We start from the raw sequence: 57,671 nt of genomic DNA on the forward strand, positions 1-57,671 counted from the left end.
ACCACCCGCCAGGAAGCCCGCACCCTCCTCGCACACCACGCATAGCACTTCGGCCAAGCACGGTCAAAGGACCGGACCCCGGACAGATCCGGCGTCCGGTCCTTTGCCATAAATCACGTAGAATTAAGGCACTATGGCGAAATCCCCTGATTCCAGCAACTCGACAACATCGGCTGCCGACGCTCCCAAGCGCGGCTTGTTTTCCCGCAAGCCCAAGGAAGCCAAGGCCAAGAAGCCGAGCCAGTTGAAGCAGATCGGCGAGGTCTTCAAGATGACCCGCCGCAATGACCCCACCGTGGTGTGGCTCATGCTGCTGGCATTCCTTGGCGTCGTTGCTGTCAGCCTTGTCGTCGGGCTCCTGCTGAACAACTGGGTCACCGGCCTCATCATCGGTATCCCCCTGGGCCTGCTGGCAACTGTCTTCATCCTCTCGCGCCGCGCGGAACGTGCGGCCTTCGCGCAGATCGAGAACCAGCCCGGAGCTTCCGGCGCGGCCTTGGGGACTTTGCGACGCGGTTGGATCACCGAGGACCAGCCTGTTGCCGTCAACCCGCGCACCCAGGACGCGGTCTTCCGCGCCATCGGCCGTCCGGGCGTCGTACTGGTCAGCGAAGGACCGTCGCATCGGGTCAAGCCGCTGGTTGACGCAGAGCGCAAGAAGCTCGCAAGGATCCTCCCGAACGTCACCATCCACGTGATCGAAAGCGGCCGCGGCGAAGGCCAGGTGCCCATCAGCCAGATCGCGAAGACCATGAACAAATACAAGAACGAACTCACCAAGGTTGAGGTTGGCGCCGTCAGCAAGCGCATCTCTTCGCTTGGAAACCGCCTGCCGATCCCGAAGGGCATCGACCCGTACAAGGCACGCCCGGACCGCAAGGCCGCACGCGGACGCTAAGACAACGCAAAGCCGCCCGTTCCTGGATCTCCAGGAACGGGCGGCTTTTTTGTGCGCTACAAGCTACATCCGGATAAGGATCGTGTCCATGGCCCTGTCGTGGATGCCTCGCTGGTCAGGATCGAAAACAACCGCGGGAATCACGAGGCACAGGAGAATTGTCCGGACCAAAGCGGCCAAGGGCCCTGCCGGCGTGCCTCCAAGCCGTACCACGTGGATGCCGGCAACCCGGTGTCCGATGCTGTAGCCAAGCGTGCCGATGAGAAGGATCTGCTCCACGGCGAAGACAGCGAGCGTCGCCCACGGGTTGCCGCCGAAGGCAAAGTTGCTGATCACCGTGGCAATGGCCCAATCGATGCAGATTGCCAGGATTCGACGGCCCGCGCGGGCCATGGAGCCGGGGCCTGATTCGGGGAGGCCGAGCCGCGCTCCCGGGTACTTGGAAATGCCGGACGTATCCGGTCCTGTCAGCCATGAACCGATATCTTTACGATCAACCACACACCAAGTTTACGGCTTCACCATCGCACGCCCGACGGCGGGAGAAGCCGCGGGCGGAATGCCGGCAGTGTCCACGAGGAAGCAGACACAAAGACGCAAGGCATAGACTGGCCCTGCATTGGACCAGTAGCGTTTACACGGCAGGGAGTTTCTGTAACCTGCTCGAAACAATACTGACACTCCGGGGAAATCCCATTTCCCTATGGTTGGAGAAGTTGCTAGCCGCCGCAGCAGGGATACTTTTTTGTTTCCCTGCTTTCGGTTTGCGCTGGACCAGACGGCCCCAGGGGCCTGTTACCTGTTATGCGTTAGGAGCATAGATGTTCAAGACTGCGGACGAAGTCCTCAAGTTCATCAAAGACGAAGATGTTAAGTTCGTTGATATCCGCTTCACCGATCTTCCGGGCGTCCAGCAGCACTTCAATGTGCCGGCCAAGAGCGTTGACGCTGACTTCTTTGTCAATGGCCAACTCTTTGACGGATCTTCGATCCGCGGTTTCCAGGGCATCGCAGAGTCCGACATGCAGCTCATCCCGGACGTCACCACGGCCTTCATCGACTCCTTCCGCATCGAGAAGACCCTCGCGCTGAACTTCTCCATCGTGAACCCGCGCACCGGAGACCCGTACCACCGCGACCCGCGCGGCGTTGCCGAAAAGGCCGAAGCCTACTTGGCCTCCACCGGCATTGCGGACACGGCATTCTTCGCTCCCGAAGCTGAGTTCTACGTCTTCGACAATGTCCAGTTCGAGTCCTCCCCGGCGGGTTCCTTCTACAAGGTCGATTCGATCGAAGCGCCTTGGAACACCAGCCGCGCCGAAGAAGGCGGAAACCTCGGTTACAAGACCCCCTTCAAGGGCGGCTACTTCCCGGTTTCCCCGGTTGACCACCAGGCCGACCTCCGCGACGCCATGTGCGTCGCCCTGGACGAGGCAGGCCTCGTAGTCGAGCGCTCGCACCACGAAGTCGGTGCTGCAGGCCAGGCCGAGATCAACTACAAGTTCACCACGCTGGTGCACGCCGCCGACGACCTGCAGAAGTTCAAGTACGTCATCAAGAACACTGCCTGGGAGTACGGCAAGTCCGTAACCTTCATGCCGAAGCCGATCTTCGGTGACAACGGCTCGGGCATGCACTGCCACCAGTCTCTCTGGAGCAACGGCGAACCGCTGTTCTACGACGAGAAGGGCTACGCCGGCCTGTCCGACACCGCACGCTGGTACATCGGCGGATTGCTGAAGCACTCCTCGGCAGTGCTCGCCTTCACCAACCCGACGGTCAACTCCTACCGCCGCCTGGTCAAGGGCTTCGAAGCTCCGGTCAACATGGTCTACTCGCAGGGCAACCGCTCCGCCGGTATCCGCATCCCGATCACGGGCTCCAACCCGAAGGCGAAGCGCATCGAGTTCCGCGCCCCGGACGCCGCGTCCAACCCGTACCTGGCGTTCTCGGCCCAGCTCATGGCCGGCATCGACGGCATCCGCAACCGCATCGAGCCCCCGGCTCCGATCGACAAGGACCTGTACGAACTGCCCGCAGAGGAAGCCAAGGACATCCCCAAGGCTCCGGCTTCCCTCGAGGAAGCACTCGAGGCCCTGCGCGAGGACAACGAATTCCTGCAGGCCGGCGGCGTCTTCACCCAGGACCTGATCGACACCTGGATCGAGTACAAGTACGAGAACGAGATCCGCCCGCTGTCACTGCGTCCGAACCCGTACGAGTTCGAGCTCTACTACGGCGTCTAGTAACAACGCACGAGGCAAATAAAGGGCCGCGGTTCATTTTGTGAACTGCGGCCCTTTTCCCTTTTAACGCCCTCCGCCACCCGGCCACAAAAAAAGAACGGCTGTGTCCGCTAAGACACAGCCGTCCTTTTGTCAGGCCCCGGATCGCCCGGACCCCCATTTCCTACACCCGGCGACGCCCGCTAATCAACCTGAAGAGGAAGACGATAATCGCCAAGGCGATCAGGATCGGGGCGATCCACAGAAGGAATCCCAGGGCCTTAACAGTTCCACCAATGATAAAGAAAAGGATCGCGATGACCGCGACGATTCCGAGGATGACATTCATGATGTAGCTCCAGTTTCAGTCGTTAACATTTCGATGATTGCCTTTATCGCTGTGCAAACCTCAGTAACCTTACTGTAAGCATGCTTATTCTTCTAATCCGCCACGCCACACCAAGGAAAACCGGCAAAACGCACGTACGGCCTAGCCGACGAAGCCCCGGTGCATGGTCCATTGCGGGCCGGCGGAGCCACCCAAAAACCTGCCCGCCTCCACAAAGCCCGCCTTTGCGTAGGCAGCCCTGGCGGCAGGATTGCGTTCATTTACGGAAAGCACGACGCCGGCCTGGCCGCCGCCCAGCCTCGCTGTGAGCTTCTGCGCTTCCCGTACAGCGGCCGCAGCGGAAAGGGAGCCCAGCCCGCTCCCCTGGCGCTTCCGGTCGATCAGGAACCCGCGCAAGAGCCAGGCGGAATCGTCGTCGTGCCATCCTGCCAAGGTTGCGGCACCAGACTGCAAGGTAAATACTCCGACGGCTGCGCCTGCCGCTTCGACGACATATGGCAGGCGGCTTTCGTCTTCCAGGCCCATAAGCATCATCTTGAACGGGTCACCCACGAAATCTTCCTGCCCCGCGGCCAATTCCATGCCCGCGACGTCGCCGAGACTGATGGCGCGGGCATCGTCGTCGAGATCCTTCAAGGGAATGAGCCATACGGTTTCCAGCATCCTTCGAGCCTAGCCGTCCCCGAAGCCCGCAGGACGGCCCGGGCCGGGGCTCATTGGCCGTAGAAGTCTTTTTCGAACACCGCCCGGGTCCGGCGGCTCAGGCGAAGATAGTCCTCTTCGAACACGGCAGCCTGCCCCGGAGAGTAACCGCACCACCTGGCGACGGCCTCCAGGTCCCTTCGGGATGCCGGGAGGAGATCCGAGGCACGCCCCGTGCAGATCACATTCGCCGAACGGATACGGCTGGCGAGCCGCCAGGCTTTGCGAAGCAGCTCGACGTCGCCTTTGTCGATCAGGCCCAACGACTCGATCGCGTCAAGGGCCTGCAGGGTGGATGTGGTCCGCAGTTGCGGATGCTTCCCGGCGTGCTGGAGCTGGAGCAGCTGTACCAGCCATTCGACATCGCTCAGTCCGCCCCGGCCAAGCTTTACATGCCTGGCTGGATCGGCGCCTCGAGGAAGCCGTTCAGACTCGACCCGTGCCTTGATGCGCCGGATCTCGCGCACATCCGAGTCGGCGAGCGATTTGGGGTACCGTATCGGGTTGATGAGCCACAGGAATTCCGCGGCCAACTCGTCGTTGCCTGCCATCGGGTGTGCCCGCAACAGCGCTTGGGCTTCCCAGATGAGGGACCACCGCCGGTAATACTCAGCGTATGACTCGAGGGAACGGACCATCGCCCCGTTCTTACCCTCCGGACGCAGATCGGCGTCGAGGGTGAGGACCCGTTCCGCCAGGATGGCCGGTTTGAGGGGTTGGGTCAGCAAAGTGGACAGGTGTCCCACAATGGCAAGTGCTTGTTGCTGTGCTTCGGATTCGCTCGCGCCAGGGAGTGCGCGGTGGACGTACATGACGTCGGCATCCGAGCCGTAGCCGATCTCCCGTCCACCTTGCCTGCCCATCGCCACCACCAGCACTTGCGTCTTGAGGGGCCCCTCGGATGCCACGATGGACTCGGCGACGTGCAGGGCACCCAGGACCGCGGCCCGGTCGGCGTCGGCCAACGCCGTGCCTACCGCGTCCTGTCCCAGGAGGCCTGCGCTGTCCGCGATGGCAATGCGGAGTATCTCCCGGCGCCTGATGAGCCGGACAAGCCGCATCGCGTTCTCCGGATCGGCATGCCGCGACATTTTGGACTGGATTTCCTGCCACTGCGCCTCGAAGCTGAGCGGCATGAGGTCCTTGTCGGAACCGAGCCAGGCAACGGATTCCGGGGAAACTTCCAAGAGATCGGCGATAAGGCGGGAATTGGAAAGCACGTGGCACAGGCGCTCGGCCGCTGCTTGCGAGTCCCGGAGCATCCCGAGATACCAGTGCGTGGTCCCGAGTGCCTCGCTGACTCGTCGGAAGGCGAGCAATCCGGCGTCGGGGTCCACGCCTTCGGCGAGCCAACCGAGAAGGATGGGGAGAAGTTGCCGTTGCAGTGCGGCGCGCCGGCTGACGCCGGCCGTGAGGGCCTCGATGTGGCGCATGGCCCCTTGCGGGTCGCGGTAACCGAGTGCCGCAAGCCGGCCTTGGGCAGCCTCGGGAGTGAGCTTGGCGTCTTCGGTGCTCAATTTCGCGGCCGTGTTGAGCAGCGGCCGGTAGAAGATCCGATCGTGCAGTTCGCGAACAGACCGTTTGGTCTTCTGCCAAGTGTCAATCAGGGCGTCCGGATGCGGCCTGTCTGTGGAGAAGGGGCCGAGGATGGCTTTCGCGAGGAAACGCAATGCGTCCGGGCTCGTGGGCATGAGGTGGGTTCGGCGCAGCTGGAACAACTGGATCCTGTGCTCGAGAACCCGCAAATAGCGGTAGGCCGCGTCGAAGGCGGCTGCGTCCACCCTGCCGATGTAGCCGCCCGCGGACAGCGCGGAGATGGCCGACGTCGTATCCCGGCAACGGAGCGTTTCGTCGGATTTTCCATGGACGAGTTGCAGGAGCTGCACTGTGAACTCGACATCGCGCAATCCGCCGGGGCCGAGCTTGATCTGCCGCTGTTCTTCCGCGGGGGCGATGTTGTTCGTCACCCTCCGGCGCATCGCCTGCACCGACTCCACGAAACCCTCCCGGCCGGCCGAAGCCCACACGAGCGGTTGGACGGCCTGCTCGTACCGTGAGCCCAGGTCCTTGTCCCCTGCGATGGTGCGGGCCTTGAGGAGCGCCTGGAACTCCCAGCTTTCAGCCCACTTCGCGTAGTAGCTCAAGTGCGAGGGCAAAGTCCTGACGAGGGGACCGGATTTCCCCTCGGGCCGCAGGTTCGCGTCGACCTCCCACAGCCCGGGTTCGGGGCCGGTGGACGAAATGGCCCGGGAAATCCCTGAGGCCAAGGCGGTACCGATGGTCGCAGCCTCGGCGTCCGCAAGGTCAGGCGCCTCGATCACGTAGATGACGTCGACGTCGGAAATGTAGTTGAGCTCACGGGCACCGCACTTGCCCATCCCGATAACGGCCAGGCCGACGCCGGCAATATCGGCGGGATCGAAAGTCGCCGCAGCTTCTGCCCTGGCAACGGCGAGGGCCGCCTCTATCGCCGCGCCGGCAAGGTCGGCCAGTTCGGCTCCGACGGCGGGCATGAAGTCCTGCGGACTGGCGGCGCAGAGATCCTTGATGGCCAGCTCGGTGAGCCCGCGCCGGTAGGCCGTCCGGAGGGCTGTGTAAGCGCCGGCCCCCGTCATCGCGGCGACGGGCCGGGGAGAGTTGGGGTCCGCTTTGACGGATCGGAGCAGCTTCGTCCGCAACTCGCCGGCGTCGGCGGACAACGGCTCAGGGCTGACACGGACATTGAAGACGTCCAAATGCTCCGGGTGCCTGATCAGGAACTCCCCCAAGGCCTCGGATGCCCCCAGCAAGCGGTAAAGCGGTTCGCTGCGATCCGGGTGCTCCCCCGCGAGCTGCCTGAGCGAGGGATGCTTCTCGATCAAACGGACGAGCGACTGAAGCGCGGTGTCCGGACTGGCGCTCAGGTGCAGCCCCGCAAAGATCGTGTCCTGGTCTATGCCGTCCAGCTCACGGGCAGCAAGGAACCGTTCACCCTTTTCAAGGTCGCTGAAGCCGGCCGAGATGAGCCGGCGGGCCAGGCTCACGCCCACAGCCTAGAGAATGCCGAGATTGCGCTTGAGCTCGTACGGCGTGACCTGAAGCCGGTAGTCCTGCCATTCCGCACGCTTGTTGCGCAGGAAGTGGTCAAAGACCTGTTCGCCGAGGATGTCCGCCACGAGTTCCGAGTCTTCCATGGCGCGGATGGCATCGTGGAGGCTGGCCGGAAGCGGAGTGTGGCCCATTGCCTTGCGCTCTGCCGACGTGAGCGACCAGACGTCGTCTTCCGCGGCGGCCGGAAGGTCGTAACCCTCTTCGATACCCTTCAGCCCTGCCCCCAGCAACACGGCGTAGGCCAAGTACGGATTGGTGGCGGAGTCGATCCCGCGGTATTCGATCCGCGCGGACTGTCCTTTGCCCGGCTTGTAGAGCGGCACGCGGACCAAGGCCGAGCGGTTGTTGTGGCCCCAGCTCAAGTAGCTCGGCGCCTCGCCGCCGCCCCAGAGACGCTTGTACGAATTCACGAACTGGTTGGTCACGGCGGTGAATTCGGGCGCATGCTGCAGGATTCCCGCAATGAACTGGCGCGCCGTCTTCGACAACTGGAACTCGGCCCCGGCCTCGTAGAAGGCGTTGGTGTCACCCTCGAACAGGGAGAAATGCGTGTGCATTCCCGATCCGGGGTGGTCGGTAAACGGCTTCGGCATGAAGGTCGCGTAGGTTCCCTGCTGCAGGGCCACTTCCTTGATGACCGTGCGGAAGGTCATGATGTTGTCCGCCGTCTGGAGGGCGTCGGCGTAGCGGAGATCGATCTCGTTCTGGCCCGGGCCGCCCTCGTGGTGGCTGAACTCCACGGAAATGCCCACGGATTCAAGCATGGTGACGGCCGTGCGGCGGAAGTCTTGTGCCACGCCGCCGGGGACGTGGTCGAAGTAGCCGCCCTCGTCAACGGGAACGGGAACGCCGTTGACGAGGTCCTGGGACTTGAGGAGGTAGAACTCGATCTCGGGGTGCGTGTAGCACGTGAAGCCCATGTCCGCGGCTTTGGCGAGGGTGCGTTTGAGCACGTTCCGGGGGTCGGCGGCCGACGGCTCGCCGTCCGGGGTCAGGATGTCGCAGAACATCCTGGAGGTCTGCTCGGTTTCACCACGCCACGGAAGGATCTGGAAGGTGGAGGGGTCGGGCTGGGCCAGCATGTCCGATTCGAACACCCTGGCAAGGCCTTCGATCGCCGAGCCGTCGAAGCCCAGGCCTTCTTCGAAGGCGCCTTCCACTTCAGCCGGCGCAAGGGCCACCGATTTCAGGGATCCGACGACGTCGGTAAACCACAAGCGTACGAAGCGCACATCACGCTCTTCGATAGTTCGCAGAACGAACTCTTGCTGGCGGTCCATGGGGCCTCATTTCCGGGTCAACGTCCACGCCGCGGATTCGGGATGCGAAGCCGGCGACAACTCAGCATTCACTCTACTAAGCATTGGGCTTGATTGGCTGCACCCCCGGTTCGCGTAACACAGCGTTTACAAATACGGGGCTGCCCCTGCGCCGGTGTGGCTAGGACGGCCGGTACCGCATACGCTCTACTCATGGCCCCAAGCAACAGTTCCGATTCCAGCATGCCCGCCGAAATTCCTGCGCCTTACGGAACGGGACCTGCAAGCGCAGGTTCCGGGGCTTCGACGGCTTCTTCGACGCCGAAGCCCGCGGCAAGGATCCGAACCCATCACCTGCAGCAGGCCAAGGCCAAGGGTGAGCGCTTTGCGATGTTGACGGCCTACGAGCAGTACACGGCCGAGATTTTCGACCAGGCCGGCATCGAGGTTCTGCTGATCGGCGATTCGGCCTCCAACAACGTCTTCGGGAACGAGACGAGCCTCCCCGTAACCGTTGACGAGCTCCTCCCCTTGTGCCGCGCGGTGGCCCGGTCCGCCAAGCGTGCCTTGATCGTGGCCGATCTTCCCTTCGGCAGCTACGAAGTGTCGCCGGAGCAGGCGGTGGCAACAGGTGTCCGCTTCCTGAAGGAAGGTTTGGCACACGCCGTCAAGATCGAAGGCGGCGCGTTCTACGCGGGAACGGTGCGGGCCATGGTCCAGGCAGGCATTCCCGTCATGGCACACATCGGCTTCACGCCCCAGAGCGAACACTCGCTCGGCGGCTACCGCGTCCAGGGCCGGGGCGACGATGCCGCGCGCCTCGTCGAAGACGCCACTGCACTCGCAAATGCAGGCGCCTTCTGTGTGCTCATGGAGATGGTCCCCGCGGAAACCGCTGCCGCCGTCGACGCCGCAATTGACGTGCCCACCATCGGGATCGGCGCAGGCAACGCGACCACTGGACAGGTGCTGGTGTGGCAGGACATGGCCGGACTGCGAGGCGGCAAAATGGCCAAGTTCGTCAAGCAATACGCGGATCTTCGCACCACCCTGGGCGACGCGGCGAAAGCGTACGCCGACGACGTCCGGTCCGGCCAGTTCCCCGGCCCGGAGCATTCCTTCTAGGACCGGAACCGGCCCTCGTCGCCGCTAGTCGTCGTCGTCCTTGTCCCAGGCTTCGTTGCGGGCCTTGACCTTTTCGAGGGCGTGTTCCGCTTCCTCGCGGGTCTCGTAAGGACCGATCAGCTGGGACCAGTCGGACAACGCGTCCTCTTCGATTTGGTGTGTCTGAACGTTGTACCAGAACTCCGCCACGGTCTCTCCTTTCGAACCCCGCCGTGAGCCCGGCGGGCCGCTTGCCCGCTGTGCAGGCCGATATTTAGCTTCTTAGTTACTTGCGTCTCGCGCGTCCCTTATATGATCAATCTATGCCTTCTCCTGCCCTGACCGCACCAATCGGCACGCTCACCCGTGGAACAGTCAGCCCACAGTTGCCTGTTCCGGCGTCCATCCCGCGTCCGGAGTATGTCGGCAAGCCCGGACCCGCGAAGTTCACGGGTTCTGAGGTCAAATCCGCGGAAACCATCGAGAAGATCCGCATCGCCAGCAAAATCGCGGCCCAGGCGATCGTCGAGGTGGGCAAGCACATCGAGCCGGGCGTCACAACCGACCAGCTGGACCGCATCGGCCATGAGTTCATCCTGGACCACCATGCCTACCCGTCCACGCTTGGCTACCGCGGCTTCCCCAAGTCCCTGTGCTCCTCGCTCAACGAAGTCATCTGCCACGGCATTCCTGACAGCACCGTGATCCAGGACGGCGACATCCTGAACATCGACATCACGGCCTACATCAACGGCGTCCACGGCGACACGAACTACACCTTCCTGGTGGGAGACGTCGACGACGAGTCCCGGCTGCTGGTTGAACGCACCCAGGAGTCGCTCAACCGTGCCATCAAAGCCGTCGCCCCCGGCCGCGAAATCAACGTGATCGGCCGCGCCATCCAGTCCTACGCGAAACGCTTCGGCTACGGCGTGGTCCGTGACTTCACCGGCCACGGCGTCGGCGAGGCCTTCCACACTGGCCTGATCATCCCGCACTATGACGCCGCGCCGGCCTACAACACCGTCATCGAAGCCGGTATGGTCTTCACGATTGAGCCCATGCTTACCCTTGGAACCATCGAGTGGGACATGTGGCCCGATGAATGGACAGTCGTCACCCGCGACCACAAGCGGACCGCACAATTTGAACACACCTTGTTGGTCACCGAGACCGGCGCCGAAATCCTGACTCTTCCCTAAGCTTTTCGGAAGGTCGCCTGCAGCCGTTCGTGCTGCGATATGCCCACCCCTCCTGCCATGAACGGAAGCGCATTGACCAAGAAGGATGAGAAGATCCACAAGAACGGCCCTCTGATCGGCATCGACGTTGGTGGCACCGGCATCAAGGGCGGCATCGTCGACCTGAAGAAAGGCAAGCTGCTCGGGGACCGCCTCCGCATCCCCACGCCGCAGCCCGCCACTCCCGAAGCCGTCGCGGAAGTGATCGCCCAGATCGTCGAAGATCTGTCGGCCCGCGAGGACGCCCCGGCCAAGGGTTCGCCCGTGGGAGTCACCTTCCCCGGGATCATCCAGCACGGAGTGGTCCGCTCTGCCGCCAACGTGGACAAGTCCTGGCTCGACACGGACATCGATTCGATGCTCACCAAGCGCCTGGACCGACCCGTCGAGGTCATCAACGACGCCGACGCAGCCGGTCTCGCTGAAGCCCGCTATGGTGCGGGCGAAGGCGTCGGCGGCACGGTCCTGGTCATTACCCTCGGAACCGGCATCGGCTCAGCCTTCATCTTCAACGGGCACTTGGTCCCCAACGCCGAGCTCGGCCACCTCGAAGTGGACGGCCACGACGCCGAGACGAAGGCATCCGCCGTGGCCCGCGAACGCGACGGCTTGAGCTGGGAAGAGTACAGCGTGCTGCTGCAGCGCTATCTCTCACACGTCGAGTTCCTCTTCTCCCCCGAACTCTTCATCATTGGTGGCGGCATCTCGAAGCGTTCGGATGAGTACTTCCCCCACTTGAATCTGCGGACCCGCATCGTCACGGCGGAATTGAAGAACGACGCCGGGATCGTGGGGGCCGCGCTGGACGTCGCCCTCCACCACAAGCTCGCCAAGTAGGGCGTGGTGCCGGTGGCGGCTGCGGCTTCCCCTCCGCTGCCGCCACCGGAGCTAGATGGGGCTTTTCTCGGAGCTCTTGCCCTTGGCGCCCTTCGCCCCGTCCGCAGCTGCGGTTTCGGCTTCATGCCGGAGCAGGGAAATGGCCGATTCGAAGTCCTCAAGCGATTCGAAGGCCTGGTAAACACTGGCAAATCGCAGGTACGCGACTTCGTCCAGCTTCTGGAGTGGTCCAAGGATGGCCAGGCCGACCTCGTGGGCGTCGATTTCCGCGGCGCCGGAAGAGCGGATGTTTTCCTCGACTTCCTGGGCCAGCATCGCAAGATCGTCCTCGGTCACGGGCCGTCCTTGGCAGGCCTTGCGAACGCCGTTGATGATCTTGATGCGGCTGAAGGGTTCCCCCACGCCTGAGCGTTTGATGACGGACAGGCTTGTGGTCTCCACCGTGGTGAATCGGCGTCCGCACTCAGGGCACTGACGCCGACGGCGGATGGCAGAGCCGTCGTCGGCCATGCGACTGTCCACAACGCGTGAGTCGGGGTTTCGGCAGAACGGACAATACACGCTGGGCCTCCCCTGTTCGGTTCCGGTGCCCTGTCCCCGCGGCGGCGTGGGCCGGGAACGCAAAAGGTGCCGGAAGTTTGACTTCCGGCACCAGTTTACGGCTACATACGGGCGAATGACAAGACTGTAACTACTATATGTAGTGGTTGTGACCCATACATGTAGTGTTAGTCGCCCGCGAACCGAATCTTGACGGCATCGCCGTGGCCGGGAAGATCCTCGGCATCGGAGAGGCTCACGATGTGCCTGCTGACCAGTTCCAAGGCCGCCTTGTCGTAGTTGATCACCTGGACGGCCCGCAGGAAGGTTGTCACGTTCAGTCCGGAAGAAAAGGCAGCAGTGCCGCTCGTAGGCAAAACGTGGTTGGAGCCTGCACAGTAATCCCCGAGGCTGACCGGGCTGTAGTCCCCCACGAAAATCGCGCCCGCGTTGCGGATCCTTGCGGCTACAGCGGCTGCGTCGGCCGTCATGATTTCCAGGTGCTCTGCCGCGTACGCATCGCAGACCGCGATCCCCTGATCGATATCGTCTACAAGTACCACGCCCGACTGCGGACCCGACAATGCAGTGGTGACCCGCTCGCCGTGCTTGGTGGTTCCTGCCTGGACGGCGAGCTCCCGTTGCACGGCGGAGGCGAGCTCCTCGGAGTCGGTGATCAGGACGGAAGCCGCCTTGGGGTCGTGCTCGGCTTGACTGATGAGGTCAGCGGCCACGAGGGCCGGACGGGCCGAAGCATCGGCCAAAATGGCGATCTCGGTGGTGCCGGCCTCGGAATCGATGCCCACGACGCCTTTCACAAGACGCTTCGCGGTTGCCACGAAAATGTTTCCCGGACCGGTCACAACGTCCACAGGTTCGATCGGCTCAACATCGCCGGCCCCGGGGATGCCGTAGGCAAAGGAGACAATCGCCTGGGCGCCTCCAATGGCGTAGACCTCGTCGATGCCCAGCAAAGCGGCTGCCGCCAGAATCGTGGGGTGTGGCAGGCCGCCGAAGTCCTTTTGGGGCGGGGAGGCCAAGGCAATCGAGGCAACCCCCGCAGCCAGCGCCGGGACAACGTTCATGATCACGGAGGACGGGTAGACGGCCAGGCCACCGGGGACGTACAGCCCAACGCGGCTCACCGGTACCCAATTCTGGCTGACGACGGCGCCGTCCCCCAGCTCCACGTCGACGTTGGCTGGCCTTTGGCCGTCCGCGAACCGCCGGGCACGGCGGATGGATTCCTCCAGGGCCGCGCGCACTGACGGATCAAGGTTCTCAAGGGCTTCGGCAAGCGCGGCGGCCGGCACGCGCGGGTGCGACTGTTCCACGCCGTCGAACGCCAACGCGAACTCGCCAAGCGCCTCGAAGCCCCGGGAACGGACGGCTGCAATGATGTCGAGGACTTTTTGCTCGGCGTCCGCCAAGGTGCCCTGCTTCGCCCGGGGCACCACGGCCCGCAGTTCAGCCAAGGTCAGGGACCGTCCGCGCAAGTCAATGCGGCGGAAGTCCAGGGACTGGGCGGCGGTTTCGGCAGGGTTCTCCGGAGAAATGGTCACCAGACCATTTTACGGTGCAACCGGGGGTCCCTCGGGCTGCTGCTTTCCCATCAAGCTGAAGAGCGTCAAGAGGAATGTCACGAGGGCCGTCGTACCGGGCCACAGCAAGAGCGCCGTCATCGAGCGCAATGAGAAGCCGTCGCCTCCACTTGAGGCGTGGCCCCACCACTGCGCGGCGAGCAGACCCGCCTGCCACGCCACCAGCGCCCCGGCCGCGCCGCCCGAAACGGCCAGGAAGGTGCGGACGCCGTGCCCGGGTTTGCGCACCTTGCTGTCCAGCAGGACTGCGGTGAAGCAGCCGGAAAGCAGCAAGAGCCCTGCCAGGACCAAGTCCCTCGGAAGCCGCCCCGCTGAGGCCGTCGGATCGGCAAGGGCCGGATTTCCGGAGAGGACGTTGAGGCCGCCCGGAGCCAACAACCACCAGGCGAGGCCCAAGCCGACCCCCGAGGCTGCGGGCACCACGAGCCAAAGCCACCATGCGCGCTCCCGCGTCCCCGTATCCGGGTCCGTGCCCCTCGCAGGGTCGGAGTCGAGAACGTTCGATGCTGGCTTGGTCATGACACAAACATTAACAAACGTTTCTGGACGATCAACAAGCACGCGTCCCGGCCGGCGGCGGAATAGGCTGAATCCACCAGCGTTATTACCAAGAGCTCACGCAGGAGATCGGCAAAGTGGCTTCGGACAATCCCGCTTTTGAAGCAACATTCAAGCAAATGTTCCGCCGGCATGCCGCCGGGGTGGCCATCATCACTGCCGACCTCAACGGCAAGCCTTTCGGCTTCACCGCGACATCCGTCGCTTCGCTCTCCGCCGAGCCGCCACGCTTCACGTTCAACATGTCCCGCAGTTCCAGCTCCTGGCCGGCGGTGGCTAATGCGACGTACATCGGCCTGCACATGCTCGGGCTAGAGAACCAAGAACTCGCCGACCGGTTCGCCCGCACCCAGGAAAGGTTTGAAGGCGATCATTGGGAGCCGGGCCCCTTCGGGGTCCCGATCCTCAAGAACGTGGCCGGCTGGCTGATCGGCAAGATCCAGATGCGCTTGTCCTTCGAAAACAACGCGATCGTCGTGGTGGAGGTTGTCGACGGGCTGGTCGGCGAGGACGATACTCCCCTGCTGTACCACTCGGGATCCTACGGCCAGCCGGTTCCGCTCGACTATGAAATTTAGTTGGTGGAAATTTAGTTGGTGGAAATTTAGTTGGTGGAAATTTAGTTGGTGCTGTCCAGGCAGGTCGGGCCCAGAAGCACCTTGAGGTCACCGAAAAGCGACGGGGTGGGATTGACCCGCATGTGCACCGGCAAGCCCATGATTTCGACCTTGGAGTCGCCCTGCAAATGCAGTCTCACCTCGGAGTTTCCCCGGTGGGTGGTCAAGACATCGCGAAGTTCGGTAACAACGGCCTCCGTCGCCTTGTAAGTGGGCATCGTGATGACGAGGGGACCGTTGGTGCTTTCGCTCAGGTCCGGAACCGAGAGTTCCATGCAGTTCAGGGTGACCGCACCGTCGTCACGCCGCTGCAAGCGGCCCTTGACCACCACGATCAGGTCCTCGGCAAGGACCGAAGCGATTGGCCCGTAGACCTGGCCGAAGAACATGACCTCGATGGACGCCCCGAGGTCTTCGATCTCCGCCCGCGCGTAGGCGTTGCCGCTCGCTTTGGCGATCCTGCGGCTGAGGGAAGTGATCATGCCCGCGATGGTGACGATGGCGCCGTCGTGCGGTCCGTCTTCGCCAAGGATCGAGGTGATCGACTGCTCGGCATGCTGGCTCAACACGCCCTCGAGCCCCTGCAGGGGATGGTCCGAGACATACAGGCCGAGCATGTCCCTTTCGAAAGCGAGCTTGTCTTTCTTCTCCCATTCCGGCAGGTCCGGGATCTCCGTGCTCAGTGAGGCTTGCGGCTCCTGCTCCTCGAATCCGGCAAAGAGATCGAACTGGCCGATCGCTTCATTGCGCTTGAGCGTGATGACAGAGTCGATCGCTTCTTCGTGGACCATGGCCAAGGCACGGCGGTGGTGGCCGAGGGAGTCGAACGCGCCGGCCTTGATGAGGGACTCGATGGTGCGCTTGTTGCAGACCACCGCCGGAACCTTCATGAGGAAGTCCTTGAACGAGGTGTAGGCTCCCTCGCTCGCACGGGCCGCCACCATGGCTTCCACCACGTTGACGCCGACATTGCGGATGGCACCCATTCCGAAGCGGATGTCCGATCCCACAGGGGTGAAGTTGAGGCTCGACTCGTTGACATCCGGCGGAAGGACAGTGATTCCCATGCGCCGGCACTCATTGAGGTAGATCGCCGATTTGTCCTTGTCGTCGCCCACGGAGGTGAGCAGGGCAGCCATGTATTCGGGGGCGTAGTGGGCCTTCAGGTATGCAGTCCAATACGAGATGACCCCGTACGCTGCGGAGTGCGCCTTGTTGAAAGCGTAGTCGGAGAACGGGAGCAGGATGTCCCACAGGGTCTTGACGGCCTCCATCGAATAGCCGTTGTCCTGCATGCCTTGCGAGAAGCCGGCGAACTGCTTGTCCAGTTCGGCCTTCTTCTTCTTGCCCATCGCGCGGCGCAGGATGTCGGCTTGACCCAGCGAGTAGCCGGCCAGCTTCTGGGCCACGGCCATGACCTGCTCCTGGTACACGATCAGGCCGTATGTTCCGCCGAGGATTTCGGCGAGCGGTTCCTCGAGCTCCGGGTGGATCGGGATGACTTCCTGGATCTTGTTCTTGCGCAGGGCATAGTCGGTGTGCGCGTTGGCGCCCATGGGACCCGGGCGGTAGAGCGCCAACACCGCGGAGATGTCTTCGAAGTTGTCAGGCTTCATGAGCTTGAGCAGCGAACGCATGGGTCCGCCGTCGAGCTGGAAGACGCCCAAAGTGTCGCCGCGCGCCAGCAACTCGTACGACGCCGGGTCGTCCAACGCCAGGTGCTCGAGATCGAGGTCAACGCCCCGGTTCATCTTGATGTTTTCCAGGGCGTCGGAAATGATCGTCAGGTTCCTCAAACCGAGGAAGTCCATCTTGATCAGGCCAAGGCCTTCGGACGTCGGGTAATCGAACTGCGTGATCACCTGGCCGTCCTGGATGCGGCGCATGATGGGAATGACGTCGATGATGGGGTCCGAAGACATGATGACACCGGCGGCGTGTACGCCCCACTGCCGCTTCAGTCCTTCAATGCCCAGCGCGGTCTCGAATACCTTGGCGGCCTCCGGGTCCGTGCTGATGAGCTGGCGGAAGTCTGCTGCCTCGCTGTAGCGCTTGGCCTCCGGGTTCTGGATGTCCGCGAGCGGGATGTCCTTGGCCATCACGGCCGGCGGCAGGGCCTTGGTGAGCTGCTCGCCCATGCTGAACGGGTAGCCAAGCACGCGGGAGGAGTCCTTGAGCGCCTGCTTGGTCTTGATGGTGCCGTAGGTGACAATCATCGCAACGCGCTCGTCGCCGTACTTCCTAGTGACGTAGTCGATGACCTCGGAACGGCGGCGATCATCGAAGTCGACGTCGAAGTCGGGCATGGATACGCGGTCCGGGTTGAGGAAGCGCTCGAAAATCAGGCCGTGCTCGAGCGGGTCGAGGTCGGTGATGCGCATGGCGTAGGCCACCATGGAGCCCGCACCGGAGCCACGGCCCGGCCCTACCCGGATGCCGTTGTTCTTGGCCCAGTTGATGAAGTCGGCAACCACGAGGAAGTAGCCGGGGAATCCCATGGACGTGATGACGTCGAGCTCATAGTCGGCCTGCTTGCGCACCTTGTCCGGGACGCCCTTGGGATAGCGGTAATCCAGTCCCTTGGCCACCTCCTTGACGAGCCAGGACGTCTCGTCCTCGCCGGGAGGGCATGGGAACCGCGGCATGTAGTTCGCGCCGGTGTTGAAGGACACATCGCAGCGCTCGGCGATCAACAAGGTGTTGTCGCAGGCCTCGGGATGGTCGCGGAACAGCTCGCGCATCTCCTGCGGCGACTTCAAATAGTAGCCGGAGCCGGAGAAAGCGAACCGGGAGCCGCCGTTGTCATAGGTGGGCTCGAGCAGGGTGGATCCCGACTGGATAGCCAAGAGGGCCTCGTGGGCCTTGGCGTCATGCTCGTGCGTGTAGTGGAGGTCGTTGGTGGCCACGAGCGGAAGCTTCAGTTCCTTGGCCAGGCGCAGCAGGTCGCCGGTGACCCGCCGCTCGATGTCCAGGCCGTGGTCCATCAGTTCGCAGAAGTAGTTTTCCGCGCCGAAGATGTCCCGGAATTCGGAGGCCGCAGCCAGCGCCTCCCGGTATTGCCCCAGCCGAAGGCGGGTCTGGATTTCACCGGAAGGGCAACCGGTGGTGGCGATCAGCCCTTCTGAATACGTGTTCAGCAACTCCCGGTCCAAGCGAGGCCATTTGCCGAATACCGAGTCGAGCGAAGCAATCGAGGATGCCCGGAAAAGATTCCGCATGCCCACGTTGTTGTAGCTCAGCAGGGTCATGTGGGTGTAGGAACCACCACCGGAAACGTCGTCTTTCCGCTGGCTCTCATCGCCCCAGCGGACGCGCTCCTTGTCGCCGCGTGCGGTGCCCGGCGTGACATAGGCCTCGACGCCGATGATCGGCTTGATGCCTTTGTCCGTGGCCTTCTTCCAAAAGTCGAAGGCGCCGAACAGGTACCCGTGGTCGGTGGTGGCCAGCGCCGGCATGCCCAACCGCTCGGTCTCGTCAAACAACTCGGTGAGGCGGGCCGCTCCATCCAGCATGGAGTATTCGGTGTGGGTGTGCAGGTGGACGAACGAGTCATTGCTGGAAGTCACCACGACAGTCTACCGGGACTGGCCCCGCCGTTGGAGGGGCGCGCTGGAAGCGTGGATCGAGTTACGCCTTGCCGCTTTCAAGAAGGTCCAGCGCGTATTGCAGGTCCGCCGGGTACTGGCTGGTGACTTCCACCCATTCGCCGGTCCGGGGGTGGTTGAAGCCAAGCCGACGCGCGTGCAGCCATTGCCGGGTGAGTCCCAGGTTGGCAGCCAAACGCGGGTCCGCGCCGTAGGTCAGATCGCCCGCACAGGGGTGCCTGAGGGCCGAGAAATGAACCCGGATCTGGTGTGTCCTGCCTGTCTCAAGGTGAATTTCCACGAGGGTCGCCTTGCCGTAGGCCTCAAGGACCTCGTAGTGCGTCACAGAGGGACGCCCGTCCTCGATCACCGCGAAACGCCAATCGTGCCCGGGGTGGCGTCCGATGGGCGCGTCTATGGTGCCTTCCAGGGGGTCCGGCAGACCTTGGACCACCGCGTGGTAAACCTTGTCCACCGTGCGCTCCTTAAAGGCACGCTTCAGGACCGTGTAAGCGTCTTCGCTTTTCGCCACAACCATGACCCCCGACGTTCCGACGTCGAGGCGGTGGACGATGCCGGCGCGTTCAGGCGCGCCCGAGGTCGAGATCCGGTATCCCGCTCCCGCGAGTCCACCCACCACCGTAGGACCCACCCAACCGGGCGACGGGTGCGCCGCCACGCCGACCGGCTTGTCGATGACGACAAAATCGTCATCGTCCAACAGAATGTTCAGGCCTTCCACGACTTCCTCCACGACTTCCAAGGGATCCCTGCGCTCGGGAACGGTGACTTCCAGTACGGACCCGGCAGTGAGTTTCGCCGACTTGCCCAGCACGTTCGCGGAGACGGTGACGTTGCCCTCGGCGATCAGCAAGGCGGCCGCGGAGCGGGAGATCTCCATCATTTTCGCCAAGCCCGCGTCGGCCCTGGCCCCGCCCAATTCCTCGGGCACCACGAACTGCTCAGACATCGCCCGGAGCCTCACCTTCCGGCTTGTCGGACGTGGCGGGCGCTGAATCCGCGGAGTGGTGGCGGGAACCGTCCAGTCCAATCCCCCGCAGGGTCAGCAGGCAAATGATGACGACGCCGGACACCACCGCCGAGTCGGCGATGTTGAAGATCGCGAAGTTGGGCAACTGGATGAAGTCCACCACGTGGCCCATGGCAAACGAAGGCTCACGGAACAGCCGGTCCGTGAGGTTTCCGAGGGCGCCACCCAGCAACAGGCCCAGCGCCAAGGACCACCAGGCCGACCCCAATCGACGCACTTGGAACAGAATCACCACCGAAACGGCCGCCATGACGATCGTGAAGACCCACGTGACGTTTTCACCGATGGAGAAGGCGGCGCCCGAATTGCGGATGTAGTACCAGTGCAGGATCGGCGGCAGGACAGGGGTCCGCTCGCCTTCGACCATGGTGCTGGTGACCCAGAGCTTGGTCAGCTGGTCAAAGGCGTAGGCGAACACGGCGAAGCCCGCAAAGACCCATAGCAGTGCTGGACGCCGCGTGCGGGCCTTGGTCCGGGCCGGCTCCACGCTGCTATTGGTTGGCTCGGTGCCGTGAGTTTGTTCGTCGCTCATAGTGCTTTCATTCGGTAACCGTGGCTTCTGCGCCTTAACAGGCGAAAGCCGGTGGCCGAGGAATCCCCAGCCACCGGCTTTCAGAATACTTGCTAGACCTCTGCGGCCGCTTCGCCGACCTCGGGAGCCGCAACTGAGCCGCGGGCATCCAGGTCACGCAGCTGGCCTTCGATGTAGGCCTTCAGGCGGGAGCGGTAGTCGCGCTCAAAGCCGCGGAGCTGCTCCACCTTGCGTTCGAGAACACTGCGCTGCTGCTCAAGGGCACCGAGGATCTTGCGGGACTTGTCCTGCGCGTCGTTGACGAGGCTGGAGGCTTCGATCTGTGCCTCGGCGATGATCTTCTCCGCCTGCTGCTGGCCGTCGGCCACGTGCTTGTCGTGCATCTGCTGGGCCATGGCCAGCAGGCCGGCTGCGGATTCGGCGGAAGGAGAGCCGGCGGAAGCCGCGGCCGGAGCAGCGGCAGAAGCCGGCTCCTTCTTCTTGTCCGCGTCACCCTTTGCCTGGGCGTCTGCCTTGGCCTGTGCGTCCTTGTCGGCCTTCACCGGAGCCGGCACCTTCTCGACCACGGGTGCCGACGCTGCGCTGGCCGGGACCGCGTTTCCGCTTTCGGCAAGCTTCTTGCGGAGCTCGTCGTTCTCCTGGTTAAGGCGCCTCAGCTCGACGACGATCTCGTCGAGGAAGTCATCGACCTCGTCCTGGTCGTAGCCTTCGCGGAACTTGGTCGGCTGAAAGCGCTTGTTGACAACGTCTTCTGGCGTCAAAGCCATCTGGTCACCTCGTTGGTCTAGTTAGTCAGTAGGCCTTCCGGCCGTTCAAAACTACGGTACCTAAATATCATCTGATTCCCCCAATTCAACACCATAGTGTTGGTTCGGAGGTTTGCAGCCCACAAGCCGAAGAAACAGGTCCTACGGCACATGCACTGCGGAAGAGCTACGCCAGCGAGTAAACGAATCCCATCGCGATGCTGACGACAATAAACACGATCAGAAATGCCAGGTCAAGGGACACCCCGCCAAGCTGCAGCGGCGGAATCATCCGGCGGATCCGTTTCAACGGCGGATCCGTCACGGAATAGACCACGTGCGCAGCCACCAGGGCTCCGCCACGCGGGCGCCACTGGCGCGCAAACATCTGCACCAGATCGAAAACGAGCCTGATGATGAGGGTGACCAGGAACAGCAGCAATGCTATGTACAAAAGGCCGAAAACAATGCCCACGGGTTAGCTCAGATCTCCTAGTTCGCCATTTTTCCGGTCAGTCCCTCTATTGCAACACAGATGCCAGGCAGATCGCTCTGCCTGGCATCCCGGTTGACCGTTCTAGCTCTGGTTGAAGAACGTTGCTTGGGCTTCGCTGACCTTCTTGTCGTCGCCGAGAACTTCGACGTACGACGGCGACAACAGGAACACCTTGCTGGTGACACGCTCAATGCTGCCGTGGAGGCCGAAAACCAACCCGGCGGAAAAATCGACAAGGCGCTTCGCATCCGCTTCGCCCATGTCCGTGACATTCATGATCACGGGGATGCCGTCCCGGAAGCTTTCGCCGATGATCTTGGCGTCATTGTAGGAGCGGGGATGGACGGTGGTGATCTGCTTCAGACCGGAGGCATCTTCGCGGCTGGACGCCGCACGCTTGATAGGTGTCACGGGTGCGCGGTATTCCTCTTCGGCGACAGGGGGGACTTCACGAACTACTTCACGTACAGGTGCTGGAGCGCGGCGCTCTTCACGATTGTCGACAGACCGGTCCTCATCCGTGTGCTGCACGTGCTGCTCAGACTCGTAGTGTTCATCGCCATCGGCGAGCCCAAGATAAACCATTGTCTTGCGCAGTGCGCCAGCCATGCTGGACTCCTATCGTGTCTGCAGTAGGCGGGCCTGCCCATGACTTGACATCGCTGAATCCCGGCCCGTCGCTTCCAATACTTTGACGCTACCCCACCTGCGGGCGCGAACCGAGAATATCCGAGCCAATTCGCAGGTGTGTCGCACCGAATTGAACGGCAGCTTCGAGGTCCTGGCTCATCCCGGCGGATATCCCCACGGCGTCCGGATGCAGTCCCCGAAGATCCCTCGAAACGGCCGCGAGTTTCTCGAAAGCCTCCTCCGGGTGCGCGCCGAGCGGCGCGACGGCCATCACGCCGGCCAGGCGCAGCCCTGCGGCGGTTGCAATGGATTCGGCGAGGCGTTCGACGTCAGACGGTGCCGCCCCGCCGCGGTGGGCGCCGCCGTCGTCCTCGAGGCTGACCTGGATGTAGCAGTCGAGGTCCGGCCTGCCGGACTCGGACTGTTGCCGCGCGACAGCCTTTGCGAGGGCCTCGGCAAGTTGCGGCCGGTCGACCGAGTGCACGGACGACGCGTACTTCACGACGGACTTGGCCTTGTTGCTTTGCAGTTGCCCGATGAAGTGCCAGCGCACCGGCAGTCCGGCGAGTTCGGCGGACTTCGCGGCCGCTTCCTGGTCGCGGTTTTCACCGAAATCAGCCACGCCGAGTTCCGCCAACCGTGCTACGTCCGCCGCGGGATGGAACTTGCTGACCACGATCAGTTGCGGCTCTTCACTTCGCCCGGCGGCCGCAGTTGCGCTCGAAATCCGTTGGCGGACCGCGGCGAGCCGTTCCCGCAGTTCGGCGGTACGCGGATCGTCCCCGGAACCTTCCGCCGTCGGGAATTGCTTACTCATGCGTCCACACCAAGCCGGCAAACCGGCCCGTTCGTTGATTGCGCCTGTACGAGTACAGGCTGGGGGTCTCCCGCGTGCACTCCCCCGAGTACTCGACAGCGACGTCGTGTGCCCGTAACTGGGCGCGCACACCGGCGGGCAGGTCGAGTGCCGGCGTGCCCCACGAGGTGGTGGACCAGGTTTCCGGGACCGCGGACGCTACGTCCGCACGCAGTTGTTCCGGAACTTCGTAGCATTCACCGCAGATGGAGGGACCCACCCAAGCGCTGATGGCCGCTGCCCCGCGGTTCCGCATCTCGACCACGGCGGCTGAAACGATATCCGCGGCGACGCCGGGCCGGCCCGCGTGGATTACTGCAAGGACGGGATCGGCGTCGTCGCGACCTTCGCCCACGAGCACAACGGGGACGCAGTCGGCCACCATGACCGCGAGGGGTTGCCCCTTTGACACCATTGCGTCCGCCGTTGGCCCATCCCCGAATTCGGAGATGAACGCGACGGCTTTTCCGTGGACCTGGTTCATGAACTGGAAATGGCGTTCCCCGAGCCCCGCCGCTGCTTCCAGCCGGGCCCGGCGCGCCATGACGTCGTCAGGATCGTCCGCTACGTGCAGTGCAAGGTTGCCCGCATCGTCATCGGAGAAGGCGACCGAAATTCCCGGCCGCACTTCTTGTCGCCACCAAAACACTACTGGCTAACTCTCCTGGGTGGTTTGGGCAGACCTGTTACTTCAGGAAGTCCGGAACATCGAGGTCGTCGTTGCGGCTTCCCGTAAGGTCCGGTTCGACGACGGCGGGGAGGTCGACGTCGAAGCCCGAGTCGGCGGGCAACGCGGACGGGCGCTGCTGGCCCCAGCTGCTCAAGCCGGAGGCGCCCACGCCGGCAGCCGCGTGCTGGGGCGCAGAGTAGGCCGGAGCAGCCGAAGGTGCTGCCGGACGCTCCTGGGCCGCAGGGGCCTGGTGCTGGCCTGGCTGCTGGGCAGCCGTCTGGTTCATCGAGGGCGAGGTGGCCTTGAGGTCGTCAAAACCAGCGGCGATGACCGTGACGCGTGCCTCGTCGCCCAGGGCGTCGTCGATCACGGCACCGAAGATGATGTTGGCTTCCGGGTGCGCCACTTCCTGCACGAGCCGAGCAGCTTCGTTGATCTCGAACAGGCCCAGGTCCGAACCGCCTTGGATGGAGAGCAGGACGCCGTGGGCGCCGTCGATCGAAGCTTCCAGGAGCGGCGAAGCGATGGCAAGCTCGGCGGCCTTGACGGCACGGTCCTCGCCGCGCGCCGAGCCGATGCCCATCAGCGCGGAGCCGGCGCCCTGCATGACCGACTTGACGTCGGCGAAGTCAAGGTTGATCAAACCAGGGGTCGTGATGAGGTCGGTGATGCCTTGGACACCGGAAAGGAGCACCTGGTCAGCGGACCGGAAAGCGTCCAGGACGGAGACGTTGCGGTCGCTGATGGACAGGAGGCGGTCGTTGGGGATCACGATCAGGGTGTCGACTTCGTCGCGCAAGGCGTCGATGCCAGCCTCGGCGGAACCCGCCCGGCGGCGGCCTTCGAACGTGAACGGCCTGGTGACGACGCCGATGGTCAGGGCGCCGAGCGAGCGGGCAATCCGGGCAACGACGGGAGCGCCGCCGGTACCGGTGCCGCCGCCTTCACCTGCGGTGACGAAGACCATGTCGGCCCCGCGGAGGACCTCTTCGATCTCATCGGCGTGGTCCTCGGCGGCCTGGCGTCCGACGTCCGGGTTGGCGCCGGCTCCCAGTCCTCGCGTGAGTTCGCGTCCGACGTCGAGCTTGACGTCCGCGTCGCTCATGAGGAGAGCCTGGGCATCGGTGTTGATGGCGATGAACTCGACGCCGCGGAGGCCGACTTCGATCATTCGGTTAACTGCATTCACGCCACCGCCGCCGATGCCGACGACCTTGATGACGGCCAAGTAATTCTGCGGTGCTGCCACGTTTCGTGCCCCTTGCTTGTGTCCTATAGCGAAACAGATCGAGTCCAACTTGAATCCTTGGACCTTAACCCTCTAGTTGAAGGTTATAGTTATGTCAAGTAACTCTTATGTGACGGTATGGGCTATGAATCCGACATTCAATGACCGCCTCCGCGTGTCGTGTGAAACTCCGAAAAATAGCCGTATGCCCCAGTGAGGTTACTTGCTGAATTGGTTATTTGGTAAACGGGTGCCTCGGTGCGCTGACATCGTAGACACTCACCGGAACCTTCGGATTGGCGGGAGCCTTGAGCAACGCCTCAAGGACGCGGGCCTTCAGCTCCTTCTCGTCCGCATTCCCCCACACAACCGTCTTGCCGTCCGTAAGCTTGAGCTCGACGGCGTCCGGGGACGAGGCCGATGCGCTGGCCATCTTCGCCAGGACATCCGCCGGCAGGGTCGCGAGAACTGCCGTGATCGCCCTGAAGAGGTTCTGGTTCGCTCCTTGCCCGTCGATACGGGGCAAGGCCACCGATGCGGGATCCGCGGTGGATCCGAGCTGGACCCCGTCGACGTCAACCAGCGAATAGTTGTCGCCGCTCTTGACCAGGGCCACGGGCACCCGCTCCACGATGTGGACCAGAAGTTCCGACGGCGGGCGCGCTTCGGTACTGACTGAACGCACCTGGACGAGGGGCTTGAGCAGCCCGGCGATCTCGGCGTCGTTGATTTGCGGAAGGGGTTTTCCCTTCACCGGTTCCAGCGCCTTCTGGACGCTTGCTGCCTGGAGCAGCTTGGTACCGTCGACCGTCACTTTGCGCACGGCGAGCACCGGCGAGTAGATCGCCGCAACGATGATTCCGGCGACAAGGGCGACGATGATCGCCAAGGCCGTGAGCACGGTCCGCCGGCGCTTGCGTCCCTTGGGTTCCGGGAAGGCCAGCACATTGCTGTCCTTGCCCCGCCCGGCCCGGGGAGGGGCATCGACGGCGTCATCGAGGCTGCGTTCAGCACTGACCGCTCCGGGCCGCGTGCCCGCCTGCGGCTTGAAAGTGGGCTTCCGGGTGTCAGCCACCCAACAGCTCCACGATCCGGGGCCCGTAAGCCGTCACGTCGCCCGCTCCGACGGTCAGGACGATGTCGCCCTCGCCCGCCGCAGAAAGAATCGCGTCCAGCGCTTCCTGCCCGCCTGCCACGAGCCTGCCGCGCTTGAGGCGCTCGGTGATCAAAGCACTCGTGACCCCGGGAATGGGATCCTCGCGTGCAGGGTAGATATCCAGCACGAGGGCTGTGTCCGACTCGCCAAGCGCTTCGGCGAACTGCTCCGCGAATTCCCGCGTGCGGGAAAACAAGTGGGGCTGGAAGAGGACGTGCACCTTGTTGCCGCCTGCCACGGAGCGGGCAGCGGACAAGGCGGCCCGGACTTCCGTGGGGTGGTGGGCGTAGTCGTCGTAGACACGCACGCCCCTCCCCTGCCCCTTGAACTCGAATCGCCGCGAGGCTCCGGTGAAATGGCCGAGGGCGGCCGCGGCAGCCGCGGGGGCCACGCCCAGCTCGACGGCGACGGCGAACGCGGCTGCGGCGTTCAAGGCGTTGTGCCGGCCGGGCACTTGAAGCTCAAGCCGGTATTCCTGTCCGCCCATGGATACCCGGACATCGCCTGGTCCCCCGTCCTTGAGGCGGATATCGGCGTCCTCCGCCGTCCCGTAGCTCAGTACCCGGGTATTGCCGGCGGCTCGGGTCCGTTCCGCGAGGGCCCGGGCGCCGTCGTCGTCCGCGCACGCGAAGAGCACGCCATTGGCGGGCAGCAGCGCCGCAAACCTGTCAAAGGACGCGTAGACGGCCTCAGGCGTGCCGTAGTAATCCAGGTGGTCGGCCTCGACGTTGGTGACGACGGCGATGAGGGGCCTGTAGTTGAGGAAGGAGCCGTCCGATTCGTCGGCTTCGGCGACGAAGATGTCCGAGGCGCCGTGGGCTGCGTTGACGCCGAGGGCGGGAACGTTGGCACCGATGGCGAACGACGGATCCAGGCCCGCTTCCTTGAGCAACACGGCGACCATTGACGTGGTGGTGGACTTGCCGTGCGTGCCTGCCACGGTCACTACACGGTCGGTGCCCATGGTTGCCGCGAGGGCCTCGGAGCGGTGGAGCACGGGAAGGCCGGCCACCCGGGCCGCTTCCAGCTCCGGATTGTCGGCCCGGATGGCCGAACCGGCGACGACGGTCTGCGCGTCACCGAGATTTTCCGCGGAGTAGCCGACTGCGATCCGCGCCCCGGCGGACTGGAGGTCATGCATGACAGGCAGGTCCTTGGCGTCCGAGCCGCTCACGGGGACGCCCCTGGCCACCATGATGCGTGCGACGGCGGACATGCCCACGCCGCCGATCCCGATGAAGTGGACCCGGCCAAGGGAATCGATGTCTGCGAGGGGCTGGGTCATTCGGTTACCGCTTCCAAGACGAGATCAGCCATCTGCTGATCAGCATTTCTGATGCCAAGTTCCTTTGCCTTGCCGGCCATGTGTTCAAGGCGGGCTTGATCAGTGAGCAAAGGAATCACCTCGGCTTTGAGCCAGTCCGCGGTCAAGGCCCGGTCGTCGACCAGAAGCGCCGCACCGGCCTTGACGAGGGCGGACGCGTTCATTGCCTGCTCGCCGTTTCCGATGGGCAGCGGGACGAAGACGGCCGGGAGCCCGACGGCGGCCACTTCGCTGACCGTTGCCGCACCGGATCGGGCAAGGAGGACGTCCGCTGCTGCGTAGACGTTTTCCATGCCGTCGACGTATTCCACCTGGTGGTAGCCATCCGCGGCCAGGAGGTCGCCGTCGTCGTTCGTCACTGCCTTGCCGCGGCCGGTGATGTGCAGCGTCTGGATACCGGCTTCCGTCAAAGCCGTGACGGCGCCGGCAATGGTCCGGTTGATGCTCTGGGCTCCTGAAGAACCGCCCGTCACGATCAGTGCTGGTTGACCTGCGTCCAGGCCAAGCGACTGCCTGGCCTCCGCGCGGCGGGCTGCACGGTCCAGGCCCGCGATGGCCTTGCGCATGGGCATCCCCACATGCCGGGCGTGCCGCAGGCGGGTTTCCGGGAAGGCCACGCCCACGTGCTTGGTGAACATCGCTCCTACCCGGTTCGCGAGCCCGGCACGCGTGTTGGCCTCATGGATCACGATGGGGATCCTGCGACGCCAGGCCGCGAGGTACATCGGAGTGCAGACATAGCCGCCGACCCCGAGGAGGACATCGGCCCGGGCGTCGTCCAGAATGCGCCCGGCCTGTTTGACGGCCGCCGCGAGCCTGCCGGGCAGTTTGAGCAGGTCCACGGAAGGCTTGCGGGGAAACGGAACACGGTCGATGGTGGCCAGCTCGTAGCCGGCAGCCGGCACGAGACGCGTTTCCATGCCGTTCGGTGTGCCGACGGCGAGGATCGTTGCGTCCGGCCGCAGCGCCTTGATGGCGTCGGCAATGGCGAGCAGGGGGCTGATGTGTCCGGCGGTTCCGCCGCCGGCAAGGACCACGGACAGGGGCTTGGGCTGGGAGTTCATCGAGTGCTAGGTACGCTTTCGTGCAGTTTTGCCAAGTCGCCAGCGGCGCTTGGAGCCGCTGGCGGGAGCCATTTGGGCGCGGGCCAATGACAACACTACGCCCACGCCGCACAGCGACATCACCAACGCTGAACCGCCGTAGGAAATGAAGGGCAGCGGAACACCGATCACGGGAAGCAGGCCCGCCACCATGGCCATGTTGATCGCGGCCTGGCCCAGCATCCACGCCATGATCGATCCGCCGAGCACGCGGGCGAACAGGTCTTCCTGGTGGCTGACGACCCGGTAGATGGCAACTGCGAGCAACGCAAAAAGCACGAGGACCACGATGGTCCCCACGAGCCCGAGTTCCTCCCCGATGACGGCGAAAATGAAGTCGTTGTGGGCTTCGGGAATCCACTGGTATTTTTGCCGGCTCTGGCCAAGTCCAACACCAAGCCAGCCTCCCGAGGCAAGGGCGCTGAGGCCCTGTTCGCTCTGGAAGCCGATGTCGCTCGCCCCGGCGCAGCTCTGCCCCATCCAGGAGGTGATGCGGCACATCCGGTTTCCGCTGGTGACCGCGAGAATCAGCGCGGCGGCTGCGGCTACGCCCCCGGCTGTGGCGAAGAGCTTCAGGTTCACGCCGCCGAAAAACAAGCCCGCGGCCATGATGAGCATGACCACCAGCGAGGTGCCGAGGTCGTGCCCCAGGACAATCAAAGTAACGATGGCGGCGGAGACCGGAACAACCGGGATCAGGGCGTGCGTCCACCGGTCGAGAAGTTTGGCCTTGACGGAAAGGACCGTGGCCATCCAGAGCACCAGCGCGAACTTGGCGTACTCCGACGGCTGGAAGGTGAAGCCGCCGATCTCGATCCAGTTCTGGTTGCCCAGCACGCGCTTTCCGATGACCAAGACCAGCACCAGCAAGGCGCCGGCAAGAATGATCGAGGGCCAAGCGAATCTCTTCAGCCACACAACGTTGATCCGTGAAAGCACCAGCATCGCAACAATGCCCACACCGGCGAACATGCCTTGCTTGCTGGCGATGGAGTACGGGGATTCGCCGGCCGCGATCGCTTCGACGCTCGACGCGGAGAGGACCATGATGATCCCGATGGCCGTGAGCGCCAGCGAAGCACCAAGGATCAAGTAGTAGCTTGACCCGCCGCTCGATTTACCGTTTCCTTCAAGGGCCGACCAAAACCCGGCAAGCCCCGAGCGAATGCGGGACGGCAGCGAGGCCCGAGCAACGCCTGCCGCGCGTCCGGCGGGGTCTGCCTTGCCGGCCCGGGTCGGCCCGGGCCTGCTGCGCGTGGGCGTGCTGACCATTGTTACTCCTCGGTGGTCTGTGCCTGGCCTTCCACTAGCTCGCGAACTGCCCGGATGAAAGCATCGCCACGGTGAGCGTAGGAAGAGAACTGGTCCATGGAAGCAGCAGCCGGGGCCATCAGCACGGTATCGCCAGGCTCGGCAATACGTGCTGCCGACCCCACAGCATAGGCCATCACGGTGTCGCCGAAGATCGGGGACGGTTCCGCGGCACTACCAGCTGAATCGGCGGACTGCACCATTTCAGTGTCGCTCTTTGGCTGCCCGATTACGGGCACATCCGGTGCGTGTCGCTTGAGGGAGGCTTCCAGGTCCGCAGTGTCGGAGCCGATCAGCACCACCGCTTTGAGCCTGCGCGCGTTGTTTTTGATCAAGTCGTCATAGTTGACGCCCTTGGACAAGCCGCCCGCGATCCACACGACCTTATCGAACGCCGACAGGGCGGCGGACGCTGCGTGCGGATTGGTCGCCTTGGAGTCGTTGATCCAGAGCACGCCGTTCTGCTTCGCCACAGGCTGGATGCGGTGGTCTCCCGGGAGGTAGTTCCTGAGCCCGTCCCGCACTGCGGCCGGTTCGACCCCATAGGCGCGCACCAGCGCAGCAGCGGCCAGAGCGTTGGCAACCATGTGTCTCGGCGCAGCAGGGCCAAGGTCCGCCAGGGATGCGAGTTCTACTGCCGAGCTCTTCCGTTCTTCGATGAACGCCCGGTCCACGAGCAAGCCTTCGACGACGCCGAGCATGCTGACCGCCGGGGTCAAGGTGGTGAAACCGATCGCCCGGCAACCCTCCACGACGTCGGCGTTTTCCACCATGCGTTCGGTCTCGATCTGCTCGGCGTTGTAGATGCAGGCCTTCTGGGTGTTCTCGAAGATCTTTGCCTTGTCCGCGAGGTAGGACTCGTAGGAGCCGTGCCAGTCGACGTGGTCCTCGGCGACATTGAGGCAGACGCTCGCCACCGGGGAAAGCGATTCGCTCCAGTGCAATTGGAAGCTGGAAAGCTCAACAGCGAACGCGTCGTACTCCACCGGGTCACGGAGCGCGTCCAGGATGGGGGTGCCGACGTTGCCGACGGCGATTGCCTTGAGCCCCGCTGCCTGCAGCATGGCCTCGGTCATGCCCACCGTGGTGGTTTTGCCGTTGGTGCCCGTGATCGTGAGCCAGTCGGCTGTCTTCCGGCCCTTGCGTTCGCGCACCCGCCAGGCGAGCTCGACGTCGCCCCACACCGGCACGTGGGCCCGTTTGGCAGCTGCCAGGAGGGACTGGTCCGGCCGCCAGCCCGGCGACGTCACGACGAGGTCGGGCTTTTCGTCGTCCACTCGGGGCAGCGTCTTGACGGCGTCCTCGCCCAGGAGGACGTCGGCTGCGCCGACGATCTTCAAGGTGTCCGCCTGTGCGAGGGCCCTGGCGCTCGTGGCGGCGTCGACCACCACCACGCGTGCGCCGAGTTCGATCAAGGTATCGGCGGCCGCGAAACCGGAGACGCCGATGCCGGTCACGACGACCCGCAGTCCCTTCCAGTCGGAATCCCAACTGACGAGGTTCGCGAGCCGGTCAGGTGCGGAAGGTTTGGTTTGAGGACTTTCGCTCACAGCAGCACCACCCATTCAGCATAGAAAATCCCAAGGCCGGCCGCCACGAACAGTCCACAAAGGATCCAGAAGCGGACAACCACGGTGATCTCTGCCCAGCCCTTGAGTTCGAAGTGATGCTGGAGCGGTGCCATCTTGAAGACCCGTTTACCCTTGGTGACTTTGAAGTAGCCCACCTGGATGATGACCGACAGCGTGATGAGGACGAACAGCCCGCCGATGATGCCCAAAAGAAGTTCCGTGCGGGAGAGGATCGCAAAGCCGGCCACCGCACCGCCAATGGCCAAGGAACCGGTATCTCCCATGAAGATCTTCGCCGGAGACGTGTTCCACCAAAGGAAGCCCACCAGCGCGGCACTGCAAATAGCGGCCAGCAGCGCCAGGTCGAGCGGGTCGCGGACCGTATAGCAACCGCTGCCCGCCTCGCGGGGTGAACCGCAGGCCTGGTTGTTCTGCCAGATTCCCATGAGGGTGTAAGCGCCGAACACCATGATCGAGGCACCGGCGGCCAGGCCGTCCAATCCGTCTGTCAGGTTGACGCCGTTGGTCGCCGCAGTGACGATCAGGTTGGACCAGACCACGAACAGGATGGCGCCCAGGACGGTGCCGGCGAAGGCCATGTTGAGCCAGGGAATGTCCCGCACAAGGGAAATATGCGTGGACGCCGGCGTGATCCCCCGCGAGTCGGGGAAGTTCAGGACGAGCACTGCGAAGACAATGCCGACAAAAGCCTGGAGAATCAGCTTGGCCTTGGCGTTGAGTCCAAGGCTGCGTTGCTTGGAAATCTTGATGAAATCGTCGAGGAAACCAACGAATCCCATGCCGACCATCAGGAACAACAACAGCAGGCCCGAAGCCGACGGGCCCGGTGATCGCGGGTTCATCATCCACATGATCAGGTGGGTCAGCCCGTAGCTGATGAGCACGGCGGCCACCACGACTGTGCCGCCCATGGTCGGAGTACCACGCTTCGTGTGGTGTGAGGTGGGTCCGTCATCGCGGATGAACTGGCCGTATCCCTTGGTGACAAGGAACCGGATGAAGAGTGGCGTTCCGACCAAGGCCACCAAGAGGGCGACGCCCGCGCCGATCAACAGTGCAATCACAGCAGCTCGTTCCCTTCATTGGCGGCTGTTGCAACCGCGGTGTTCGCACTCGTTCCCGCCTGTGGGGCCAATGCTATCCGATCTCCCAAGTGCCTCAGGCCCACCCCGTTCGAGGACTTGAACAGCACCAAGTCCCCTGGCCGGAGCTCAGCTTGAAGCAGTTCGTAGGCCTCATCGGCCGTTTCGGTGAAAATGCACTCGTCGCCCCACGAACCTTCCTGGACCGCGGAAACGTAAAGCGCCCGCGCTTCGCGGCCAACCACGACGAGCCTGGAAATGTTCAAGCGAACCACTTGTGTTCCCACAGCCGTGTGTTCGCGGATGGATTCCTCGCCAAGTTCCAACATCGCGCCCAGCACCGCCCACGTGCGGCGTCCATGGCCGAGGTCGGCGAGGGTGCGCAAGGCCGCACGCATGGATTCCGGATTGGCGTTGTACGCGTCGTTGATGATGGTGACGCCGTCCGCGCGGTCAGTGCGTTCCATCCGCCACCGGCTGGCCGGCGTTTGCGCGCTCAGCGACTCGGCGATTCCCGCCGCCGGGATGCCTGCCGCGAACGCGGCGGCCGCGGCAGCAAGCAGGTTGGTGATGTGGTGAGCACCGATGAGCTTGCTGTGGACGGGATGCGGGGCACCGCCGTCGGGCAGGAGGAGCTCGAACTTCGGGTGGCCGTCGTCGTCGACATCGAAGTCCCTGGCCTCGACTGCGGCGCCGGGCATGCCGGTAGCGGTTGTTCCGAGCACTTTGGCCCGGGTGCGCGAAACCATCGCGGCGACCCGCGCGTCGTCGAAGTTAATGACGGCGGTTCCGTCCGGCGCCAGCGCCTCGACAAGTTCGCCCTTGGCCTTCGCGATGTTCTCCACGCCGCCGAACTCACCGGCGTGGGCGGTGCCGACGCACAAAACGACGCCGATGTCCGGCTTGACCATCTCGGCCAGGTATTTGATGTGGCCGATCCCGGTGGCCCCCATTTCGATGACGAGGTAGCGGGTGCCGGCATCGGCCCGGAACACGGTGAGCGGCACGCCGACTTCACCGTTGTACGAGCCCTGCGGCGCCACTGTGGCCCCGTCCCGGGACAGAATTCCCGCGAGCAGGTCCTTGGTGGTGGTCTTGCCCGCTGAGCCCGTGATGCCCAGGACAGTGAAAGACTCACCGCGTGCTGCACGTGCGGCACGGATGCGGCGCACGGACTCCGCGGCCAGCGCACCCATGGCGATCACGGCGTCATCGACGACGACGGCGGGGTACGGCCGGCCGTCCTGGTCGGAAACGTCGCGCTCGGTCAGCGCCAGTACGGCCCCGCGTTCGAAGGCGGCCCCGACATAGGCGTGGCCGTCGGCGTTCTCTCCCGGCTTCGCCACGTACAACGATCCGGCGGCCGCCTCACGGGAGTCGGTCACGACGGACGCCGGAACAATGCCCGGGTCCGCTGCCAATCGGCCATTGGTGATATCGGCGATCTCCGCCGCAGTAAGTGCAATCATCTCGGTCTAGGACTCTATCCGCTCGTCCGTGAAAACCTTGAATCCCCGGGCTGTCAAGGCCGCCCGCAGTTCCTCCCGGTCGTCCAGGGCAAGGTTGACGCCCTTCACTTCTTGCCAGACCTCATGGCCACGGCCGGCGATCAGAATGGTGTCTTCCGCAGTGGCCAGTTCCACGGCACGGCGGATGGCGACGTCGCGGGGGTACGCTTCCACGATTTCGCAGTCAAGGTCCTCAGACTCGCGGGCAGCGCGTGCCCCCGCTATGACTTCCGAACGGATCGTCGCGGCGTCTTCGTCATGCGGATCGTCGTCGCTCACGATCACGACGTCGGCGAGCCGGGCGGCTATGGCGCCCATGGTCGGCCGCTTGCCCTGGTCGCGCTGTCCTGTGGCGCCGAACACGACGATCACTCGGGATCCGGGCGCCTTCGGGCGCACGGCCGTGAGGGCCCTCGCCAGAGCGTCCGGGTTGTGGGCGAAATCGACGACGGCGGCCGGTGCATCCGAGATGAGCTGCATGCGCCCGGGTACGGAGACGGTGAATGGATCGTGCCCATCCAAAGCCGCCTGCAGTGCAGACGGGTCGATACCGGATTCAAGCACCATGATGGTAGCCAGCGCAGCGTTGGAGACGTTGAAGTCCCCCGGCAATCCAGTGTGGACACGCAGGACCGTTCCATCGACGCGGCGCAATTCGAACTCGCTTCCCAGCCCGCGCGCCTTGACTGACTCCACGGTCCAGTCGGCTCCGCTGCCCGGGGTGGCCGACAGCGTGGTCACGTGTATTTCCGCCTCATCGGCAAGCAAGCGCCCCCACGGGTCGTCCACGGTCACTACGGCCCGGCGTGCGCGGGCGCTCGTGAATAGCTCCGCCTTGGTCCGGAAGTATTCGTCCATGCTTCCGTGGAGGTCGAGGTGGTCCTGTGTCAGGTTGGTGAAGCCGGCAACGTCGAACGTCACCGAGTCGACCCTGTGGAACGACAGGGCGTGGGAGGAGACCTCCATGGAAGCCGCCTCCAACCCGCGCTCGCGCATGAGGGCCAGCAAGGCATGGACATCCGTTGATTCCGGCGTGGTCAGCAGGCTGGGGATGGCCTCACCCCCCGTAAGGATTTCAATCGTCCCGATCAATCCAGGATTCATGCCAAGGGCGCGGAGCAGCGAATTGATGAAATACGTGGTCGTCGTTTTGCCGTTGGTACCGGTTACGCCGAAAAGCGTGGGCGAAGCCTCATCGAGTGGTTGGCTGCGATAAATGAGGGCTGCGAGCGAACCGACGGCTGCACGGGGATTGCCAACGATCAGCACGGGAACAGCAAGGTCCTCCAGGGCCAATTGGCGGGCGCCGTCCTCGTCGGTCACGACCGCAACGGCACCTGCTTCCACCGCTTGTGTCACAAAGTCTGCCCCGTGGCGTGTGGCTCCGGGCAGGGCCAGGTACAAGTCTCCCGGCTCGACGGTGCGCGAGTTGAGGGACACGCCGGTCACCGACGTGGCGTGGGAGTCCGGCGATAGCGTGATTCCGAGCGACGATGCGATGGCCGCCAAGGGAACTGGCGCCACGACGGCAGGACGGAAGCCCGGTTTGTCCGTAGCCGGCTGGTTCCCTGGAGGGATCGATACGGCATCATTCTGCTCTGACAAAGTGGTCTCCGTTGGTACTCGTGAAACTGGCCGCGCGGGAACCTTGTGGGTTGCGCAAACAGCAGGGGTGGATCGAAATGTGGCCGGACAGATGCCCAACAAGCTTACTTGGCGAAACTGAACTACTTGCCGTACTGGGGTAATTGCGCAGGTGTTCCAGTGGATGGCGGAACGTTGTAGGTTCGCAGGACCTGGCCCATGACCGAGCGGAAAACCGGCCCTTGGGTGATGCCGTAAATGTTGCCCTTGGGCCGCTGGACAACCACCTCCACGATGAAGCGTGGATTGTCCATGGGCGCCATTCCAATGATGGATGCCGTGAAGCCGTCGAAGCCCGGCAGCCCGTCTTCACGGGGTGCTTCGGAGGTTCCTGTCTTGGCGCCTACCCGGTATCCGTCGATGCCGGCATCTTTCACTTCGCCCATGGTGACATTGCTCTCCAGGATGTCGCGGACCTGTTGGGCGGTCTGCTTCGTCACCACTTGGCGGGGATCCTTGGCCGGCACCTTGGCTTCAACCCCGTCTGCTCCGACATAGCCGTCGATCAGCCGCGGTTGCAGCATCACGCCGTCGTTGGCGATGCTTTGGTAGGCACGGACGGTCTGCAGCGTGGATTGCGAAACGCCTTGGCCGAAAAGCACGGTGTACTGCTGGCGGTCGTCCCATTGCTCCGGTTTGGCGAGGATTCCGGAAGATTCGGCCGGTAGACCAATGTCCGGCGCCTGGCCGATGCCGAAGCGTTGGAGATAGTCGTAGCGCTGCTGCTTGCTCAGCCGGCTGCCGATCATCACGGTGCCCGTGTTCATCGAATAGCCGAGGATGCCGGCGAGCGTCCTCTGTTCGGTACCGTGAACGAAGGCGTCGGTGAACGTCTGGCCGTCGATGGTCACGGCAGGCGGAATGGTGACGGTGTCCAGCGGGTTTGATTTGCCTTCATTGATCGCGGCGGACGCCGTGATCATCTTTTCGACCGAGCCGGGCTCGTAGGCAGCCGTCACCGACCGCACCCCGCGGTCTGCGGCCGCCGCTTTGCCCGGGTCGTTGGGATCCGGGGCGTTCGTGTCCGCCATCGCGAGGAGGTTCCCGGTCTTGATGTCCTCGACGACGATTGAGCCCCACTGTGCATTGAGCTGGTTGACCTGGGTCTGGATGGCCTGCTGCGCAAAGTACTGGATGTCCGTGTTCAGCGTCAGCTTGACGTCTTTGCCGTTGACTGCCGGCGTCAGCAGATCGGTCGCGACGGGGATACGAAGGCCGTCGGCGCCGATCTCGAAGACGCGCTTGCCGTCTTTGCCGCGCAGCAGTTCGTCCTGGGTCTGCTCGAGGCCGGCCTGCCCTGTCGTGCCGTCCTTGAGGAAGCCGATGACGCCCCCGGCGACGCTGCCGTTCGGATATACGCGCTTGCTGATGCCTTCCGAGACGATGCCCGGGATGTGGAGCTGGGATATCCGGTCTTCGAGATCGGGCTTCACTTCCTTGGCCACGATGTTGTATTTCTTATCGCCGGTCACGGCCTGCGTCACCTGGTTGACATCGATCCCCAGGGCGCTGGAAAGCTCTGCAATCCCCTCGGTCCTGGAGACCTTCTCGATGGCCTGGGTCCGGGTGTTGTAGCGGGAAAACTCAGGGGTATTGGTGTTGACCGTTTGGTCCACCACGATGTTGTAACGGATCACGCTGCTGGCAAGCACGGCGCCGTTGGCGTCAAGGATCTTGCCGCGTTCGGCCGGCAGGACGGTGGTTGTCAGCCGGTTCTTGTAAGCGGCCTCGGCCAGGCCGCCGACGTCCAGCCCCTGGACCAGGAACAATTTGCCCCCGACCACCAGCAAAAGCGTCAGCATGATGCCAAGGCCGACGCGCAGGCGCGTCTTCGCCGCCGGCGTTCTCTTGTTCTTCGATTTGCCGGTTGTCTGACCCACGTCGATTCCTTGCTGCTTGCCTGGCTGTTTACCTGAAACTCAGGTCGGCTGGACGCTACTGCCCCGGCACCTTCTGCTGCGGGGCCGGGACCGAACCACCGTGGAGATCCACAACCGGCGGCTTCGGTGCCGCAGGAACCGCGGGTGCGGCAGGAACCGCGGGTGCCTGCGGTTTGGCCGGCGTCGAGTCGGCGGCACCGTTGGGCTTGCGGCCGTCCAGTGAATCATTCTTGGCGGGTGCAGGAGCTGCGACGCTGGACTGGCCCGCAACCGCAGGTGGAGCGATGACGGCACCGGGGTTCTGCCCCTTGGTTGCCGGCGTCGCCTTTCCTGTGACCGTCAGGTTGTCCAGATCGATCTGGCCCGTGGCAGTGGAAGCTACCATTCCCAATTCTGCGGCCTTGGCGGCAAGATTCTGTGGAGCCTGGTAGTTCTGGACCTGTTGTGTCAGATCCTGGTTCTGCTTGTTCAGCGACGCGGCGTCATTCCTGAGCTTGACAAGGTCGTATTGCGCCGTGGAAACGGAGATGTTGAGCACAAGAACAGTCAACAGGGCAGCTGCCAGCACGCCGAAGCAAAAGACGACGAACGGAGTCCGGCGCCTCCCGGGGACACTCTGGACGAGCGAGAGCGGCGTCCGCGCCTTGCGGGTCGTGTCGCGTTCCGGCCCCCGGGCGGGCAGGGCACGCGCAGTGTTCCCCACCGTGGTCGGCAGGACCTTCGCGCCAGCGGTGCTCATGCTGTTCTCCTCGCTTTGATGCGCTCCACGGCCCGCAGGCGGGCGGATGCCGCACGCGGGTTTTCGGCGATTTCTTCAGGTGTGGGCACTTCCGTGCCTTTGGTCAGGGTCTTGAATTCCGGTTTGTGTTCCTCCAGCTCCACGGGGAAGCCGAGCGGAGCCGACGACTTGGACCTGGACTGGAATACCGACTTGACGATCTTGTCTTCGAGTGAGTGGTAGGACATCACCACGACGCGTCCGCCCATCGCCGTGGCCGAGAGAGCTGCAGGTACCGCTCTCTCCAGGACGTCGAGTTCCTCGTTCACTTCAATCCGCAAGGCCTGGAAAGTCCGCTTTGCCGGATGCCCCCCGGACTTCGCCGCCGCCGCAGGGACAACTCCGCGGATCTGTTCGACGAGTTCACCGGTGGTGGAGAAGGGCTTGACCGCCCTCGCCGTAACGATGCGGTTTGCGATCCTGCCGGCAAACTTCTCTTCGCCCCACTTGCGGATAATCCGCACCAGGTCTTCTTCGGAATAGGTGTTAACGACGTCGGCAGCAGTCTGCCCGCGGCTTGTGTCCATCCGCATATCCAGCGGGGCGTCGTAAGAGTAGGCGAAGCCGCGCTCCCGCTCGTCCAGTTGGAGGGAGGACACACCGAGGTCCATGAGGATGCCGTGGACTTCCGCGATACCGAGCCCGGCGATAACATCTTCGATTTCGTCGTAGACGGCATGAACCAGGTCTATGCGGTCCGCGAAGGGTTCAAGGCGCGCACCGGCGAGGTCCAAGGCCTCTTCATCCCGGTCAATGCCGACCAGGTGCAGGTCGGGGAACCGTTGCAGCATCGCTTCGGAGTGGCCGCCCATGCCCAACGTGGCATCGATGACGACGGGCGTTTCGCCACGCTTGCGGGCGGCCTCAAAACCGGGTGCCAACAAGTTGATGCACCGGTCCTTCAGAACCGGCACATGCCGCTCCGAGGTTGGTCTTGGCGCGTCTTGCTCCTCCATGCGGCCTCCTCAGAGCTGAATCGTTCGTCCGGCTGTCAGTTTCGTGCTGAGTGGTCGCTTCTTGAGCCGGATCCCCATCCGCGCCTATCGCAGCGTCCGCCTGGCTCCGGGGAAGGTGAGCCAGGAAAACGATGTGATGGGCGGCTGGAGATCCCGTCCAAGAAGCGTTACTGCGTCCCGGTTTCTAAATGAACCCGGGAAGGTTGTCGTCGTCGGTCTCCGAGAAGGCGGCTTCCTTCTCGGCCAAGTACTCATCCCAAGCCTGGGCATCCCAGATCTCTGCGCGGGTTCCGGCGCCGATGACCGCCAATTCCCGCTCAAGACCTGCATAGCTCCGGAGCGCCGGCGGAATCGTCACGCGCCCCTGCTTGTCAGGTACCTCGTCAGAGGCTCCGGACAGGAAAACCCGGATGTAGTCACGAGACTGCTTGGAGGAGATGGGGGCCTCCCGCATGGATTCGTGAATACGTTCGAATTCCCGCTGGCTGAAGACGTAGATGCAACGTTCCTGGCCCCTTGTGAGCACCAAGCCGTCAGCAAGTTCCTCGCGGAACTTGGCGGGAAGGATGATCCGGCCCTTTTCATCCAGACGCGGAGAATGCGTGCCAAGAAACACTGGCCCACCGCCCCATCTGTAAAGGTGCCCGTATCTGCCCCACGCCGCCACTACCCTCTTACTTGCTCCACTTTACTCCACAAGTCCCCACAGTCAACGCAATCCGGCGTGTTTCGGCTCCACTTTCGATCGCAGGAGCCTGAAAACGCGCGGATCCAAGGAGTGGTGGGATGTGGAGGGAACGCGATGGCCATGTGGAGGGGATGCGGGTTTAAATGCGAAAAGACCCGATATTCGGGTCTTTTCGCAATCAGGCCGGAGCCTGGTGGTGCAATGTGGAGGGGCGCTCAGCTCTCCTCGCCGCGGCGGCGCTCGTCCCAGCGTTCTTCAAGGTTGCTCATGAACGAGTTCTTCGTTTTGCCTGGCTTGCCGCTCCTCGACTTCCCCACTGCGGCCCTTCTCAGGGTGGCAAAGTACACGCCGGCACCCATCACAATGAAGCCCAGCACGCCAAGGAAGATGTTCTGCAAGGACACGCCAACCAGCAACAAGAGAATTCCGGCGATAGTGCCTAGAACGCCGATAACGATGTGCCTGGTCGACCATGATCGAATGGGGTCGGAGCCCATTGAATTGGCAAACTTTGGATCGTCCTCATGCAGTTGCTTCTCGAGTTGCTCGAGAAGCTTCTGTTCGTGCTCCGATAGGGGCATCGCGACCTCCTTTAGTCGGCCAGCGCCTGGATACGCCGCGGCCGTCGCCTCTGTTTCCCTACAACGGACGAACCGAAAAAAGGGTTCCCGAAGACCGTGTCTTTTGAACCCGGCCTCACGGAACAGACGCAACCTGGCAATTTATCCAGACGGTCTAAATCTGTGTATCTCTAGGATAGTTTGTTGGCCGCTGTTCTGAAAGGGACGCCGGAGGGCGTACGGGGCCCTCCGCGCTAGGAAGGTGCTGGCCTGTCGGGCTCCGCCTGCGGCTCCAGAAGCGCCGCGGGAAGGACAGTCTTGCTGCCGAACCGCTCGGCGACACGGTCAAGCGCTTGTTCGGCCGCCCGCCAGTTGTCGTCCCTGCGGTCGAAGCTCAACTGCAACGAGGCGTGTTCCGCAGCTTCGAGCTGCTCGGCCCTGACTCCTACAAGGCGCACACTCATCCCGCGTTCCCCCAAAGACTCCAGCAACTGGCTTGCCACCTGATAGATCAACTGGGCGCTGTCGACGGGCGTATGCATTGTCTTGCTGCGGCTGATCGTCGAGAAATCGGCATATCGCAGCTTCAGCGCAATGGTCCTGGCCAGCAGTCCGGCTGTCCGGAGCCGGGTCGCGGTTCGGTGGGAGAGCCTGAGTAACTCGCGGTGCAGGAGCGCGTCATCCGGGGTGTCAACCGCGAATGTTTCCTCCGAGCCTATGCTCTTCTCGAGCCGGACAGGCGTGACCGGCCGCGGGTCCAAACCCATCGACAATCTGTGGACGTGCTCCCCCGAAGCTCCCAGGACTTTTTTCAAGGAAGAAAGCGGCGTTGCCGCTACGTCAGCCACGGTGCGGATCCCCAGCCGGGCGAGGACATCGGCGGTCTTGGCACCGACTCCCCACAAGGCGTTTACGGGCAGGCTATGCAAATAGGCGACAGTCTGCCCTTCCTCAATAAGCAGGAGGCCGTCGGGTTTGCAGCGCGTCGAGGCGATTTTTGCAACGAACTTGTTGGCCGCGATTCCCACGGAGGCGGTGATTCCCAGTTCGGAAGCGACGCGGCTCCGAATCAGCCGGCCAATCTGGAGAGGCGGACCAAGCCGCCTGATGGCGCCACCGACGTCGAGGAACGCTTCGTCGACGCTCAGGGGCTCCACGAGGTCTGTTATCGATTCGAATATGCCCATCAACTGCCGGGACACCTCGTAGTAAAGGCTGTGGCGCGGTTCGATAATGACCGCTTGGGGGCACAGCCGCATGGCGTTGGCCATGGGCATGGCGGACTTCACACCCAGCGCGCGCGCTTCGTAGGAGGCTGACAAGACAACCGAGCGATCCACGGGGAAGCCGACAATAACGGGTTTCCCTTTGAGCTCAGGCCGGGTACGCAATTCCACCGAGACAAAGAAGGCATCCATGTCCACGTGGAGGATGCTGGTGCGCCTCAGTTCCCGCAGAGCAGCGGGGTCCGGGGCGAATGCCCGTCCGGGGCCCCGCCCGTTGTTCTCCGCTTGTGGTCTCACAAGGAAATCCTATGCCGCAGCACTGGTTACTGGTGGCCGCAACCGGCGCCCTAAACTGGAGGCAGCATCCGGCGTCGTCCCCAGGAGGAAATCCCTGTGAAGCTCTTTGGAAAGCCTCAACCCGTCATCCTTGCCTTGTTGGCCACGGGCGTCGCGTTGACCATCTCGGCTTGCGGGTCGTCCCCGGCAGGCACGGCATCCCAAGGGGCGGCACCAACATCGTCCGGGACATCCGCCGCTTCGGCAAGCCCCGCACCGGCCACCGCGACCAAGGCTCCCTCAGGAGCTTCGGCTGCGGTCAACTCCCTCGTCCCGGGATTCCCGCAGCAACTAATTCCCTTGATGCCCAACGCAGCTGTGGAATCCAGCAGTTTCGACAAGACCTCCTCCCCGGCCTCGGTGGCATTGGTCGGCACCATTGCATCCCCCTCTGACGCGGTCGTGGCGTTTTACACCTCCGCGCTCACCGCGCAAGGCTTTAAGGAACTGCCGGGCAGCACTGTGGGAAGTATCAAATCGAAAGATTTCCTGCGTGGCGACAATGAAACGGTGAATATCTCCGTGGTGGAAGCCGCGGGCAAATCCACGTTCACCATCGGTGCCAACGTGGCCGCCGGGTCAATCAAGTGACCGCGGAGGACCTGGCTTCGGAACAGAGCCGTTTTGTGGCCGACGTGGCCGTTAAACTCAACGGTTTCCTTGGGGTGCACCAAGAAACCATGGCCACCATCTCCCCCGATGTCGCTCCCCTCATGAGTTCAATCACGAGCCTTGTGACAGGTGGCAAGCGGCTCCGGGCTTTGATGTGCTACTGGGGGTGGCGGGGTGCCGGAGGTGAGGCCGCACACCCGGACATCATCGCCGCCGGCTGCGCCTTGGAACTCTTCCAAGCTGCAGCCCTGATACACGATGACATCATCGACCGCTCTGATACCCGTCGCGGCGGTCCGAGTGTGCACCGGCGGTTCAGCCAGCTCCATGAGGCCGAAGGCTGGGCCCTGGACAGCGAACGCTTTGGACACGCAGCTGCGATCCTCACCGGGGACCTCTGCCTCTCGTTCAGCGAGGAGGCGTTCGCGGACATTGGTGGCCGGGCTGCTTCAGGCACGGACGCGCGGCGGATCTTCAACCTGATGCGCGCCGAGGTCATGGCGGGTCAATACCTGGACATCCTGGAGGAAGTTGCAGGTCCTGTGCGGGACCGTGCGGGCGCCGTCCGCCGCGCGCAGTCCATCATCCGATTCAAGTCGGCGAAGTACTCAACGGAACACCCGCTGGCCCTCGGGGGCGCCTTGGCAGGCGCCGGCGAAGAGCTCCTTCAGGGCTATTCCGCTTTCGCGTTGCCCCTTGGCGAAGCCTTCCAGCTCCGCGACGACGTCTTGGGGGTTTTCGGTGACCCCGGCACCACTGGAAAACCCGCGGGAGATGACCTCCGCGAAGGCAAACGGACCGTACTCGTGGGATTCGCGATCAACCAGGCCGGTGCTGCTGATTCGAGCTACATCGACACCATGCTTGGACGGCAGGACCTGGGAGCCGCAGAGGTTGCCGAGATCAGGCGGATCATCGTGGATTGCGGAGCGCTCGAAGCCACCGAGGCGATGATCGAGGACCTCAGCAACGAAGCTTTCGAGGCCCTGGAACGCCTCCCCCTGGCCGACCTCCCGCTTACCGCGCTCAGGCAGTTGGCCGAAGCCGCAGTCAGCCGCGCCTCATGAATTCTTTCGTAACTCCACGTTAACGACAGTCGAAATATTGCCCTTAAATACAGTGGCAAATAGAGTGGCGGCGGTCAGACTGCTGATCGCCGCCACTGTATTTAAGGCAGGAGTCCCTTACCAGGCTAGCGACTGCGCCCTGCGCCGGATTTCAGTTTTGCGCCCTTCGCGGAGCGCATCGACAGGACGGCCACCCAGCGACTCGTCCGGAGTGAAAAGCCACACGATGAGCTCCTCATCCGTGTACCCGGCGTCGCCGAGCACTGCGATGGTGCCCTTCAGGCTCTCCACCACATGACCGTCCTGGATAAAGAGAGCGGGAATCGAACGGATGTTGCGTTCGCCCACTCTCACCGCCACCACTGCACGCTCATCCAGAAGACCGTGGACCTTGGTGATCGAAACGTTCAGCAGCTCTGCCACATCGGGCAGCGGCAGCCATTCGGAAACGAGGCTTTCTACATTACTCACGGATCAAGATTGCCACGCCGCGCGCTTTGCGCCTAGCCGGAGGAGGCGGGTACGCGCGGAATTTGCGTCCCGAATTGCCCAAGATCGAATGCAGGCGGATTTCTTGTGCGGAATCGAAAAATGTGAGAGATTCACATTGATCACATTTGCATCAACACTAACTTTAGTAACATTGGCAACAGCGGCATCCCCGACATCCGCTGCTGAGATGAGGATTGCTCCCATGACGACGCCCAGCTCGCCCAAGAAGACAACGAGCATGCCCATAATTGCGGCCACAACAGCGGCGCTGCCCGCCGTCATGCTCTCTTCGTTGGCAATCGCCCAGCCGGCAACGGCGGTTCCGGCGGTACAAGGCCAGAAGATCCCCGCATCGCTTGCCGCAGCCATGCAGGCCCAGGCCTCGGCCGTGTCCGCAAACGTCATTCCCGCCTCGGCGGTTGCCGCAGCCATCCCTGCTGCCGTGCAGCCCATGGCGCCTGGTGCTCCAGCCACCTACACCATCGTCCGGGGCGATACCATCAGCGCCATCGCGGTGCGCTACGGGCTGGACACCAACACCGTCCTGCAGCTCAACGGGCTCTCGGCCAACACCATCATCTATCCGGGACAACAGATCAAGCTGTCCGGTTCGGCACCTGCTCCCAGTGCGCCGGCACCCGCCCCCAGCCCGGCACCGGGCTCGTCATCGAGCGGCGCAAGTTACACAGTCGTTCCCGGAGACACCCTGAGCGGTATTGCCGCCCGCCACGGAGTGGCATTGTCCGACGTCTTCAACTGGAACGGCCTCAACGGCCGTTCGATCATCTACCCGGGACAGAAGATCCAGGTGGGCCCGGGAACGAACGCACCGGCCCCGGCCGCACCGGCTCCTGCCGCACTGGTCCCCGCTTCGGCTCCGAAGGCGCCGGCACCTGCGGCACTCGCCAACACGGGCTCGTACACCATCAAGTCGGGTGACACCCTGGGCGGCATCGCATCGCGCCTTGGCGTGTCCTTGTCATCGCTGCTCTCGGCCAACAACCTGTCCATGAGCACCATCATCTATCCGGGGCAGAAGCTCGCCATCCCCGGGGCTCCCGCTCCCTCGGCTCCGGCGCCTGCTCCGGTCAGCACACCGTTGGTTCCGAGCACGTTCCTGGGCTACACCTACCCTGCGGCAGTGGTCAGCTCAGCCAACGCGAACAAAGCGCTGCTCAATGCGTCTCCGGTTCCCAGCACCGCCCAGATGAAGGGGATCGTCGCCGATACAGCCCGCCGGATGGGAGTGGACCCTTCCCTGGCCATGGCCTTCGCTTTCCAGGAATCGGGCTTCAACCAGCGTGCGGTCTCCCCCGCCAACGCCATCGGCACCATGCAGGTGATTCCCTCCTCGGGTGAATGGGCTTCCCAACTGGTGGGACGCAAGCTCAACCTCCTCGACCCGTATGACAACGTGACCGCCGGCATCGCCATCATCCGCGCCCTTGTCAACACCAGCAAGGATGTTAATACGGCCATCGCAGGCTACTACCAGGGCCAATACTCGGTGGCCAAGCACGGCATGTACGACGACACCAAGGCGTACGTCGCCTCGATCCTGGCGCTCAAGAAGAACTTCAGCTAGGCCACGACGCACAACACGGGCCCGGGTCGCATGCGATCCGGGCCCTGTTTTTGCCCAAGTTCTGCTCAATGTTCTGCTCAATTAGGATCGTAGGGTGCAGGAAAAAGTTTCGGACCAACTCCTCGGAACCCTCGTGGACGGGCGCTACCTGGTGCGATCGCGCCTCGCGAACGGCGGAATGTCAACCGTCTATCTCGCCACCGATGAGCGGCTCGCACGCGACGTCGCGCTCAAAGTGCTGCATCCGCACCTTGCCAACGACCAAAACTTCCTCGACCGCCTGCAGCGCGAGGCACGGGCCGCGGCGAGCCTTTCCCACCCGCACGTCGTAGGCGTCCTCGACCAGGGACAGGACGGCCACATTGCCTACATCGTCATGGAGTACATCAAGGGCCATACCCTGCGTGACGTCCTTAACGAGAAGGCCGCGCTTCCGCCCCGGCTCGCCTTCGCACTGATCGACCCGGTCATTGAAGGGCTCGCTGCCGCCCACGCGGCCGGGCTGATCCACCGGGACGTCAAGCCGGAGAACGTCCTGATCGCCGACGACGGCCGCATCAAAGTGGGCGATTTCGGCCTGGCCCGGGCCGTCACGGCGACAACCAGCACGGGTGCCCTGATCGGCACGGTCGCATACCTCGCTCCCGAGTTGGTCCTCGGCAAAGCCGCAGATGCCCGGAGCGACATCTACTCCACCGGCATCATGCTTTACGAAATGCTTACCGGCGGGCAACCTTATGCCGGCGACGTTCCCATCCAGGTCGCATACCAGCACGTCAACGCGGCCATCGCACCGCCGTCGCGCGCCGTCCCCGGGCTTGCCGCGGACGTGGACGAACTCGTCCAGTGGTGTACCGCAAAGGATCCCGAAGAGCGTCCAGTGGACGGTTCGGCGCTGTTGTCGGAACTGCGGCACATCCGCACAACCTTGACCGACGCGGAACTGGATATCAACCCACCGGCCGCAAAAGCGGCAACACCGGAAAGGCAGGACGAGGCAGCGGCAACCGCGGTAGTGGCTCCCTTCCCTGCCGGACACACGGAGCCGCTGGAACGGATTGGCCGCCCGACCGAGATCATCTCAAGCCAGCGAAATCCAACCACGGTGCTTCCGCCGTCGGTACCCTCCTCCGGCGCCGCGGCTTTCAACATCCAGTTGCCGCAGGACCGGGATCCGCTGGATCCGTCCGAGGCCCCGCCCAGCAAGCGCGACATCAAACGGATGGAGCGCCAGGAGGAAAAGGACCGTGCCCGGGCGGCAGCCACGCCGTCGCGCTCCTTGCGGGAAGGCAATCCGCGCCGCCGGGCTGTGATCTGGACGGTTGTGGTGATTGTCCTGGCGATACTGGCCACAGCGGCGGGTTGGTTCTTCGGTATGGGGCCCGGCTCGCCCGGAACCATACCGGACACCAGGAACAAGACAGTTGCCGAGGCGCAACAGCTCCTGAGAACGGCAGGCTTCCAATCGGAGCCGAAGGACGTGTTCGACGACGACGTCACGGCAGGTTTGGCGGTTGGCACGGAACCCGCGTCCGGCCAGGTCGTCCGGAAGTTCCAACCGGTCTCGCTTTTCGTCTCGAAGGGTCCGCAGTTGTTTCCGCTTGCGGCGATGACCGGCCTGACACTTGACCAGGCAAAGGATGCCCTGAACACGGCCGGAATGGCCCTCGGCAAAGTCACCGAGCAGTATGACGACAAAGTGCCTTCAGGCACGGTGATCTCCCAGTCCCCGCCCAAGGACACCGCGGTCCGCCATGGCACCCCGGTGGCGCTGGTGGTCTCCAAGGGACCCCAGCCCCTCCCTGTACCGGATGTCCGCGGCATGACGCAGCAAGCCGCGGTCAAGGCGATCGCCGACGCCGGATTCACGGCGAAGATTGCGCCGGAACCTGTCTACGACAAGAAGGTCCCCGCGGGAGCCGTGGTCAGCCAGTCCCCTGCCAACGGCACCTTGATCCGCGGCGAGGTCGTCACGTTGACCCTGTCCAAGGGGCCGAAAATGGTGCATGTCCCGAACTTCGTCGGCAAGCAGGCGGATGCCGCCCGCAAAGCCTTGGAGTCGCTCGGGTTCGAGGTCCGGATCAATAACATCCTGGGTGGCTTCTTCGGCACGGTCCGTGACCAGAACCCGGTGGACAGCGATGCCCCGGAGGGCTCCGTGGTCACCTTGACCGTCGTGTAGGACGGCTTGCTGCCGGACTACCTCTTGGTGAGGGCTCCAGCCACGAGGAACGCCATCTCGAGGGATTGCATGTGGTTCAAGCGGGGATCGCAGACAGACTCGTAACGGTCCAGGAAGGCGTCCTGGTCAATGGGGTCGGCGCCGCCGAGGCATTCCGCAACGTCGTCGCCGGTCATCTCCATGTGGAGTCCGCCGGGTACCGTGCCCAGGGCGTGGTGGACTTCGAAGAACCCGCGCACTTCGTCCACGACGTCGTCGAAGTTGCGCGTCTTGTACCCGTTGGGCGAGGTGACAGTGTTCCCGTGCATCGGGTCCGTGACCCAGAGGACCTGGGCGCCGGAGGCAGTGACCTTCTCGACGACGGCAGGCAGCTTCTCGCGGATGTTCCTGGCGCCCATCCGGGTGATGAAGGTGAGGCGGCCGGGCTCGCGGTTCGGGTCCAGCTTGTCAATGAGCCGCAACGCGTCGTCTCCGGACGTCCCGGGACCGAGCTTGACGCCGATCGGATTGCGCACGCGGGACAGGAAGTCCACATGCGCATGGTCGAGTTCGCGCGTGCGCTCACCGATCCAGAGGAAGTGCCCTGAGGTGTCGTAAGGAAGCCCTGTGCGGGAGTCGATGCGCGTCAGGGCACGCTCGTAGTCCAGCAGGAGTGCTTCGTGGCTCGCGAAGAACTCCACGCGCTTGAGGGCTTCGAAATCGGCGCCGCAGGACGCCATGAACTTGATCGCCCGGTCGATGTCCCTCGCCAGGGACTCGTAGCGGGCATGGGCGGGATTTTCGGTGAACCCCTTGTTCCACAGGTGCACCAGGCGAAGATCGGCGAAGCCGCCCTGGGTGAAGGCTCGGATGAGGTTCAGGGTGGAAGCCGAGGTGTGGTATGCCTTCAGCATCCGGCCCGCATCGTGGGCGCGGGATTCGGGGGTGAAATCGTAGCCGTTGACGATGTCTCCGCGGTACGCGGGCAAGGTGACGCCGTCGCGGGTTTCCTCGTTCGACGAGCGGGGCTTGGCGAACTGGCCGGCCATGCGGCCCATCTTGATGACGGGCATTGCCGCGCCATAAGTAAGGACAACCGCCATCTGCAGGATGGTGCGGACCCGCGCACTGATCTTGTCCGCGGTCGCGTCCTCGAAAGTCTCCGCGCAGTCTCCGCCTTGAAGCAGGAACGCCCGGCCCTGGGCTGCAGCGGCCAGACGCTCGCGCAATATGTCCACCTCGCCGGCAAAAACCAGCGGCGGAAGCGCGGAGAGTTCCTTGACGGAGGCGTCAAAGACGGCCTTGTCGGTCCACGTGGGTTGCTGCGAAATAGGCAGCTTGCGCCAGTCGTCCAAGCCGGGGTAGTTTGCCGCGCCGCTTTGCGCGGTGCTGGTCAGGGGGCTGCCCAGGGAACTGGTGAGGGGGCCGGTCGTGGACGGTGCAGGGTTCGCGGATAGCTCAGTCACTCTTCAAGACTAGTTGCCTTCACCGCTGTTCGGGGCACGGCAACCGTAACCCTCCTGCGCCGTCCGTCACACTTTCCCGGTCACCGCGCTGTCGCCGCCGTCAGGCCCTGCAAGGTCACCGGTCGTCGGCCTCGTTTCCTGGCCGCCGGCGGCTGGGTCCGCTTTGCTTCCGTTCGCGGGCTCCGGGAGCTGCCCGGCCAGCCGCTGCTTGACGACGGCGGCATATTCGTCCACATATTCCTGCCCCGAGAGCCGCATGAGTTCGTACATGATCCGGTCGGTCACTGCGCGCTGGACCGAGCGATCCTCCTCTTGGCCGTAGTACTCGCTGAAGTCCAGCGGCTGCCCGAAGATGATCCCAATCCGGCGGATATTGGGCAGGCGCTTGCCGATGGGTTGGACCTTTTCGGTGCCGATCATCGCTACGGGAACCACGGGAACGCGGGTCTGGAGGGCAAGCCTGGCGACTCCAACCTTGCCCCGGTAAAGCCTGGCATCGGGACTTCGGGTGCCTTCCGGGTAGATACCCAGCAGGCCGCCGTCGGCCAGGACGTCCCTGCCGGCCTGCAAGGACAGTTCGGACGCGGCGCCGCCCGAACGGTCCATGGGCAACTGGTTGGTGAGCCTGAAGAACATTGCCGTCAGGCGGCCTTTAAGCCCGGTACCCGTGAAGTACTCGGACTTGGCGAGGAAGCTGACCCGCCGGGGCACCATCACGGGCATGAAGATCGAGTCGGAAAAGGACAAATGGTTGGAGGCGAGAATTGCTGCGCCCTCCTGCGGAATATTGTCGAGGCCCTTGACCCAAGGGCGGAACAGCAATTTGAGAAGCGGACCCAAAAGGATCCGCTTCATGACCCAATAGAACACTTCGGTTCCCCTCCAGGGCGGCGTCTGTATGGCGGCCGGACGGTCCCGGCCCGCATTCAGAAGCCACCCTACTTCAGTGAGAAATGTCCCGAACAGTGACACGATGGACTCATCACGGAAAACAGTGCCGCAAACTTCAGTAGCCTCGGAGCCATCATGAACCCTCTCCCCGATCCTTCGCCGTACGCCAGCGACTTCACAGGTAGCGGACCCAGCATCGGCGTTGTGATGAGCCACGGCTTCACGGGCAGCCCGCACAGCATGCGTCCTTGGGCCGAGTACCTGGCGGCCGAAGGCTATGCGGTCCGCCTCCCGCTGCTTCCGGGCCATGGGACCACGTGGCAGGATATGGCCACCCGGCACTGGCAGGAGTGGCACCATGCAGTGGATGCGGCATACCTCGAACTCCAGGCCGAATGCGAGTTCGTGTTCGCCGCCGGCTTGTCGATGGGTGGGACATTGGCCCTGCGGATCGCGGCTACGCGGCCGGTGGCGGGCACCGTCGTCGTCAATCCGGGGCTGGTGATCGACGATCCCCGGGCCGCGGTGGTGGGCATCCTCAAGCACGTCCTGAAATCCACCCCGGCCATTGCCAACGACATCCTCAAGCCCGGCGTGGACGAGGGTGCCTACCCCAGGACGCCAGTCGCGGCCGCCCATGAATTGAAGAAGATGTACAAGGACACCATCGCACTGCTCCCCCGTATCTCGGCACCGTTGCGCGTCTTCCGCTCCGTCGAGGACCACGTGATCTCAGTTCGAAGCGTCGAGCTTTTGAAAGAGCGGGTCACGGCTCCGGTGGAATTCAGCACTTTGGAAAACAGCTACCACGTGGCCACGCTCGACAACGACGCCCCGGAGATCTTCCGGGGTTCGGCCGAGTTCATCAGGAAAACCATGGCAGGGCTGGCGGGCGGTTCCGCTCCGGCCACTCCGTCCGGCACCGAGCTCCAGGATTCAACCCATGAATAGGCCAGGGCCCGACTCCCCCGACCAGAGCGCCAACAAGGACGACGACGCGGTCTGGCTCGATTTGGTAGCCAGGCTTGAGTCGATGCCGTCCTCCGCCCTGGACGATGCGCCGGTCACGGAGGAGCCAGTCGGCGAATCCGGGACGGAACCGAATCCGGGTCCCGACGACGGTCCAGGCCGCGCGCCGTCCCGGTCATTCCAAGACTTCGACCCTCTTGGATTGTCCGGGATGTCGAAAAGAGCCGCTCCGGAAGAAAACGCCGCCGAGGGCAGCGGAACGGCAGGCCCGCGCGACTACGACGTCGAGGACGGGAACGACTTTGTCCCCGAGGACCCGCCAAGCCTCGCCGGCACGGAACCTCTGACCATGCTCGCCTGGATCGGAGCCGTGGGCGGACCTGTTGCCCTGCTGTTCGTGGCGATGTTCTGGCGCTCCGCGCCGCTCCTGGCCGTGATGAGTATCCTGGCAATCTTCCTGGGCTCGGTGGTTTACCTCATCATGAAGCTGCCCCAGGAAAAAGACGAGAACGACGACGGCGCCCGCGTCTGAGCGGACCGCCGCACCTTCGATCGCGGCCGACGGCCCTTACTAGCCGCGTGCCCTGCCGCTGACCCGCGACAGGTCGGCGGCGCCGATCATCCCCGCCCGAGGTCCCAGCGCGGCAAGCTTGATGTCAGCCGCGGGACGGAAACCGCGGCCGGTGAGGTTCCGGGCGAATGCGCTCCGCGCAGGGCCGACAAGAAGCTCACCGGCATCGCACAGCCCGCCGCCAATGACGAACGTCCCCGGGTCGAGCGCGGCCGCCAGGTTCGCAAGGCCGAGCCCGAGCCAGTGCCCCACTTCTTCCAAAAGCTCCTTCGACGCCGAGTCCCCGGCTTTTGCCCGCTCAGTGACGGTGACGCCCGTGATGTTCTCGGCGGAGCCGCCGGCAGCCTTGAGCAACTCGTAGGCAACGGGTGAATTCCGGAGGGCGAGCTCCCTGGCCTCCCTGCCGAGTGCATTGCCCGAGGCGTATTGCTCCCAGCAGCCGCGGTTGCCGCATTCGCAGCGATGCCCGCCGGGGACCACGATCTGGTGGCCAAATTCCCCCGCCACGCCGAACCGCCCGCGCTCCACCCGTCCATCCATGACCATGGCACCACCGATGCCGGTGCCGAGGGTGATGCAGACGAGGCGGCTCTCACCGAGACCGGCGCCGAAACGCCATTCGGCCCAGGCGGCAGCATCGGCGTCGTTGGTCACAAGGACCGGGCGCCTCAGCAGGCTCTGCAGGTTTTCGCGCAGCGGCTCGTTGCGCCAGGCGAGATGCGGGCTGAACAGCACGGTTCCGCCGTCGAGATCCATCCAACCGGCGGCGCCGATCCCCACAGAGGCAATCCGGTGGCTCCTGCCCAATTCCTCGACAAGCTCGACGATCACCCGCTCTACAGCCCGTGCGTCGTTGCCGGGCGTGGAGCGCCGCGCCTCCTCCAGCACGCGCCCCGAAGAATCCACGACTCCCGCTGCCACCTTCGTGCCGCCGATGTCGATGCCGATGGCCAACCCCCTGCGCCCGAGATGGGAACGGCGCGCGGCCCACGCCACCGATTCCCAGCGCAAGCCGCCGTACGGGGAGCCGGGGCGCCGGCCGGCGCCGGCGGAACCGGACCAGGAAATCCTCCGACCTCGTTCCGGGATCTGCTCATTGGATGCATTCAGTGGCATGTCGCAATCCTATTCCGGAGGCCGCATATGTTCGGGCATGTCCGGCGGTACGTACGGGGCGCCCGCCCGCAGGCATTGGCGGAATCCAATGCTTGGCGTAAAGTTACTCAGCAGTAACTTGAGTAAAGTGAATCGCGACACAGCCATTGCTTGGCCATATAGAGTTAGAGCAGCCCCGCAATGGTCTGTTGATATCGAAGGAGCTATCGTGCGTGAATTCAGTGTTCCGCCCTTGGTGAATGTTGCCCCCGAAACCAACATCACGGACCTCGTGATTCGTCAGGCAGCCGAGCCGTCCGACCCGGCATTGTTTGCCAAACTCAACAGCGCCGGCGAATGGCAGGACATCCGGGCAACGGAGTTCCTCAAGGACGTCTCTGCCCTGGCCAAAGGCCTGATCGCCAGCGGCGTGGGTGCGGGCGACCGGGTGGGCATCATGTCCAGGACCCGGTACGAATGGTCCCTCGTGGACTTCGCCATCTGGTTTGCGGGCGGGATTTCCGTTCCGATCTACGAAACATCGTCGCCGTCGCAAGTTGCCTGGAACCTCGGCGACTCCGGCGCCGTCGCCGCGTTCGCCGAGTCCGCACACCACGAGGACGTCATCCGCCAGGCCGTCACGGCCGAAGCCCTCGACTCGGTAGCCCATGTCTGGCAGCTCGAAGGCGGCGGCCTTGACGCACTCCGCAGCGCGGGAAGCGGCGTCAGCGACGAGGAACTCGAGGCGCGCCGCAGCAGCGCCGTGCTTGCCGACGTCGCCACGATCATCTACACCTCCGGCACCACGGGCCGCCCCAAGGGTTGCGAACTCACGCACGGCAACTTCGTGGAGCTCTCGGAGAATGCTTTGGCGTCCCTCGGCAACGTCGTCAACAACGACGCCAAGACCATCATGTTCCTCCCGCTGGCCCACGTCTTTGCCCGGTTCATTTCGGTCCTGGCCGTCGCGGCCGGCGCCAAGGTGGCACACACACCGGACATCAAGAACCTGTTGGCGGACCTGCAAAGCTTCCAGCCGACCTTCATCCTTGCGGTTCCGCGCGTCTTCGAGAAGGTGTTCAACTCGGCCCTCACGAAGGCGGAGGACGGCGGCAAGGGCGCTATCTTCCATAAGGCCGTGGAGACGGCGATCGCCTACTCCACGGCGCAGCAGTCGGGATCGCTCGGCTTGGTGCTCAGGGTCAAGCACGCAGTTTTCGACCGTTTGGTGTACGGGAAACTGCGCGCCGCGATGGGCGGCCAGGTCAGCCACGCGGTCTCCGGCGGCGGCCCGCTCGGCGAACGCCTCGGCCACTTTTTCCACGGTATCGGCCTGCAGATCCTTGAAGGTTACGGCCTGACCGAGACCACGGCCCCCATTACAGTCAACACACCGTCCTTGATCAAGATCGGCACGGTGGGAGCCCCGCTGCCCGGCAACGCGGTCAAGATCGCCGACGACGGCGAAATCCTCGCCAAGGGCGTCTGCGTCATGAAGGGCTATTACAAGCGGGATGACCTCGCCGCGGAGACCTTCGTCGACGGGTGGTTCCGCACGGGTGACATCGGCGAACTGGATGAGCAAGGGTTCCTGAAGATCACCGGCCGTAAGAAGGAAATCATCGTCACAGCCGGCGGCAAGAACGTGGTGCCTGCCCAGCTCGAGGACCAGATCCGCGCCGACGCGCTGGTGTCCCAAGTCCTTGTGGTCGGCGACAACCGGCCCTTTATCGGTGCATTGGTCACTTTGGATGAGGAAGCACTGCCGGGCTGGCTGGAGCGCCACGGCCTGCCCGCGTCCACTACCACGGCGGACGCCGCGGACAACCCCCTCGTCCGGGCGGCTGTCCAGGAATTGATCAGCCACGCGAACCAGTCGGTCTCGCATGCCGAAGCGATCAAGTCGTTCCGGATCGTGCCGTCCGACTTTACCGAAGCCTCCGGCCACCTCACGCCGTCGCTCAAGGTCAAACGGGCACAGGTGATCAAGGACTTCGACGCTGTAATCGAGGAGATGTACGCGGCGCCCAAGGCATCCTGACAGGCCGAATCCGGCAGACGGCATCCTGACACTGCCGAAGCAAAGCAAAGGGTCCCGGGCTCATTGAGCCCGGGACCCTTGCTTCATGCTTGCCGCCTCGCGGCTATTCCACGACGATCAGCAAGTCTCCGCCCTGGACCTGCTCCACGTTGTTGATGGCGAGGCGCGAGACCGTGCCGGCTACCGGCGTCGTGATGGACGCCTCCATCTTCATCGCCTCGATGGTGGCGACGGTGTCGCCTGCCTTGACGGCGTCGCCGGCGTTGACAGTCACAGTCACGGCACCGGCGAAGGGAGCTGCGACGTGGCCCGGCTTGGATGCGTCCGCCTTCTCCGCGGCCTTGACGTTGCTGACCACCGACTTGTCACGGACCACCACGGGGCGGGACTGGCCGTTGAGCTTGCACATGACGGTGCGCATGCCCTTTTCGTCGGGCTCCGAGACCGCTTCCAAGGAGGCAATCAGGCGCACGCCCTTTTCGAGTTCGATGATGTGTTCGGCACCCAGCTGGAGGCCGTACAGGTAGTCGCGGGTATCAAGCACCGACAAGTTGCCGTACGTCTCGACGCTCTTGAGGTAGTCCTTGGTGGGACCTTCGAACAACAAGCGGTTCAAGGTCCTCTGGCGGGACTTGGAATCGCCCTTGAGCGCCGCGCTGTCTTCGGCGCTCAGTTCGACGTCCCGGACCTTGATGCTGCGGCCCTGGAGGGCCTTGGTGCGGAACGGTTCCGGCCATCCGCCAGGAGGATCTCCCAATTCACCCGACAGGAAGCCGATGACGGAGTCCGGGATGTCGTAGTTCTGCGGGTTCTCGTTGAAGTCCGCAGGATCTGCGTGGATTCCCACGAGGTGCAGCGCGAGATCGCCCACCACCTTGGACGACGGAGTCACCTTGACCAAATGGCCAAGGATGCGGTCCGCGGCGGTGTACATGTCCTCAATGGCTTCGAAACGCTCGCCAAGGCCCAGTGCGATGGCCTGCTGGCGCAGGTTGGACAGCTGGCCGCCGGGGATTTCGTGCTGGTAGACCCGGCCTGTGGGACCGGGAAGGCCGGACTCGAACGGCGCGTAGACCCGGCGGACCGCCTCCCAATAGGGCTCCAGGGAGCTGACGCTGGCCAGGCTGAGCCCGGTGTCGCGCGGGGTATGTGCCAGGGCCGCCACAAGGGCCGACGCCGAAGGCTGGCTCGTCGTACCGGCCAAAGACGCCGACGCGACGTCGACGGCGTCCACGCCGGCTTCGACAGCGGCCAGCAAGGTGGCCAGTTGGCCGCCTGCGGTGTCGTGCGTGTGCAGGTGGACCGGAAGGTCGAAGCGTTCACGCAGGGCGCTCACAAGCTTGGCCGCGGCCGCCGGGCGAAGCAGTCCGGCCATGTCCTTGATGGCGAGGATGTGCGCACCGGCGTCGACGATCTTCTGGGCCAGGTCCAGGTAGTAGTCGAGGGTGTACAGGTTCTCATTCGGGTCAAGAAGGTCGCCGGTGTAGCAAAGCGCGACCTCGGCCACGGCGGTGCCGGTGGCCCGCACCGCGCGGATTGCCGGAGCCATTTGGCTGACGTCGTTGAGGGCGTCGAAGATGCGGAAGATGTCGATGCCGGTTGCCGCGGCCTCGTTGACGAATGCCTCGGTGACTTCCTCCGGGTAGGGCGTGTAGCCCACCGTGTTGCGGCCGCGAAGCAGCATTTGCAGGCAGACATTCGGCAGCGCCTTGCGGAGCGCGGCCAGTCGGTCCCAGGGATCCTCCCCCAGGAAACGCAGGGCGACGTCGTAGGTGGCACCGCCCCAGGCTTCAACCGACAGCAGTTCCGGCATCAGCGCGGAGACTGCCGGGCCCGCCGCGACGAGGTCGCGGGTGCGGACGCGGGTTGCAAGCAGCGACTGGTGGGCGTCACGGAAGGTGGTGTCGGTGACGGCCACGGCCTGCTGCTCGCGCAGTGCCTTCGCAAATCCGACCGGCCCCAACTCCTGCAGCTTCTGCCGCGAGCCCGCCGGCGCAGCAGTTCCCGCAAGCGAAGGGAGCTTGGCTGCGGGGTCCGAGTGGACTTTGAGTTCGCCGTTGGGCTTGTTGACCGTCACATCGGCCAGCCAGGTCAGGAGCTTCGTCCCGCGGTCCGCGGAGACGTGGGATTTCAGCAGTTCCGGGCGCTTGTCGATGAAGTCTGTCGCCACATTGCCGGCAATGAAGTCAGGGTCGGCAAGAACTGCCTGGAGGAAGGGGATGTTGGTCGATACGCCACGGATCCGGAACTCGGCCAGGCCGCGCCGGGCGCGGGCCACCGCGGCCGGGTAGTCGCGTCCGCGGCACGTCAGCTTGACCAGCATGGAGTCGAAGTGCGGACTGATTTCGGCACCCGAGTAGACCGTACCGCCGTCGAGGCGCACCCCGGCTCCACCCGCGGAACGGTAACCGGTGATCCTTCCGACGTCGGGCCGGAACCCGTTGGCGGGATCTTCCGTGGTGATGCGGCACTGCAGGGCGGCACCCTTGATGGATACTGATTCCTGGCTCAAGCCGAGGTCTGCGAGCGTCTCCCCCGAGGCAATGCGCATCTGCGCCTGGACGAGGTCCACGTCCGTGATTTCCTCGGTGACCGTGTGCTCAACCTGGATGCGCGGGTTCATCTCGATGAAGACGTGCTGGCCCGCGCGTTCGCCCTCGGTGTCCACCAGGAACTCCACAGTTCCGGCGTTGACGTAGTTCAGGGCCTTCGCGAAGGCCACGGCATCCCGGTAGAGGGCCTGGCGGATCGACTCGTCCAGGT

50 protein-coding genes (1 of these 50 running past the window's edge) are annotated in these 57,671 nt (G+C 64.0%); 13 read left to right on the forward strand and 37 right to left on the reverse strand.

Annotation, left to right across the window (positions count from 1 at the left end):
- Nucleotides 1–133 precede the first annotated feature (133 nt).
- Complete coding sequence (locus tag L0B83_RS14910; protein WP_234759244.1) at nt 134–898, forward strand: DUF4191 domain-containing protein; 765 nt, start codon at nt 134–136, stop codon at nt 896–898.
- 63 nt (nt 899–961) lie between these two features.
- On the opposite strand, the gene L0B83_RS14915 is transcribed toward L0B83_RS14910, so the two are convergent.
- Nucleotides 962–1,399 (reverse strand): RDD family protein, encoded by a 438-nt coding sequence (locus L0B83_RS14915; protein WP_234759245.1) that lies wholly within the window; start codon nt 1,397–1,399, stop codon nt 962–964.
- Nucleotides 1,400–1,719: 320 nt separating this feature from the next.
- Here L0B83_RS14915 and glnA (L0B83_RS14920) point away from each other — a divergent pair, with 320 nt between their 5' ends.
- On the forward strand, nt 1,720–3,144 hold the full coding sequence (gene glnA / locus L0B83_RS14920; protein WP_234759246.1) for a type I glutamate--ammonia ligase: 1,425 nt from the start codon (nt 1,720–1,722) through the stop codon (nt 3,142–3,144).
- Between the two features lie 163 nt (nt 3,145–3,307).
- Here the strand turns inward: glnA (L0B83_RS14920) and L0B83_RS14925 are convergent, their stop codons facing one another.
- The 4 genes from L0B83_RS14925 to glnA (L0B83_RS14940) all read right to left on the reverse strand — a co-directional run bounded on the left by L0B83_RS14925 (nt 3,308) and on the right by glnA (L0B83_RS14940) (nt 8,544).
- The gene (locus tag L0B83_RS14925; RefSeq protein WP_234759247.1) at nt 3,308–3,472 is read right to left on the reverse strand and encodes a hypothetical protein; all 165 of its coding nucleotides are present in this window, start codon (nt 3,470–3,472) and stop codon (nt 3,308–3,310) included.
- Nucleotides 3,473–3,613: 141 nt separating this feature from the next.
- On the reverse strand, nt 3,614–4,135 hold the full coding sequence (locus L0B83_RS14930) for a GNAT family N-acetyltransferase (RefSeq protein ID WP_234759248.1): 522 nt from the start codon (nt 4,133–4,135) through the stop codon (nt 3,614–3,616).
- Between the two features lie 50 nt (nt 4,136–4,185).
- Nucleotides 4,186–7,197, reverse strand: a complete 3,012-nt coding sequence (locus L0B83_RS14935) for a bifunctional [glutamine synthetase] adenylyltransferase/[glutamine synthetase]-adenylyl-L-tyrosine phosphorylase (RefSeq protein ID WP_234759249.1) — start codon at nt 7,195–7,197, stop codon at nt 4,186–4,188.
- Between the two features lie 9 nt (nt 7,198–7,206).
- Nucleotides 7,207–8,544: a type I glutamate--ammonia ligase gene (gene glnA, locus L0B83_RS14940; RefSeq protein WP_234759250.1), complete on the reverse strand. Its 1,338-nt coding sequence runs from the start codon at nt 8,542–8,544 to the stop codon at nt 7,207–7,209.
- A gap of 192 nt (nt 8,545–8,736) precedes the next feature.
- Between glnA (L0B83_RS14940) and panB the strand changes: the two genes are divergently transcribed.
- Nucleotides 8,737–9,648: a 3-methyl-2-oxobutanoate hydroxymethyltransferase gene (gene panB / locus L0B83_RS14945; RefSeq protein WP_234759251.1), complete on the forward strand. Its 912-nt coding sequence runs from the start codon at nt 8,737–8,739 to the stop codon at nt 9,646–9,648.
- A 24-nt stretch (nt 9,649–9,672) separates the two neighbouring features.
- Here the strand turns inward: panB and L0B83_RS14950 are convergent, their stop codons facing one another.
- On the reverse strand, nt 9,673–9,837 hold the full coding sequence (locus tag L0B83_RS14950; RefSeq protein ID WP_234759252.1) for an SPOR domain-containing protein: 165 nt from the start codon (nt 9,835–9,837) through the stop codon (nt 9,673–9,675).
- A gap of 113 nt (nt 9,838–9,950) precedes the next feature.
- Here L0B83_RS14950 and map point away from each other — a divergent pair, with 113 nt between their 5' ends.
- Nucleotides 9,951–10,829, forward strand: coding sequence for a type I methionyl aminopeptidase (gene map / locus L0B83_RS14955; protein ID WP_234759253.1), 879 nt, complete (start codon nt 9,951–9,953; stop codon nt 10,827–10,829).
- A 72-nt stretch (nt 10,830–10,901) separates the two neighbouring features.
- Nucleotides 10,902–11,705: a polyphosphate--glucose phosphotransferase gene (gene ppgK, locus L0B83_RS14960; RefSeq protein WP_308194002.1), complete on the forward strand. Its 804-nt coding sequence runs from the start codon at nt 10,902–10,904 to the stop codon at nt 11,703–11,705.
- A gap of 51 nt (nt 11,706–11,756) precedes the next feature.
- Here the strand turns inward: ppgK and nrdR are convergent, their stop codons facing one another.
- From nrdR to L0B83_RS14975, 3 genes are all read right to left on the reverse strand, one after another.
- Nucleotides 11,757–12,266, reverse strand: coding sequence for a transcriptional regulator NrdR (gene nrdR, locus L0B83_RS14965; protein ID WP_234759255.1), 510 nt, complete (start codon nt 12,264–12,266; stop codon nt 11,757–11,759).
- 167 nt (nt 12,267–12,433) lie between these two features.
- Nucleotides 12,434–13,807, reverse strand: a complete 1,374-nt coding sequence (gene hisD, locus L0B83_RS14970) for a histidinol dehydrogenase (RefSeq protein WP_234759256.1) — start codon at nt 13,805–13,807, stop codon at nt 12,434–12,436.
- Between the two features lie 9 nt (nt 13,808–13,816).
- The gene (locus L0B83_RS14975) at nt 13,817–14,365 is read right to left on the reverse strand and encodes a hypothetical protein (protein ID WP_234759257.1); all 549 of its coding nucleotides are present in this window, start codon (nt 14,363–14,365) and stop codon (nt 13,817–13,819) included.
- Between the two features lie 158 nt (nt 14,366–14,523).
- On the opposite strand from L0B83_RS14975, the gene L0B83_RS14980 reads away from it, so the two are divergent.
- On the forward strand, nt 14,524–14,982 hold the full coding sequence (locus tag L0B83_RS14980; RefSeq protein ID WP_234759303.1) for a flavin reductase family protein: 459 nt from the start codon (nt 14,524–14,526) through the stop codon (nt 14,980–14,982).
- A 41-nt stretch (nt 14,983–15,023) separates the two neighbouring features.
- Here the strand turns inward: L0B83_RS14980 and dnaE are convergent, their stop codons facing one another.
- The 23 genes from dnaE to dinB form a co-directional block, all read right to left on the reverse strand.
- Nucleotides 15,024–18,587, reverse strand: coding sequence for a DNA polymerase III subunit alpha (gene dnaE, locus L0B83_RS14985; RefSeq protein ID WP_234759258.1), 3,564 nt, complete (start codon nt 18,585–18,587; stop codon nt 15,024–15,026).
- A 61-nt stretch (nt 18,588–18,648) separates the two neighbouring features.
- A complete protein-coding gene (locus tag L0B83_RS14990; RefSeq protein WP_234759259.1) occupies nt 18,649–19,575 on the reverse strand; it encodes an RluA family pseudouridine synthase in 927 nt (308 codons plus the stop codon).
- On the reverse strand, nt 19,568–20,188 hold the full coding sequence (gene lspA / locus L0B83_RS14995; protein ID WP_234759260.1) for a signal peptidase II: 621 nt from the start codon (nt 20,186–20,188) through the stop codon (nt 19,568–19,570). The genes L0B83_RS14990 and lspA overlap by 8 nt, the downstream gene beginning before the upstream one ends.
- A gap of 92 nt (nt 20,189–20,280) precedes the next feature.
- Nucleotides 20,281–20,955 (reverse strand): DivIVA domain-containing protein, encoded by a 675-nt coding sequence (locus L0B83_RS15000; RefSeq protein WP_234759261.1) that lies wholly within the window; start codon nt 20,953–20,955, stop codon nt 20,281–20,283.
- A 166-nt stretch (nt 20,956–21,121) separates the two neighbouring features.
- Nucleotides 21,122–21,409, reverse strand: a complete 288-nt coding sequence (locus L0B83_RS15005) for a YggT family protein (RefSeq protein ID WP_234759262.1) — start codon at nt 21,407–21,409, stop codon at nt 21,122–21,124.
- 102 nt (nt 21,410–21,511) lie between these two features.
- Entirely contained in the window at nt 21,512–22,039 is a 528-nt protein-coding gene (locus tag L0B83_RS15010; protein ID WP_234759263.1) for a cell division protein SepF, read from the reverse strand.
- Nucleotides 22,040–22,127: 88 nt separating this feature from the next.
- Nucleotides 22,128–22,877, reverse strand: coding sequence for a YggS family pyridoxal phosphate-dependent enzyme (locus L0B83_RS15015; RefSeq protein ID WP_234759264.1), 750 nt, complete (start codon nt 22,875–22,877; stop codon nt 22,128–22,130).
- Complete coding sequence (locus tag L0B83_RS15020; RefSeq protein ID WP_234759265.1) at nt 22,870–23,565, reverse strand: purine nucleoside phosphorylase YfiH/LACC1 family protein; 696 nt, start codon at nt 23,563–23,565, stop codon at nt 22,870–22,872. The genes L0B83_RS15015 and L0B83_RS15020 overlap by 8 nt, the downstream gene beginning before the upstream one ends.
- Nucleotides 23,566–23,602: 37 nt before the next feature.
- Complete coding sequence (gene ftsZ / locus L0B83_RS15025) at nt 23,603–24,835, reverse strand: cell division protein FtsZ (protein ID WP_234759266.1); 1,233 nt, start codon at nt 24,833–24,835, stop codon at nt 23,603–23,605.
- Nucleotides 24,836–25,049: 214 nt separating this feature from the next.
- The gene (locus L0B83_RS15030; RefSeq protein WP_234759267.1) at nt 25,050–25,889 is read right to left on the reverse strand and encodes a cell division protein FtsQ/DivIB; all 840 of its coding nucleotides are present in this window, start codon (nt 25,887–25,889) and stop codon (nt 25,050–25,052) included.
- Entirely contained in the window at nt 25,882–27,255 is a 1,374-nt protein-coding gene (gene murC / locus L0B83_RS15035; RefSeq protein WP_234759268.1) for a UDP-N-acetylmuramate--L-alanine ligase, read from the reverse strand. Before murC ends, L0B83_RS15030 begins: the two co-directional genes overlap by 8 nt.
- Nucleotides 27,252–28,358, reverse strand: a complete 1,107-nt coding sequence (murG, locus tag L0B83_RS15040; protein ID WP_234759269.1) for an undecaprenyldiphospho-muramoylpentapeptide beta-N-acetylglucosaminyltransferase — start codon at nt 28,356–28,358, stop codon at nt 27,252–27,254. The genes murC and murG overlap by 4 nt, the downstream gene beginning before the upstream one ends.
- Before the next feature lie 6 nt (nt 28,359–28,364).
- Nucleotides 28,365–29,669, reverse strand: coding sequence for a putative lipid II flippase FtsW (gene ftsW / locus L0B83_RS15045; protein WP_234759270.1), 1,305 nt, complete (start codon nt 29,667–29,669; stop codon nt 28,365–28,367).
- Between the two features lie 2 nt (nt 29,670–29,671).
- The gene (gene murD, locus L0B83_RS15050) at nt 29,672–31,273 is read right to left on the reverse strand and encodes a UDP-N-acetylmuramoyl-L-alanine--D-glutamate ligase (protein WP_234759271.1); all 1,602 of its coding nucleotides are present in this window, start codon (nt 31,271–31,273) and stop codon (nt 29,672–29,674) included.
- On the reverse strand, nt 31,255–32,364 hold the full coding sequence (gene mraY / locus L0B83_RS15055) for a phospho-N-acetylmuramoyl-pentapeptide-transferase (protein ID WP_234759272.1): 1,110 nt from the start codon (nt 32,362–32,364) through the stop codon (nt 31,255–31,257). The genes murD and mraY overlap by 19 nt, the downstream gene beginning before the upstream one ends.
- A complete protein-coding gene (locus tag L0B83_RS15060; RefSeq protein ID WP_234759273.1) occupies nt 32,361–33,851 on the reverse strand; it encodes a UDP-N-acetylmuramoyl-tripeptide--D-alanyl-D-alanine ligase in 1,491 nt (496 codons plus the stop codon). Before L0B83_RS15060 ends, mraY begins: the two co-directional genes overlap by 4 nt.
- 6 nt (nt 33,852–33,857) lie before the next feature.
- A complete protein-coding gene (locus L0B83_RS15065) occupies nt 33,858–35,495 on the reverse strand; it encodes a UDP-N-acetylmuramoyl-L-alanyl-D-glutamate--2,6-diaminopimelate ligase (RefSeq protein WP_372461203.1) in 1,638 nt (545 codons plus the stop codon).
- A gap of 122 nt (nt 35,496–35,617) precedes the next feature.
- The gene (locus L0B83_RS15070) at nt 35,618–37,414 is read right to left on the reverse strand and encodes a peptidoglycan D,D-transpeptidase FtsI family protein (protein WP_234759274.1); all 1,797 of its coding nucleotides are present in this window, start codon (nt 37,412–37,414) and stop codon (nt 35,618–35,620) included.
- A gap of 55 nt (nt 37,415–37,469) precedes the next feature.
- Complete coding sequence (gene ftsL / locus L0B83_RS15075) at nt 37,470–38,153, reverse strand: cell division protein FtsL (RefSeq protein ID WP_234759275.1); 684 nt, start codon at nt 38,151–38,153, stop codon at nt 37,470–37,472.
- Nucleotides 38,150–39,148, reverse strand: coding sequence for a 16S rRNA (cytosine(1402)-N(4))-methyltransferase RsmH (rsmH, locus tag L0B83_RS15080; RefSeq protein WP_234759276.1), 999 nt, complete (start codon nt 39,146–39,148; stop codon nt 38,150–38,152). The genes ftsL and rsmH overlap by 4 nt, the downstream gene beginning before the upstream one ends.
- 184 nt (nt 39,149–39,332) lie before the next feature.
- Complete coding sequence (gene mraZ / locus L0B83_RS15085; protein WP_059389147.1) at nt 39,333–39,764, reverse strand: division/cell wall cluster transcriptional repressor MraZ; 432 nt, start codon at nt 39,762–39,764, stop codon at nt 39,333–39,335.
- 287 nt (nt 39,765–40,051) lie between these two features.
- Complete coding sequence (locus tag L0B83_RS15090) at nt 40,052–40,417, reverse strand: SCO2097 family morphological protein (RefSeq protein ID WP_234759277.1); 366 nt, start codon at nt 40,415–40,417, stop codon at nt 40,052–40,054.
- A 233-nt stretch (nt 40,418–40,650) separates the two neighbouring features.
- On the reverse strand, nt 40,651–41,853 hold the full coding sequence (dinB, locus tag L0B83_RS15095) for a DNA polymerase IV (protein ID WP_234759307.1): 1,203 nt from the start codon (nt 41,851–41,853) through the stop codon (nt 40,651–40,653).
- A gap of 162 nt (nt 41,854–42,015) precedes the next feature.
- Here dinB and L0B83_RS15100 point away from each other — a divergent pair, with 162 nt between their 5' ends.
- Together L0B83_RS15100 and L0B83_RS15105 are read left to right on the forward strand one after the other, a co-directional pair.
- On the forward strand, nt 42,016–42,549 hold the full coding sequence (locus tag L0B83_RS15100) for a hypothetical protein (RefSeq protein WP_234759278.1): 534 nt from the start codon (nt 42,016–42,018) through the stop codon (nt 42,547–42,549).
- Nucleotides 42,546–43,637: a polyprenyl synthetase family protein gene (locus tag L0B83_RS15105; protein WP_234759279.1), complete on the forward strand. Its 1,092-nt coding sequence runs from the start codon at nt 42,546–42,548 to the stop codon at nt 43,635–43,637. The genes L0B83_RS15100 and L0B83_RS15105 overlap by 4 nt, the downstream gene beginning before the upstream one ends.
- 117 nt (nt 43,638–43,754) lie before the next feature.
- Here L0B83_RS15105 and L0B83_RS15110 read toward each other — a convergent pair whose 3' ends face one another.
- Nucleotides 43,755–44,108, reverse strand: coding sequence for an Rv2175c family DNA-binding protein (locus L0B83_RS15110; protein ID WP_234759280.1), 354 nt, complete (start codon nt 44,106–44,108; stop codon nt 43,755–43,757).
- 223 nt (nt 44,109–44,331) lie between these two features.
- Between L0B83_RS15110 and L0B83_RS15115 the strand changes: the two genes are divergently transcribed.
- Together L0B83_RS15115 and pknB are read left to right on the forward strand one after the other, a co-directional pair.
- Nucleotides 44,332–45,714: a lytic transglycosylase domain-containing protein gene (locus tag L0B83_RS15115; protein WP_234759281.1), complete on the forward strand. Its 1,383-nt coding sequence runs from the start codon at nt 44,332–44,334 to the stop codon at nt 45,712–45,714.
- Nucleotides 45,715–45,808: 94 nt separating this feature from the next.
- Nucleotides 45,809–47,896 carry a Stk1 family PASTA domain-containing Ser/Thr kinase gene (pknB, locus tag L0B83_RS15120; RefSeq protein ID WP_234759282.1) on the forward strand — a complete coding sequence of 696 codons (2,088 nt, stop codon included), beginning with the start codon at nt 45,809–45,811 and terminating at the stop codon, nt 47,894–47,896.
- Between the two features lie 17 nt (nt 47,897–47,913).
- On the opposite strand, the gene L0B83_RS15125 is transcribed toward pknB, so the two are convergent.
- Together L0B83_RS15125 and L0B83_RS15130 are read right to left on the reverse strand one after the other, a co-directional pair.
- On the reverse strand, nt 47,914–49,341 hold the full coding sequence (locus L0B83_RS15125) for a class II 3-deoxy-7-phosphoheptulonate synthase (RefSeq protein WP_372461204.1): 1,428 nt from the start codon (nt 49,339–49,341) through the stop codon (nt 47,914–47,916).
- A gap of 66 nt (nt 49,342–49,407) precedes the next feature.
- The gene (locus L0B83_RS15130; protein WP_234759283.1) at nt 49,408–50,211 is read right to left on the reverse strand and encodes a lysophospholipid acyltransferase family protein; all 804 of its coding nucleotides are present in this window, start codon (nt 50,209–50,211) and stop codon (nt 49,408–49,410) included.
- 156 nt (nt 50,212–50,367) lie between these two features.
- Here L0B83_RS15130 and L0B83_RS15135 point away from each other — a divergent pair, with 156 nt between their 5' ends.
- Entirely contained in the window at nt 50,368–51,183 is an 816-nt protein-coding gene (locus L0B83_RS15135) for an alpha/beta hydrolase (RefSeq protein WP_234759284.1), read from the forward strand.
- The gene (locus L0B83_RS15140) at nt 51,176–51,733 is read left to right on the forward strand and encodes a hypothetical protein (RefSeq protein WP_234759285.1); all 558 of its coding nucleotides are present in this window, start codon (nt 51,176–51,178) and stop codon (nt 51,731–51,733) included. Before L0B83_RS15135 ends, L0B83_RS15140 begins: the two co-directional genes overlap by 8 nt.
- Nucleotides 51,734–51,772: 39 nt before the next feature.
- Here L0B83_RS15140 and L0B83_RS15145 read toward each other — a convergent pair whose 3' ends face one another.
- Nucleotides 51,773–52,888 carry an ROK family glucokinase gene (locus L0B83_RS15145; protein WP_234759286.1) on the reverse strand — a complete coding sequence of 372 codons (1,116 nt, stop codon included), beginning with the start codon at nt 52,886–52,888 and terminating at the stop codon, nt 51,773–51,775.
- Nucleotides 52,889–53,096: 208 nt separating this feature from the next.
- On the opposite strand from L0B83_RS15145, the gene L0B83_RS15150 reads away from it, so the two are divergent.
- Complete coding sequence (locus L0B83_RS15150; RefSeq protein ID WP_234759287.1) at nt 53,097–54,908, forward strand: AMP-dependent synthetase/ligase; 1,812 nt, start codon at nt 53,097–53,099, stop codon at nt 54,906–54,908.
- Nucleotides 54,909–55,011: 103 nt separating this feature from the next.
- Here L0B83_RS15150 and L0B83_RS15155 read toward each other — a convergent pair whose 3' ends face one another.
- A protein-coding gene (locus tag L0B83_RS15155; protein WP_234759289.1) for a pyruvate carboxylase crosses the window boundary here: on the reverse strand, nt 55,012–57,671 show its 3' portion. The gene runs 736 nt beyond the window's last position; 2,660 of the gene's 3,396 nt are visible here — the last part of the coding sequence; its start codon lies beyond the right edge, outside the window — the gene reads right to left on this strand; its stop codon occupies nt 55,012–55,014.

The organism is Arthrobacter alkaliphilus, from assembly GCF_021483235.1.
GTDB lineage: Bacteria > Actinomycetota > Actinomycetes > Actinomycetales > Micrococcaceae > Arthrobacter > Arthrobacter alkaliphilus.

What these genes read in the sequence shown, in the direction of transcription:
- L0B83_RS14910 (WP_234759244.1), top strand. Translation starts at nt 134, where the DNA reads ATGGCGAAATCCCCTGATTCCAGCAACTCGACAACATCGGCTGCCGAC.
- glnA (WP_234759246.1), top strand. Translation starts at nt 1,720, where the DNA reads ATGTTCAAGACTGCGGACGAAGTCCTCAAGTTCATCAAAGACGAAGAT.
- L0B83_RS14925 (WP_234759247.1), bottom strand. Translation starts at nt 3,472, where the DNA reads ATGAATGTCATCCTCGGAATCGTCGCGGTCATCGCGATCCTTTTCTTT.
- L0B83_RS14930 (WP_234759248.1), bottom strand. Translation starts at nt 4,135, where the DNA reads ATGCTGGAAACCGTATGGCTCATTCCCTTGAAGGATCTCGACGACGAT.
- glnA (WP_234759250.1), bottom strand. Translation starts at nt 8,544, where the DNA reads ATGGACCGCCAGCAAGAGTTCGTTCTGCGAACTATCGAAGAGCGTGAT.
- panB (WP_234759251.1), top strand. Translation starts at nt 8,737, where the DNA reads ATGGCCCCAAGCAACAGTTCCGATTCCAGCATGCCCGCCGAAATTCCT.
- map (WP_234759253.1), top strand. Translation starts at nt 9,951, where the DNA reads ATGCCTTCTCCTGCCCTGACCGCACCAATCGGCACGCTCACCCGTGGA.
- L0B83_RS14975 (WP_234759257.1), bottom strand. Translation starts at nt 14,365, where the DNA reads ATGACCAAGCCAGCATCGAACGTTCTCGACTCCGACCCTGCGAGGGGC.
- L0B83_RS14980 (WP_234759303.1), top strand. Translation starts at nt 14,524, where the DNA reads ATGTTCCGCCGGCATGCCGCCGGGGTGGCCATCATCACTGCCGACCTC.
- L0B83_RS14990 (WP_234759259.1), bottom strand. Translation starts at nt 19,575, where the DNA reads ATGTCTGAGCAGTTCGTGGTGCCCGAGGAATTGGGCGGGGCCAGGGCC.
- lspA (WP_234759260.1), bottom strand. Translation starts at nt 20,188, where the DNA reads ATGAGCGACGAACAAACTCACGGCACCGAGCCAACCAATAGCAGCGTG.
- L0B83_RS15000 (WP_234759261.1), bottom strand. Translation starts at nt 20,955, where the DNA reads ATGGCTTTGACGCCAGAAGACGTTGTCAACAAGCGCTTTCAGCCGACC.
- L0B83_RS15010 (WP_234759263.1), bottom strand. Translation starts at nt 22,039, where the DNA reads ATGGCTGGCGCACTGCGCAAGACAATGGTTTATCTTGGGCTCGCCGAT.
- L0B83_RS15015 (WP_234759264.1), bottom strand. Translation starts at nt 22,877, where the DNA reads ATGAGTAAGCAATTCCCGACGGCGGAAGGTTCCGGGGACGATCCGCGT.
- murC (WP_234759268.1), bottom strand. Translation starts at nt 27,255, where the DNA reads ATGACCCAGCCCCTCGCAGACATCGATTCCCTTGGCCGGGTCCACTTC.
- murG (WP_234759269.1), bottom strand. Translation starts at nt 28,358, where the DNA reads ATGAACTCCCAGCCCAAGCCCCTGTCCGTGGTCCTTGCCGGCGGCGGA.
- ftsW (WP_234759270.1), bottom strand. Translation starts at nt 29,669, where the DNA reads ATGGTCAGCACGCCCACGCGCAGCAGGCCCGGGCCGACCCGGGCCGGC.
- murD (WP_234759271.1), bottom strand. Translation starts at nt 31,273, where the DNA reads ATGGGTGGTGCTGCTGTGAGCGAAAGTCCTCAAACCAAACCTTCCGCA.
- L0B83_RS15060 (WP_234759273.1), bottom strand. Translation starts at nt 33,851, where the DNA reads ATGATTGCACTTACTGCGGCGGAGATCGCCGATATCACCAATGGCCGA.
- ftsL (WP_234759275.1), bottom strand. Translation starts at nt 38,153, where the DNA reads ATGAGCACCGCTGGCGCGAAGGTCCTGCCGACCACGGTGGGGAACACT.
- rsmH (WP_234759276.1), bottom strand. Translation starts at nt 39,148, where the DNA reads ATGGAGGAGCAAGACGCGCCAAGACCAACCTCGGAGCGGCATGTGCCG.
- L0B83_RS15090 (WP_234759277.1), bottom strand. Translation starts at nt 40,417, where the DNA reads ATGCCCCTATCGGAGCACGAACAGAAGCTTCTCGAGCAACTCGAGAAG.
- L0B83_RS15115 (WP_234759281.1), top strand. Translation starts at nt 44,332, where the DNA reads ATGACGACGCCCAGCTCGCCCAAGAAGACAACGAGCATGCCCATAATT.
- L0B83_RS15135 (WP_234759284.1), top strand. Translation starts at nt 50,368, where the DNA reads ATGAACCCTCTCCCCGATCCTTCGCCGTACGCCAGCGACTTCACAGGT.
- L0B83_RS15140 (WP_234759285.1), top strand. Translation starts at nt 51,176, where the DNA reads ATGAATAGGCCAGGGCCCGACTCCCCCGACCAGAGCGCCAACAAGGAC.
- L0B83_RS15145 (WP_234759286.1), bottom strand. Translation starts at nt 52,888, where the DNA reads ATGCCACTGAATGCATCCAATGAGCAGATCCCGGAACGAGGTCGGAGG.